46 protein-coding genes and 2 rRNA genes (2 of these 48 only partly in view) are annotated in these 57,671 nt (G+C 41.6%); 18 read left to right on the forward strand and 30 right to left on the reverse strand.

Annotation, left to right across the window (positions count from 1 at the left end; translation table 11 throughout):
* Together PMEL_RS06625 and PMEL_RS06630 are read right to left on the reverse strand one after the other, a co-directional pair.
* Positions 1 to 1,428: ribosomal RNA gene (locus PMEL_RS06625) — 23S ribosomal RNA — on the reverse strand (it extends 1,476 nt beyond the left edge of the window).
* A 379-nt stretch (positions 1,429 to 1,807) separates the two neighbouring features.
* A 16S ribosomal RNA gene (locus PMEL_RS06630) occupies positions 1,808 to 3,338 on the reverse strand.
* The 16S and 23S rRNA genes sit together here, the layout of an rRNA operon.
* Before the next feature lie 476 nt (positions 3,339 to 3,814).
* Between PMEL_RS06630 and PMEL_RS06640 the strand changes: the two genes are divergently transcribed.
* Positions 3,815 to 4,507: an alpha/beta hydrolase gene (locus tag PMEL_RS06640; protein ID WP_120174515.1), complete on the forward strand. Its 693-nt coding sequence runs from the start codon at positions 3,815 to 3,817 to the stop codon at positions 4,505 to 4,507.
* Between the two features lie 94 nt (positions 4,508 to 4,601).
* Here PMEL_RS06640 and PMEL_RS06645 read toward each other — a convergent pair whose 3' ends face one another.
* Positions 4,602 to 5,522, reverse strand: coding sequence for a DUF3298 and DUF4163 domain-containing protein (locus tag PMEL_RS06645; protein WP_120174516.1), 921 nt, complete (start codon positions 5,520 to 5,522; stop codon positions 4,602 to 4,604).
* Positions 5,523 to 5,686: 164 nt separating this feature from the next.
* Here PMEL_RS06645 and PMEL_RS06650 point away from each other — a divergent pair, with 164 nt between their 5' ends.
* On the forward strand, positions 5,687 to 6,631 hold the full coding sequence (locus tag PMEL_RS06650; protein WP_120174517.1) for a Gfo/Idh/MocA family protein: 945 nt from the start codon (positions 5,687 to 5,689) through the stop codon (positions 6,629 to 6,631).
* 183 nt (positions 6,632 to 6,814) lie between these two features.
* On the opposite strand, the gene PMEL_RS06655 is transcribed toward PMEL_RS06650, so the two are convergent.
* Positions 6,815 to 8,086, reverse strand: coding sequence for an O-acetylhomoserine aminocarboxypropyltransferase/cysteine synthase family protein (locus tag PMEL_RS06655; RefSeq protein ID WP_120174661.1), 1,272 nt, complete (start codon positions 8,084 to 8,086; stop codon positions 6,815 to 6,817).
* Between the two features lie 164 nt (positions 8,087 to 8,250).
* Between PMEL_RS06655 and PMEL_RS06660 the strand changes: the two genes are divergently transcribed.
* Positions 8,251 to 8,730, forward strand: a complete 480-nt coding sequence (locus PMEL_RS06660; RefSeq protein WP_120174518.1) for an Lrp/AsnC family transcriptional regulator — start codon at positions 8,251 to 8,253, stop codon at positions 8,728 to 8,730.
* A gap of 462 nt (positions 8,731 to 9,192) precedes the next feature.
* Here PMEL_RS06660 and PMEL_RS06665 read toward each other — a convergent pair whose 3' ends face one another.
* Together PMEL_RS06665 and PMEL_RS06670 are read right to left on the reverse strand one after the other, a co-directional pair.
* Positions 9,193 to 10,899: a Na/Pi cotransporter family protein gene (locus tag PMEL_RS06665; protein WP_120174519.1), complete on the reverse strand. Its 1,707-nt coding sequence runs from the start codon at positions 10,897 to 10,899 to the stop codon at positions 9,193 to 9,195.
* A gap of 351 nt (positions 10,900 to 11,250) precedes the next feature.
* Positions 11,251 to 12,960 (reverse strand): Na/Pi cotransporter family protein, encoded by a 1,710-nt coding sequence (locus PMEL_RS06670; protein WP_120174520.1) that lies wholly within the window; start codon positions 12,958 to 12,960, stop codon positions 11,251 to 11,253.
* Positions 12,961 to 13,079: 119 nt separating this feature from the next.
* On the opposite strand from PMEL_RS06670, the gene PMEL_RS06675 reads away from it, so the two are divergent.
* Together PMEL_RS06675 and PMEL_RS06680 are read left to right on the forward strand one after the other, a co-directional pair.
* Complete coding sequence (locus PMEL_RS06675; protein WP_120174521.1) at positions 13,080 to 14,741, forward strand: nucleoside kinase; 1,662 nt, start codon at positions 13,080 to 13,082, stop codon at positions 14,739 to 14,741.
* A gap of 100 nt (positions 14,742 to 14,841) precedes the next feature.
* On the forward strand, positions 14,842 to 16,491 hold the full coding sequence (locus PMEL_RS06680; RefSeq protein WP_120174522.1) for a hypothetical protein: 1,650 nt from the start codon (positions 14,842 to 14,844) through the stop codon (positions 16,489 to 16,491).
* Between the two features lie 557 nt (positions 16,492 to 17,048).
* Here the strand turns inward: PMEL_RS06680 and cysS are convergent.
* Positions 17,049 to 18,536 carry a cysteine--tRNA ligase gene (gene cysS, locus PMEL_RS06690; protein ID WP_120174524.1) on the reverse strand — a complete coding sequence of 496 codons (1,488 nt, stop codon included), beginning with the start codon at positions 18,534 to 18,536 and terminating at the stop codon, positions 17,049 to 17,051.
* A gap of 155 nt (positions 18,537 to 18,691) precedes the next feature.
* Between cysS and PMEL_RS06695 the strand changes: the two genes are divergently transcribed.
* The gene (locus tag PMEL_RS06695) at positions 18,692 to 19,009 is read left to right on the forward strand and encodes a heavy metal-binding domain-containing protein (RefSeq protein WP_025839005.1); all 318 of its coding nucleotides are present in this window, start codon (positions 18,692 to 18,694) and stop codon (positions 19,007 to 19,009) included.
* 151 nt (positions 19,010 to 19,160) lie between these two features.
* Here the strand turns inward: PMEL_RS06695 and PMEL_RS06700 are convergent, their stop codons facing one another.
* The 11 genes from PMEL_RS06700 to PMEL_RS06750 all read right to left on the reverse strand — a co-directional run bounded on the left by PMEL_RS06700 (position 19,161) and on the right by PMEL_RS06750 (position 30,123).
* Positions 19,161 to 19,361 carry a DUF4250 domain-containing protein gene (locus PMEL_RS06700; RefSeq protein WP_025839007.1) on the reverse strand — a complete coding sequence of 67 codons (201 nt, stop codon included), beginning with the start codon at positions 19,359 to 19,361 and terminating at the stop codon, positions 19,161 to 19,163.
* A 27-nt stretch (positions 19,362 to 19,388) separates the two neighbouring features.
* Complete coding sequence (gene cdd / locus PMEL_RS06705; RefSeq protein ID WP_120174525.1) at positions 19,389 to 19,868, reverse strand: cytidine deaminase; 480 nt, start codon at positions 19,866 to 19,868, stop codon at positions 19,389 to 19,391.
* A gap of 90 nt (positions 19,869 to 19,958) precedes the next feature.
* Complete coding sequence (locus PMEL_RS06710; protein ID WP_120174526.1) at positions 19,959 to 21,425, reverse strand: right-handed parallel beta-helix repeat-containing protein; 1,467 nt, start codon at positions 21,423 to 21,425, stop codon at positions 19,959 to 19,961.
* Between the two features lie 59 nt (positions 21,426 to 21,484).
* Entirely contained in the window at positions 21,485 to 22,324 is an 840-nt protein-coding gene (murI, locus tag PMEL_RS06715; RefSeq protein ID WP_120174527.1) for a glutamate racemase, read from the reverse strand.
* Positions 22,325 to 22,472: 148 nt separating this feature from the next.
* Positions 22,473 to 22,988, reverse strand: coding sequence for an OmpH family outer membrane protein (locus PMEL_RS06720; RefSeq protein ID WP_120174528.1), 516 nt, complete (start codon positions 22,986 to 22,988; stop codon positions 22,473 to 22,475).
* 257 nt (positions 22,989 to 23,245) lie between these two features.
* On the reverse strand, positions 23,246 to 23,749 hold the full coding sequence (locus PMEL_RS06725) for an OmpH family outer membrane protein (RefSeq protein ID WP_120174529.1): 504 nt from the start codon (positions 23,747 to 23,749) through the stop codon (positions 23,246 to 23,248).
* Positions 23,750 to 23,841: 92 nt separating this feature from the next.
* Positions 23,842 to 24,387, reverse strand: coding sequence for an OmpH family outer membrane protein (locus tag PMEL_RS06730; protein WP_120174530.1), 546 nt, complete (start codon positions 24,385 to 24,387; stop codon positions 23,842 to 23,844).
* 181 nt (positions 24,388 to 24,568) lie between these two features.
* Positions 24,569 to 27,184 carry an outer membrane protein assembly factor gene (locus PMEL_RS06735; RefSeq protein ID WP_120174531.1) on the reverse strand — a complete coding sequence of 872 codons (2,616 nt, stop codon included), beginning with the start codon at positions 27,182 to 27,184 and terminating at the stop codon, positions 24,569 to 24,571.
* A 12-nt stretch (positions 27,185 to 27,196) separates the two neighbouring features.
* Positions 27,197 to 27,949, reverse strand: a complete 753-nt coding sequence (locus PMEL_RS06740; RefSeq protein ID WP_120174532.1) for an isoprenyl transferase — start codon at positions 27,947 to 27,949, stop codon at positions 27,197 to 27,199.
* A 98-nt stretch (positions 27,950 to 28,047) separates the two neighbouring features.
* Entirely contained in the window at positions 28,048 to 28,740 is a 693-nt protein-coding gene (locus PMEL_RS06745; protein ID WP_120174533.1) for a DUF6089 family protein, read from the reverse strand.
* A 21-nt stretch (positions 28,741 to 28,761) separates the two neighbouring features.
* Positions 28,762 to 30,123, reverse strand: a complete 1,362-nt coding sequence (locus PMEL_RS06750; protein ID WP_120174534.1) for a DUF6242 domain-containing protein — start codon at positions 30,121 to 30,123, stop codon at positions 28,762 to 28,764.
* A gap of 433 nt (positions 30,124 to 30,556) precedes the next feature.
* Between PMEL_RS06750 and PMEL_RS06755 the strand changes: the two genes are divergently transcribed.
* Entirely contained in the window at positions 30,557 to 31,420 is an 864-nt protein-coding gene (locus PMEL_RS06755) for a KilA-N domain-containing protein (RefSeq protein WP_120174535.1), read from the forward strand.
* Positions 31,421 to 32,277: 857 nt separating this feature from the next.
* On the opposite strand, the gene pckA is transcribed toward PMEL_RS06755, so the two are convergent.
* On the reverse strand, positions 32,278 to 33,891 hold the full coding sequence (gene pckA, locus PMEL_RS06760; RefSeq protein WP_120174536.1) for a phosphoenolpyruvate carboxykinase (ATP): 1,614 nt from the start codon (positions 33,889 to 33,891) through the stop codon (positions 32,278 to 32,280).
* 280 nt (positions 33,892 to 34,171) lie between these two features.
* On the opposite strand from pckA, the gene upp reads away from it, so the two are divergent.
* Positions 34,172 to 34,831, forward strand: coding sequence for a uracil phosphoribosyltransferase (gene upp / locus PMEL_RS06765; protein WP_120174537.1), 660 nt, complete (start codon positions 34,172 to 34,174; stop codon positions 34,829 to 34,831).
* A gap of 80 nt (positions 34,832 to 34,911) precedes the next feature.
* On the opposite strand, the gene PMEL_RS06770 is transcribed toward upp, so the two are convergent.
* The 3 genes from PMEL_RS06770 to PMEL_RS06780 form a co-directional block, all read right to left on the reverse strand.
* Positions 34,912 to 36,642, reverse strand: coding sequence for an MAG1210 family protein (locus tag PMEL_RS06770; RefSeq protein ID WP_120174538.1), 1,731 nt, complete (start codon positions 36,640 to 36,642; stop codon positions 34,912 to 34,914).
* 14 nt (positions 36,643 to 36,656) lie between these two features.
* Positions 36,657 to 37,406, reverse strand: coding sequence for a LemA family protein (locus tag PMEL_RS06775; RefSeq protein WP_120174539.1), 750 nt, complete (start codon positions 37,404 to 37,406; stop codon positions 36,657 to 36,659).
* Positions 37,407 to 37,634: 228 nt separating this feature from the next.
* Positions 37,635 to 38,276 (reverse strand): hypothetical protein, encoded by a 642-nt coding sequence (locus tag PMEL_RS06780; protein WP_120174662.1) that lies wholly within the window; start codon positions 38,274 to 38,276, stop codon positions 37,635 to 37,637.
* Positions 38,277 to 39,022: 746 nt separating this feature from the next.
* Between PMEL_RS06780 and PMEL_RS06785 the strand changes: the two genes are divergently transcribed.
* From PMEL_RS06785 to PMEL_RS12540, 4 genes are all read left to right on the forward strand, one after another.
* On the forward strand, positions 39,023 to 39,694 hold the full coding sequence (locus tag PMEL_RS06785; protein ID WP_120174540.1) for a hypothetical protein: 672 nt from the start codon (positions 39,023 to 39,025) through the stop codon (positions 39,692 to 39,694).
* Between the two features lie 21 nt (positions 39,695 to 39,715).
* Complete coding sequence (locus tag PMEL_RS06790; RefSeq protein WP_120174541.1) at positions 39,716 to 40,060, forward strand: WD40/YVTN/BNR-like repeat-containing protein; 345 nt, start codon at positions 39,716 to 39,718, stop codon at positions 40,058 to 40,060.
* 54 nt (positions 40,061 to 40,114) lie between these two features.
* Positions 40,115 to 40,693 (forward strand): hypothetical protein, encoded by a 579-nt coding sequence (locus PMEL_RS06795; protein WP_120174542.1) that lies wholly within the window; start codon positions 40,115 to 40,117, stop codon positions 40,691 to 40,693.
* Positions 40,694 to 40,783: 90 nt separating this feature from the next.
* Positions 40,784 to 41,845 (forward strand): nucleoside 2-deoxyribosyltransferase, encoded by a 1,062-nt coding sequence (locus tag PMEL_RS12540; protein ID WP_120174543.1) that lies wholly within the window; start codon positions 40,784 to 40,786, stop codon positions 41,843 to 41,845.
* Positions 41,846 to 42,327: 482 nt separating this feature from the next.
* Here PMEL_RS12540 and PMEL_RS06805 read toward each other — a convergent pair whose 3' ends face one another.
* The 4 genes from PMEL_RS06805 to PMEL_RS06820 all read right to left on the reverse strand — a co-directional run bounded on the left by PMEL_RS06805 (position 42,328) and on the right by PMEL_RS06820 (position 47,677).
* Positions 42,328 to 42,984, reverse strand: a complete 657-nt coding sequence (locus PMEL_RS06805; RefSeq protein ID WP_231999376.1) for a LytTR family DNA-binding domain-containing protein — start codon at positions 42,982 to 42,984, stop codon at positions 42,328 to 42,330.
* A 253-nt stretch (positions 42,985 to 43,237) separates the two neighbouring features.
* On the reverse strand, positions 43,238 to 44,248 hold the full coding sequence (locus tag PMEL_RS06810; RefSeq protein WP_120174545.1) for a 2-oxoacid:ferredoxin oxidoreductase subunit beta: 1,011 nt from the start codon (positions 44,246 to 44,248) through the stop codon (positions 43,238 to 43,240).
* A 456-nt stretch (positions 44,249 to 44,704) separates the two neighbouring features.
* The gene (locus tag PMEL_RS06815; RefSeq protein ID WP_120174546.1) at positions 44,705 to 46,603 is read right to left on the reverse strand and encodes a 2-oxoacid:acceptor oxidoreductase subunit alpha; all 1,899 of its coding nucleotides are present in this window, start codon (positions 46,601 to 46,603) and stop codon (positions 44,705 to 44,707) included.
* A gap of 69 nt (positions 46,604 to 46,672) precedes the next feature.
* Positions 46,673 to 47,677 (reverse strand): glycoside hydrolase family 16 protein, encoded by a 1,005-nt coding sequence (locus tag PMEL_RS06820; protein WP_120174547.1) that lies wholly within the window; start codon positions 47,675 to 47,677, stop codon positions 46,673 to 46,675.
* Between the two features lie 1,067 nt (positions 47,678 to 48,744).
* On the opposite strand from PMEL_RS06820, the gene PMEL_RS06825 reads away from it, so the two are divergent.
* From PMEL_RS06825 to PMEL_RS06845, 5 genes are all read left to right on the forward strand, one after another.
* A complete protein-coding gene (locus PMEL_RS06825) occupies positions 48,745 to 49,362 on the forward strand; it encodes a hypothetical protein (protein ID WP_120174548.1) in 618 nt (205 codons plus the stop codon).
* A complete protein-coding gene (gene dinD / locus PMEL_RS06830) occupies positions 49,349 to 50,227 on the forward strand; it encodes a DNA damage-inducible protein D (protein ID WP_120174663.1) in 879 nt (292 codons plus the stop codon). Before PMEL_RS06825 ends, dinD begins: the two co-directional genes overlap by 14 nt.
* 483 nt (positions 50,228 to 50,710) lie before the next feature.
* Positions 50,711 to 51,490, forward strand: a complete 780-nt coding sequence (locus PMEL_RS06835) for a polysaccharide deacetylase family protein (RefSeq protein WP_120174549.1) — start codon at positions 50,711 to 50,713, stop codon at positions 51,488 to 51,490.
* 79 nt (positions 51,491 to 51,569) lie between these two features.
* On the forward strand, positions 51,570 to 52,514 hold the full coding sequence (locus tag PMEL_RS06840; RefSeq protein WP_120174550.1) for a glycosyltransferase family 2 protein: 945 nt from the start codon (positions 51,570 to 51,572) through the stop codon (positions 52,512 to 52,514).
* Positions 52,515 to 52,525: 11 nt separating this feature from the next.
* Positions 52,526 to 52,933, forward strand: a complete 408-nt coding sequence (locus PMEL_RS06845; RefSeq protein ID WP_120174551.1) for a GtrA family protein — start codon at positions 52,526 to 52,528, stop codon at positions 52,931 to 52,933.
* Between the two features lie 247 nt (positions 52,934 to 53,180).
* Here PMEL_RS06845 and PMEL_RS06850 read toward each other — a convergent pair whose 3' ends face one another.
* The 4 genes from PMEL_RS06850 to PMEL_RS06865 are packed head-to-tail and all read right to left on the reverse strand — an operon-like array spanning position 53,181 to position 56,991.
* Positions 53,181 to 54,305 (reverse strand): glycosyltransferase family 4 protein, encoded by a 1,125-nt coding sequence (locus PMEL_RS06850; RefSeq protein ID WP_120174664.1) that lies wholly within the window; start codon positions 54,303 to 54,305, stop codon positions 53,181 to 53,183.
* Positions 54,298 to 55,479: a glycosyltransferase family 87 protein gene (locus PMEL_RS06855; RefSeq protein WP_120174552.1), complete on the reverse strand. Its 1,182-nt coding sequence runs from the start codon at positions 55,477 to 55,479 to the stop codon at positions 54,298 to 54,300. Before PMEL_RS06855 ends, PMEL_RS06850 begins: the two co-directional genes overlap by 8 nt.
* A 5-nt stretch (positions 55,480 to 55,484) precedes the next feature.
* Positions 55,485 to 56,249 (reverse strand): glycosyltransferase family 32 protein, encoded by a 765-nt coding sequence (locus PMEL_RS06860; RefSeq protein WP_120174553.1) that lies wholly within the window; start codon positions 56,247 to 56,249, stop codon positions 55,485 to 55,487.
* A 28-nt stretch (positions 56,250 to 56,277) separates the two neighbouring features.
* A complete protein-coding gene (locus PMEL_RS06865; protein ID WP_120174554.1) occupies positions 56,278 to 56,991 on the reverse strand; it encodes a glycosyltransferase family 2 protein in 714 nt (237 codons plus the stop codon).
* 170 nt (positions 56,992 to 57,161) lie between these two features.
* Between PMEL_RS06865 and PMEL_RS06870 the strand changes: the two genes are divergently transcribed.
* On the forward strand, positions 57,162 to 57,671 hold the 5' portion of the coding sequence (locus PMEL_RS06870; protein WP_120174555.1) for a glycosyltransferase family 2 protein. It continues 276 nt past the right edge of the window; the window shows 510 of its 786 coding nt (coding positions 1-510); it begins with the start codon at positions 57,162 to 57,164; its stop codon lies off the right edge, out of view.

Below are 57,671 nucleotides of genomic sequence, written 5' to 3' on the forward strand. Positions count from 1 at the left end.
ATCTGCCATCGCCATCGCCATTCGGCTGAGACTTAGGACCCGACTAACCCCGGGCTGATTGGCATCGCCCGGGAAACCTCGGTCTTTCGGCGAAAGGGAATCTCACCCTTTTTATCGTTACTTATACCTACATTTGCTTTTCCATAAGCTCCAGGATTAGTTACCTGCACCATTCAACGCTAATGGAATGCTCCCCTACCGATACTTTTAATATACATTACTATCCCGCGCCTTCGGTATCTGACTTATACCCGATTATTATCCATGCCCGGACCCTCGACTAGTGAGCTGTTACGCACTCTTTGAATGAATGGCTGCTTCCAAGCCAACATCCTAGCTGTCACGGGGACCAGACTTCGTTAGACTAACTAAGACAGAATTTCGGGACCTTAGACGGCGGTCTGGATTCTTCTCCTCTCGGGGACGGACCTTAGCACCCGCCCCCTTACTGCACGACTGCAGTCCATAAGCATTCGGAGTTCGTCAGGTCTCGATAGGCGGTGAAGCCCTCTTGACCTATCGGTCGCTCTACCTCTTATGGAGATCGTCGCACGCGGCACCTAAATGCCTTTCGGGGAGTACGAGCTATCTCCAAGTTTGATTGGCCTTTCACTCCTACACTCACCTCATCGGGAAGCTTTTCAACGCTTATCCGTGCGGTCCTCCATTCGGTGTTACCCGAACTTCAACCTGGGCAAGTGTAGATCACTTGGTTTCGCGTCTACCCCATCTGACTTGACGCCCTATTCAGGCTCGCTTTCACTGCGGATGCGCGTCTCATGACGCTTATCCTTGCCAGACATGGTAACTCGTAGGTTCATTATGCAAAAGGCACGCCGTCACCGCTTACGCGGCTCCGACCGCTTGTAGGCGCATGGTTTCAGGAACTATTTCACTCTCCTCATCGGAGTGCTTTTCACCTTTCCTTCACAGTACTCGTTCACTATCGGTCTCACGGGAGTATTTAGCCTTACCGGATGGTCCCGGCTGATTCGCGCAGAATTACACGTGTTCCGCGTTACTCAGGATACCACTACGTCTCGTCATGCTTCGAATACGGGATTATCACCCTCTATGATTGATCTTTCCAGAACATTCTTCTCACAATCTAAGTACGACAACGTGGTCCTACAACCCCTGCTAAGCGTTGCCACAAAGCAGGTTTGGGCTCTTCCCCGTTCGCTCGCCACTACTAGGGGAATCATTATTTATTTTCTCTTCCTAAAGGTACTAAGATGTTTCAGTTCCCTTCGTTCGCCTCACTACAGACATGTAGTGATAACAGGTCTTCAACCTGCTGGGTTGTCCCATTCGGAAATCCTTGGATCAAAGGTTATTTGCACCTACCCAAGGCTTATCGCAGCTTATCACGTCCTTCATCGCCTCCGTGAGCCAAGGCATCCGCCATGCGCCCTTTCTTACTTTCTTCGCCTTCTCTGTGATTACTCACAGAGAATGTAGCTCATACTTTCAGCTGTTGTGTGATTCTAAAGAATTTGAAGTTGTTTCTTCAATAATTAGAATACTAATTCTTCCCATTATAGAAAGAATAGTTCTACATTACAGTCTTGCTTGTGTCAATATGTCAAAGATCTTGTGCTGTAAAAACAGCGAAGTGGAGAATAAGGACTTGAACCTTTATGTGAGCCTTAAACTCTAAACTCCTACATTTATATAATACAGAGTGCAGTGAGTACAAGAAGAAAAACGAACCAAAGGTTCTTTATATCATCTTGAGTACCGTTAAATTGTCAACTTATATAATTAAATACGTATCGACTCAATAACTAATAAGCATTCTCTCCAGAAAGGAGGTGTTCCAGCCGCACCTTCCGGTACGGCTACCTTGTTACGACTTAGCCCCAATCACCAGTTTTGCCCTAGGCCGATCCTTCCGGTCACGGACTTCAGGCACCCCCGGCTTTCATGGCTTGACGGGCGGTGTGTACAAGGCCCGGGAACGTATTCACCGCGCCATGGCTGATGCGCGATTACTAGCGAATCCAGCTTCGTGGGGTCGGGTTGCAGACCCCAGTCCGAACTGGGACCGGCTTTCAAGATTTGATGCAATTTGCATTACACCGTCCCTCTGTACCGGCCATTGTAACACGTGTGTAGCCCCGGACGTAAGGGCCGTGCTGATTTGACGTCATCCCCACCTTCCTCACACCTTACGGTGGCAGTGTCTCCAGAGTGCCCAGCATCACCTGATGGCAACTGAAGAGAGGGGTTGCGCTCGTTATGGCACTTAAGCCGACACCTCACGGCACGAGCTGACGACAACCATGCAGCACCTTCACAGAGGCCCCGAAGGGCGTCATTATCTCTAAATCCTTCCTCTGCAATTCAAGCCCGGGTAAGGTTCCTCGCGTATCATCGAATTAAACCACATGTTCCTCCGCTTGTGCGGGCCCCCGTCAATTCCTTTGAGTTTCACCGTTGCCGGCGTACTCCCCAGGTGGGATGCTTAATGCTTTCGCTTAGCCGCTGATACCAGGTACCAACAGCGGGCATCCATCGTTTACTGTGCGGACTACCAGGGTATCTAATCCTGTTCGATACCCGCACCTTCGAGCTTAAGCGTCAGTTGCGCTCCCGTCAGCTGCCTTCGCAATCGGAGTTCTTCGTCATATCTAAGCATTTCACCGCTACACGACGAATTCCGCCAACGTTGTGCGTACTCAAGGAAACCAGTATGCGCTGCAATTCAGACGTTGAGCGTCTACATTTCACAACACACTTAATCTCCAGCCTACGCTCCCTTTAAACCCAATAAATCCGGATAACGCCTGGACCTTCCGTATTACCGCGGCTGCTGGCACGGAATTAGCCGGTCCTTATTCGTATGGTACCTGCAAATAGGGACACGTCCCTAACTTTATCCCCATACAAAAGCAGTTTACAACCCATAGGGCCGTCATCCTGCACGCTACTTGGCTGGTTCAGACTTCCGTCCATTGACCAATATTCCTCACTGCTGCCTCCCGTAGGAGTTTGGACCGTGTCTCAGTTCCAATGTGGGGGACCTTCCTCTCAGAACCCCTACTGATCGTTGCCTTGGTGGGCTGTTACCCCGCCAACAAGCTAATCAGACGCATCCCCATCCATTACCGATAAATCTTTACTTCAAATCTGATGCCGTCATCGAAGACTATGCGGTATTAGTCTGCCTTTCGGCAGGTTATCCCACAGTAATGGGAAGGTTGGATACGCGTTACTCACCCGTGCGCCGGTCGACGTCCAAAGAGTGCAAGCACTCAATGCCGTTTCCCCTCGACTTGCATGTGTTAAGCCTGTAGCTAGCGTTCATCCTGAGCCAGGATCAAACTCTCCATTGTAAAATATGTGTTGGTGATAAGTGATGGGTGATAAATGATAATGGATACCATGTTAACCCAAACGCTTCACCGAGTAATCTCTGTTTCAGAACGCTTATCCTAAAAGTATCAAGTAAAAAGCACCTTTTCTCTTGTTCCTTAATTATTTTGAGGAGGTGCCTCAAAAGTAGGAACAACGAATTGATCGGTTCGTTTCTTTTACCCATCCATTTGATATAAAACCAAACAGACGCTTCTTGTACTACTTCTCTGTTTATGTAAATCTTTTCAAAGAACTCTTTCTTTAATCGCTCTCAAGAACTTGCCAGATGGCTTGTTTTGTAAAGCGAGTGCAAAGGTATAGAGAAAATCCATTCCTTCCAAATGTTTTGAAGATTATTTTTTCAAGAAATGAATATTTTTATCTAAAATTGACCCAAATCAACTAATTTGTTTAAAAATGATTATTTTTGTAGCCTAAAACAAGACTATAAAGTATGAGACATAAAAAAGAAGTTTCTGAGATTGGCGAGCACACATGTATCCTACATAGCGAAGAGAACGCAAAGTTTTTCATCATTCAGCCCGTTGACAGCAATGATACGGAGGAGTTAGAGCGTCAGATCACCTATATAGAAGAAAACTCGCAAACACCTTTCATCCATATTGCTATTCGCATAAACAAATGGAATGCCGAGCTTACCCCTTGGCCTGCTCCCCCCGTATTTGGAAAGATTCCCTTTGGAGATGGTGCTCATTCCACCTTATTATATATAATAGAACAACTTATCCCTGCCTTAAAAGTACGATATGCCATGGAACTCCATAAAAGCAACACCATCTTAGGTGGATATTCATTAGCAGGACTATTCTCCCTTTGGGCAAGCTATCAACAAAACGTTCCTTTCCGTGGAATTGTCTCAGCATCCCCTTCTGCATGGTATATAGGATGGTTAGACTATGCTGACACCCACCAACCACAAGTAGAACACGCATATCTCAGCCTTGGCGACAAAGAAGAGAAAACAAAAACAAAATTGATGTCAACTATCAGTAAAGACATCCTACAGCAAGAACAAATCTTCAAAGACAAAGGCGTAAATTGTAAGATGGAATGGAATGAAGGCAACCATTTCCAAGACAACGGAGTCAGAATTGCCAAAGGATTTGTTTGGTTGATGCACCAGTAAAAACACTGACTATTCCCTTCAAGAGAGAGAATAGTCAGCGAAAAGGCTATTAAAGCCCAATATAATTCAATCCAACTTACAAAATTAAGAAAGATTATTTAATCCCCGCAAGGCGTTGTGCCTCAGGTGAAAGGAACTTTCCAATCTTTTCATAAGGAACAGTAAAGGTAGGCATTCCGATAACATAAGCACCAATCTCATAGAATCCATAGATAAACACCACACCCTTTGGAGAAAGATAAACACCATTTCTTGGTAATGGGATAATACCATTCTCGAGAGAAAGCCCATCCATATCTTCCTTTACACGGCTTTCAACATCATTCTCTTTTTCATACCCCCCTCTGAAATAGCTTTCAACACCAGCTCTGAGGATAGGTTGAAGTGCTTTTATATCCTTCGGACTCAATACATTCCGCAGCATAACACCCGTCTTCTTGTCGAAAGTAGCCCCATATTCTGAAGCCATTCCATGCGCACCACCCGAATATGTGTAAAAAGAAGAATAGTACGTAACATAACGTTCCGTTTCATTTAGCTTCATTATAAACTTAGAAATTTCTGGTTTCCAAGCCACATCTGGGTCATCAATTTCTTCTAAAGTTTTGCTTATACTCTTATAAGCATTCTTAGCATAGTAGTTTATCATACCCTTACCATCCGCAAAATTACTATAAGGTTTAGACTCTACGCCCTCATCACTATAGTCATCTCCAATCCATACCAATTCAGACGAAAGGTAAGCACGGAGCGAATCGACCAGCGGTTGAGGACCAGACACAGGGAAGGAATAAGCAAGATCAACGTCACCCTTCTTTGTACTATAAGACTTACCAATAGAATCAACCACCAATGGTACGTCTTTCTTTTTTACAACAGAGTCAGCTATCAAAGAAGGAGAAGCCACAGAATCCTTCACTTTCTCCGCAGCTGATGCCTTCTCACCTTTGCATCCAGCTATAACAGTAATAGATAAAAGAGATGCTAAAAGGAATAAAAAATTTTTATTATTCATATCAACTAATGCTTGTTAAGAGACAACAAAAATAGTCATTTCCCCTTTTATTTCCAAAACATTCCCTACTTTTGTTGTATAAGGATAGTAACAAAGCACATTCTATAGGCTTATCCCATAGAAAATTAGGCCATAGAACATGCTCTTAAAAAGTAATAGAAAAAATGAAGATTAGCATTGTAGGAACTGGAATGATAGCCACAGAGGTTATCACATTGCTCAAGACAGAAGTAAAAGGGATAGAAATCACCAGTATATTTTCACATAGCAATACGGAAAAGGCAGAATTTCTTGCGAAGATGAATCATATTGAGCGTATTTATACAGACTATGCTCAGTTGCTAAAAGAAGACAAAGCCGACTTCGTTTATATTGCCTTAGTCAATAGTGCCCATTATGAATTTACCCGCAAGGCATTAGAGGCAGGTAGAAATGTAATTGTAGAAAAGCCTTTCACCCTCACTGTTGCCGAAGCAGAAGAGCTTACAACAATGGCACGAGAAAGAAAGCTCTACCTCTTTGAAGCTATCTCTCCACTCCATACACCTAACTTCCGCATGGTCAAAGATAGCCTAAAGAAGATTGGTCCCATTCACTTTGTACAGTGTAATTTCTCACAATATTCAAGTAAGTACGAACGCTATTTACAAGGAGATATTGCCCCTGCCTTCAATCCAGACTTAGGCGGTGGTGCACTGAACGACCTCAATGTCTACAATATCAATATTGTTATAGGGCTTTTCGGGCATCCTACTGCTACACAGTATTTTGCCAACCGAGGGCATAACGGCATTGACACCTCTGGCGTAATGGTACTCTCCTACCCTACAATGACGGCAACCTGTACCGCAGCAAAGGATTCAAGTAGTCCATCGTTTATACTCATACAAGGAGAAAAAGGGTGGATACACATCCCAACAACTGCAAATGAGTTTGGTAGTGTAGAAATCATGAAACAAGGAAAACTGACCAGTTATCGACGTAACGCCTATGAAAGTCGCCTTGCTCATGAGTTTATGAGCTTCAAAGATGTATGGGAAAAGAAGAATTACAAGCAGATGGAAGCATGGCTTGAGAGGTCAGTGGAAGTAGTGAGGGTCATGGGATAAAAAAGCCTCACCCCCAACCCCTCTCCGAAAAGCCTCACCCCCAACCCCTCTCCGAAAGGAGAGGGGAGTAATTACCGTAGAGGGGGATGGATAAACAGATTGAGGGGAAGGGTTTTATAAAATTATAAAATAACAAAGGGCACTCAGTTATTGGGTGTCCTTTGTTATATCCTTATGTTTGGATTACTTCAATGCTTGGTCAAGATCTGCGATAATATCATTTACATTCTCAATACCCACAGAAAGACGGATTAAGTCTGGTGCTACACCAGCCTCTCGGAGTTGTTCGTCTGTCAACTGGCGGTGAGTATGACTTGCTGGATGCAGAACACAAGTACGTGCGTCAGCCACATGAGTTACGATTGAAACGAAGTCTAAACGATCAATAAAGTTGATTGCATCCTCTCGTGAACCCTTCAAACCAAAGGCTATGACACCACATGAGCCATTTGGAAGATACTTCTGTCCCAAAGCATAATACTTATTTGAAGGAAGACCACAATAGTTCACCCATGCAACCTTCTCATTCTTCTCCAACCACTCAGCTACCTTCTGTGCATTATCACAGTGCTGCTTCATACGAAGATGTAAGGTTTCAAGACCTATATTAAGCAGATATGAGTTTTGCGGTGCAGGAATACTTCCAAGGTCTCTCATCAACTGAGTAACGAGCTTCGTTATATATGCCAATTTACCAAACGACTTCGTATAAATGAGTCCATGATAACTCTCATCAGGAGTTGTCAATCCCTGGAACTTCTCACTATAAGCTTCCCAATCAAAGTTACCAGAATCGACAACAACACCACCTACTTGTGAAGCATGACCATCCATATACTTTGTCGTAGAATGAGTGACGATATCACAACCCCACTCAAAAGGACGACAGTTGATTGGTGTAGCAAACGTATTATCGACAATCAGTGGTACACCATGCTTATGAGCAATTCCTGCAAAGCGTTCGATGTCAAACACCTTACCTCCTGGATTTGAGATTGTCTCACCAAAGAAACATTTTGTATTTGGCTGGAAGGCTGCTTCAATCTTTTCATCATCCCACTCTGGATCAATAAAGGTACACTCAATGCCCAACTTCTTCAGTGTTACACCAAAGAGATTATACGTTCCACCATAAATTGTGTTGGAAGTCACTAAATGGTCGCCTGCTCCACAAATATTAATGATAGCATAGAAATTAGCAGCCTGACCAGAAGAGGTCAGTACAGCAGCAACGCCACCTTCAAGGGCTGCAATCTTCTTAGCTACAGCATCATTAGTAGGGTTTGCCAAACGAGTATAGAAATAACCGCTATCCTCTAAGTCAAACAAACGTGCCATTTGTTCGCTGGTCTCATATCTAAAAGTTGTACTCTGATAAATTGGTAACTGCTGAGGTTCACCTTTCTTAGGTTGCCACCCGCCATGAATACATATAGTTTCAAGATTTCTTTTCATATCTTTATTTGCTTTATTATTTTTATTCTTAAGTATGATTGCAAAGTTACGATAAAACAATTTACTATCAAAATATACTTCAAAAATAAGAAAAATATACTACCTTTACCCCACATTTCCAATAAACAGCAGAATAATATTCTACAAAAACAAAACATATCAAAATGAATAACAACGAGAACCTAGATGATATCGACCGTAAAATCCTACGTATTCTACAACGTAACTCTGATCTTACAGTAAAAGAATTAGCCGCAAAACTCCATCTGTCAACCTCTCCAACGTTTGAGCGACAGAAGCGATTAGAACGTGATGGTTATATAGAAAGATATATGGCGGTTGTAAATCCTCATAAGGTTGGCAACGGTATAATGGTATTATGTAATATCAGACTTAAAAAACATTCTCAAGAACTCATACAAGAGTTTATGGACGTTGTGCAGAATCTTGAAGAAATCACAGAGTGTTATAACACCAGTGGTGACTACGATTTCCTTATTAAAGTCTATGCGCGTGACATGAAAAGCTATCAACAATTCATGCTCAACACGCTTGGTACAATTGATTGTATAGGAAGTTTGCATAGTATCTTCGTTATTGACGAAACAAAGAATACACACGCTGTCCCCATCTCTATGCCCTGAAAAAACATGACAAAATGTCGAGTAAAATATCTAAAAATAAAGACAAAAACACATGTAAAAAGCAGGATTGTAACCAACAGTAAATCAAATAGTTATAAAGTACCAAAAGAAAAGATGCTTAATTGGACTTCAAAAGGGCGTTAGTTAGACCTCAAAAGGGCATCTATTGAAAGCCTATTAGGCGTCTTTTAGAAGCCAAAAGAGCATCTATTGGTTTTGAACCACATGAAAATAATTTACAAAGATGCTATTGGTATGAAAATCATTTGCAGGAGATGAGAAGACATGATAATGAGTAAGCATGGGATGCTTAGGCTCTAATGACCAATTTAAGATTGAACGGAAGAACACTAAAAAAGCAGGAACACACATTTAGTATGTCCCTGCTTTTATCTTGTTTGCCTCTTTCTGTTCAGTTGTTGACACTCAACTGCCGAACATAAAGCACCAATACGCAATCAATTACTTTCTAATACACATACGTGCCTCAACAACATTAACGATGTAGTCGCCCAATTTCTCACATTCCTGTATGATATCCATATACAAAGTACCAGCTGCGTAAGTGTACTTATGCTCGTTGATATCATTGATATTCTGTGTGCGCAACTGAGCACGATAGTTGTTAATATCACTTTCAATAGCGAAGGTACGATTCACGTCGACCTCACGCTTATGCTTTATCAGAACAACACTCATCTGTGACAAAGCATCATCGGTGAGTTCGAACATCTGTTTGATATTGTCATACTGACTCTCTGTAAACTCCTCCTTGCTGCTACGTAGACGGCTAATCGTTCGTGCAATGTTAAAGCAAGAGTCACCGATACTCTCAATTTCAGTAATCTCGCGAAGCATATCACGCACCTTCTCCTTCGTGTCATCACTCAAGTGAGCATTGCTCACTTGGTCAAGATACTTCGCAATCTCTACCTCCATATTATCAGATATACCCTCGTATTTCTCGATACGTTCATAAAGTTTCTCGAAAGCATCATCATCTTTTGTCGTCAGGAGGTCACGCACCATACCAAACATGCGGTGTGTACGCTCAGCGTATGAGTGTATCTCCTTTGAAGCCTCAAATACAGAAAGCTCTGGTGTCTTCATGATACCCGAATGGATAAATCGCAGACGGAATTCGTCTTCATCCTTATTAGCCTTCGACTTGATAAACCAACATACAACACGTTCCATCTGTGGAATAAACCAGATAAGCAAAGCTGTGTTACAAACATTGAAACATGTGTGGAACATTGCTAATACAATTGGCAAGGTAGCGGCTCTTTCTGCAGGTGAAGAGTTATCATTTACTGGGTCATAACCTACGAGTCCACAAACAAAGTTGACGAAAGGATAGAACAAACACATCACCCAAAAGACGCCAAAAACATTAAAAAGCAAGTGGGCAAAGGCTGCACGTCGTGCCTGTGTATTGGCTCCGAGGGCTGCAAGATTGACTGTTGCTGTTGTACCGATATTCTCACCCATCACCAAGGCAATACCAAGATAGATTGGCAATACACCCGTTGAACAGAGCAGAATGGTGATCGCCATTACCGCAGCAGAGCTTTGTACGATACAAGTAATAACTGTTCCTATCAGCAGGAAGACGAGTATCGTCAAATGACTGCTCGTATCAAAGGATGAGAAGAACTTGATTGCATCAGGATTATGCTCTAAATCAAGGTCTTTTCCACCACTACTCAACAACACAAGGGCGAAGAACAAGAAGGCAATACCAAAGAGGAAATCACCGATGTAACGCCGTTTCTTGTTGTAAATGAGGATAATTCCGATAAAGAAAGCAGGGAAGACGACTAAGGTTAAGTCGACATTAAATCCCAAGGACATAATCCATGCGGTGAGCGTCGTACCAATATTGGCACCCATAATGATCGAGATAGCTTGCGCAAGGGTAAGCAGTCCCGCATTAACAAAACTCACCGTCATCACAGTTGTTGCTGATGACGACTGTACCGCACAAGTAATAAAGGTACCCGTAAGCATTCCGGTGAAACGATTGGTGGTCATTGCACCTAAAATGTGACGAAGCTGAGAACCTGCCATCTTCTGCAGAGCCTCACTCATAACCTTCATTCCATAGATTAATAGGGCAAGAGAGCCCATAATCTTCATAAAGATAATTGAATAGTCGCTTGTACTCATATATTTAATTTAAAAGCTTCAAACTTTAAGACAAGTGTTCATTAAATTGTTTTCTTTCAACAACTCAATGAAAGAGAGGGGTTGTTTATCCATAAAAGACTACTAATTTTAAACGTACAAAGCTGTACGTCCTTACAAATTACGCTACTAACAGTAGACTGCAAGATACCCCAAACCATTCTTTTCTATTGCTTCTTGTGCTTTATGGCTATCTAAACACATCATTTATCAAGCCACAACATATTTTTAATTTCGAATGCAAATATACGAAAAGACCTCCCTATCCAAAAGGAAAGAGAGGTCTTTTATTTTGCAATATGCGTTTTTTAACTAAAATAACTAATGACTTCTTTATGCGTCTTGCTGACGAACACCCATACGGGCCTCAACAACATTGACCACATAGTCGCCCAGTCTCTCGCACTCCTGAATGATATCCATGTACATTGTTCCTACTGCATAAGTGTACTTATGGTCGTTCACATCATTGATATTCTGTGAGCGTAACTGGTTGCGATAGTTGTTGATTTCGTTCTCGATATTGAACGAACGATTCACATCATTGTCCTGTCGATGACCAACAAGGATGCGATTCATCTGTGTCAGAGCGTTATCTGTCAACTCAAACATCTGATGGATGTGATCATACTGCTCCTGTGTGAAGTCTTCCTTACTATTGATAAGACGGTTAGAGGTGCGAGCAATGTTATAACAAGCATCTCCGATACTCTCCAACTCAGAAATTTCACGAAGCATAGAGCGCACCTTCTCCTTGGTTTCATCACTCAGATGGGCATTAGAAACTTGGTCAAGATACTTCGCTATCTCAATCTCCATATTATCAGAAATACCTTCATACTTCTCAATACGGCTATAGAGTTTGGTAAATTTATCCATATCTTGTTCACCCAATAGCTCACGAACCATACCGAACATACGCTGAATACGCTCAGCAAACGACTTGATTTCCTTTGAAGCCTCAAGCACAGAAAGCTCTGGAGTCTTCATGATTCCTGACTGTATGAAGTGCAGACGGAACTCGTCTTCCTCCTTATTTGCCTTTGGTTTGATAATCTTGCAGACCAGTTTCTCCAAATACTTAATAGGTCCAACAAGGATAACAGTGTTGGCAACGTTGAAGGTTGTGTGGAAAGCAGCAAGTACAAAGCTTAACTTAGCAGCATTGGCAGCAAAGCCAGGGGTACCCTTTGGCATCGTTACATCATAGCCCACCCAACCGCAAATCATATTGATAAAAGGATGGAAGACGCACAATATCCAGAGAACACCAAAGACATTGAAAACCATGTGAGCCATAGCTGCACGACGAGCCTGCGTGTTGGCATTCAAGGCAGCAAGGTTTGAAGTAACAGTCGTACCGATATTCTCACCCATCACAAGTGCAATACCCTGATAAATAGGCAGTACGCCCGTTGAACAGAGTATCATCGTGATAGCCATGATAGCAGCAGAACTCTGCACACACATAGTCAACACACTACCAATGAGTAGGAAAACGATAGTTGTTAGGAAGCTTTCAGGATCGAAATGACTGAAAAAATCAATTACAGCCTGATTGTGTGCAAGGTCCATATCGATACCTGTCTGACGCAAAGTTCCCAAACCAAGGAACATAAACGAGATGCCGAAAAGGAAGTCACCAATGAGTTTTCGTTTCTTAGAGTAAATCAATGCGATACCAACAAAGAACGCTGGCCATACGAAGTCAGTAATATTAAACGAGAAACCAGCCGACATAATCCATGCCGTCAGTGTCGTTCCGATGTTCGCTCCCATGATAACAGAGATGGCTTGAACCAACGACAGCAGTCCAGCATTCACAAAGCTGACCGTCATAATAGTAGTTGCTGTTGACGACTGTACAGCAGCTGTAATGAACGTACCCGTAAGAATACCTGTAAAACGATTAGTTGTCATTGCGCCAAGGACGTGACGCAACTGTGGACCTGCCATTTTCTGCAGAGCCTCGCTCATTGTTTTCATACCGAACATCAGCAAAGCTAATGCTCCAACGAGCTTAAAGAAAATCCAAATCGACATATAATAACTTAATTTGTGATGTCTGTTTCTTGGATATCTGCAAAACTTTCCCTAACTTTACAATCCTATTTACCAAAGGACAATATTGTTCCCTAACATAAATTTAACCATCATTGATTATGAGACAAGTACTGCAAATCCGTTGCAAAAATAATAAAAAAACTCAAGAAGTCCCAATTGGGAGTACACTTTCTGACATTTATAAAGAAATTAATCTTCAAATGCCATTCGGACCAGTGAGTGCGAAAGTAAACAATAAGGTGGAAGGACTCCATTATCGTGTCTATCATAATAAGGACGTAGAGTTCCTCAACCTGCTTTCACCATCAGGTATTCGCACCTACACCCGTTCGCTCTTTCTCGTTCTCTGTAAGGCTGTTCACGACCTCTATCCTACCAGTTCTGTGGTCATAGACATCCCTGTATCAAACGGTTACTACTGTAATCTCCAGCTCGGACATGAGATTACAACAGAAGATGTTGACCGCATCCGTACACGAATGCAGGAGATTATCGATGCTAAAATGCCTATTCAACGTTACGAGACTACAACCGAGGAGGCCGTTAAGATGTTCACTGAATTAGGCGACATTCAAAAGGCTAAGCTTCTTAAAAGCAGCGGTAGTCTTTATTGTGTCTATTATGTGCTTGACGATTACAAGGATTATTACTATGGTTCGATGCTTACCAACACTTCACAACTCTATCTTTTCGGTTTGGAGCCTTACTTTGACGGAGTCCTCTTGCGCATCCCTTCCGTACAAGACCCTTCTAAATTAGGCGAATTGATACGCCAAGACAAGATGTTTGAAGTCTTCAAAGAGCATCATAGATGGCAGAGTATCTTAGGCATTAAGACGGTAGGCGACTTCAATGAGGCGGTAAAGAACGGACAAGCTACCGACCTTATCAACGTCAGCGAGGCACTACAAGAAAAGAAGATATCGCAGATTGCCGACACAATTGCTGGACGAAAAGAGATTAAGGTGGTACTCATTGCTGGCCCATCATCGAGCGGTAAGACAACATTCTGCAAACGCCTTTCTGTCCAGCTATTAGCAAGTGGTGTAAAACCAGTGCAGATTTCGTTAGACGACTACTTCGTAAACAGAGAAACAACACCAAAGGATGAGAACGGAGAATACGATTACGAAAGCATCTATGCACTGAACATTCCACTCATCAATGAGCAATTCAACGCCTTGTTCCGTGGTGAAGAGGTAGAATTACCAAAGTATAATTTCCAAACAGGAAAGAGTGAAAAGAGTGGTAATAAACTGCATCTGGGAGAGAATAACATACTCCTTGTAGAAGGTATTCATGCTCTCAATCCTCTGCTAACAGAGCAGATTGCAGACGACAAGAAGTTTAAGATCTATGCCTCTGCCCTCACAACGATTCTGTTGGACGACCATAACTATATCCCGACAACCGACAATCGTCTGCTTCGTCGTATTGTTCGCGATTACAAGTATCGTGGTTGTTCGGCACAAGAAACCATCCACCGCTGGCCAAGTGTACGTGCTGGTGAGAATAAGTGGATTTTCCCTTATCAAGAACAGGCGGATGTTATGTTCAACACTGCCCTTCTCTTTGAGCTTGCCGTCATCAAACCACAAGCGGAAGAAGTATTGGAACAAGTGCCTGAGAACTGTGAAGAGTATGCTGAAGCCTATCGCCTGCGCAAGTTCCTCAAGTATTTTGCGCCACTACCTTTCCGCAATCTCCCTCCAACTTCCTTACTGAGAGAGTTCTTAGGAGGTAGTTCGTTTAAGTATTAAAGGGGGCTATTGACTATTAGTAGCTGATTTACCAATAGTAAACACAGCAACCATCAGAAAGCATTAAACCTCTTCCAAAATAACAAACAAGGAAAAAACAATGAAACATATAGTCGCCTTACTCATAACTCTCTGCTTACTTTCGATAGAAACCAAGGCACAGCAGACTCTTTCCTTTCCCGATGTAGATGCCATTGGATATAGTGCAAATTCCGCTTCTATAGAACTGTACACAGCTATCGGACATAACCAGTACCGCACGAGAAGCCTGCGTACTAACAAGAAGTATGTAGATTTGGAAGGAGACTCAGATATGAAACTCGTCTATTGGGACTGTACAGAGAAGGATAACCATGTAACGAAGGAGCAGATTCTCTCTGATAAAAAAACTTTCCTCAATGTTAACGACCTGCCATCTACCTCATTGAATGATTATATCGGAAAGATATTCTACATCGATGAGAAGGGAACATGGAGGCGTGAGCATGAGAAAACATCGCTTATCCTGAAGTTCCTCAACCAAGGAACAGCCTCTATACAGGAAGTGTATTATGGTATTGAAGATGATCCCTATAATCGCCGTGCTGCCTCAACCACTCTTCCTGAATCCATGAAGACATGGCGTGTAAGCAGAGCAGACTTTTACACCCCACTGACACTGAAGTTTAAAGACAATAAAGAGATAGTTGTCCTCACTTCCATACGGGGTCAAGACTTTGATTATCTACTTATTCCAAGCAACGACAAAGATATTCTTATTAAGAATTCATCAGACCGTCCCATTGTCAATATTACAGAGGCTACAGAGAAATACGCCGACACAAAGTCACATGATTTCACCCAATACTTTATCAAATTCTACTATGGTCTAAGGAAAACTGAAAACAACAAAGTTCAGTTAATAAACCGATTAGGCGAGAACGTACTGGGAGAAGACTATGACCATATTAGCTACGCTGACCGCTTTATCATCGCCCAGACGAAAGACAAGATAGATGTCTTCAATCTATATTTGAATAAACTAAATCTTGGTAAGGTCAAAGTAGTAAGAGAGGTACCAAGGAGTGTCTACGGACGTATCGAGGTGCTGAACGATGAAGGTGCTGCCTACTATGACGAATTTCAACAAAAGGCATCCAGCCCCGTCCGTAGGATTATAGGTGTATGTGGTACTGTAAATCGCTGGTCATATGACATAGTCAATGAAAAGGGCGTATATATGATGCAAAAAACCAGCACCGGACCGGGTTGGGGATACCAAGAAAAGGTTAAGTTTATCTTAACTGACTGCCAGCCTGGCGACTCTGTTTCAATTATTGACGGAAGTAAGAACTTCAGCTATAATGCAAACTATGGCATCAATGGTGAGATTAAGATTAATCCTTCCTTAATCAAGGTTGGAAGAAATGGGAAATTCGGTATCCTGCGTTACAATTATGACTTTGACAAGAACATACAACCAAAGATTGTGGCAAACAAACCAGACCATTATCCTTTGGAGTTACATTACTATCCAACACAGAAAGTCAAAGGAGAAATCCTACTGCCGATCGAGAATGATTCAATTATCATGCAGCAAGACGGTATGATACTATTCTATAAAGATGGGAAAATAGGCATCTTCGGACGGGATAAAACTCCTGTATTTGAAGAGCTGACACAGCAGACCAAGTCGTTCTATTACTTCAGAAAGGACGGTAAAGAAGGCTGGATTGACAGGGAGACTGACACCGAGTACTTCAAGGAATAATAACGAAAACAGCATATAGGCTCTTTAAAATAAAGTAAACATTCCTGTTTAAAAGCCAATCTTGAAGGGTGAAAAAGTAAAAGAATAAAAAGGTGAAAACCAAGGTTCTGAACCTTAAGAATTGCCATTTACCGAATTATTTTCACGAAAAGAAGAATTTATTTTCATGAAAATAAATATTTTTCTTCATGAAAAGAAATATTTTTTTTCGTGAAAATAATTCGCAAGAGAGGGCTTATCATAGACTAAAAGACTACCAGAACTTTTGTAAACAAACTTCGTGTAAAGCTTTAAAGTGTGTCAAAACAAAGGCAAATCAGGCTTTTAATTTTCGAGGAAGAGTGGAGTTCTTTGGCAAGGGCATATCAACTTGACAAGAAAGAAATAACAAAAGGACAGCTATTCCGTGTATAGTGAATCGCATCACTGGTACAACACTGGAATAACTGTCCTTTATTTTGTTGATATTTACAGGCAGATAGAAGTATCCACCACTCACACCATGCTAATTTCAGCGGGTTGCCTTTAACAGAGTTGGGACTGAAAGAACCTGCACCTTATCGGTCAAGTTTCCACGTAACACCGTCCTTGGTGTCCTTAACTTGGAAGCCCGCCTCAGCGAGGGCATCACGAATCTGATCGCTAACAGCCCAGTTCTTCTCTGCTTTCGCCTTTGCACGGAGGTCGAGAACCATATCAACAACCTTTCCGTAAGCCTCCTCACGAGCATCGTTATTAGCTCCACGCTCATTCTGAAGACCGAGGATATCGAAGGCAAAGAGCTGCATTGCTTCAGTAAGTTCCTTGAGGTCGTCAGCTGAAATCTGTGCCTTATAGTCGATGAGGATGTTCACTAAATGGCAAGCCTCAAAGAGAGTTGAAATAGCCGCAGGGGTCATCAAATCGTCGTTCATTGCATCATAGCACTTCTGACGGAAGCCAGCAACAAACTTCTTTGTATTCTCATCTGACGCAGCAGCAGGCTGAATGCGTGCCAAGTCTTCAATACCATTCATCAAACGCTCATATCCCTTCTCAGCACCTTGTAGTGCCTCGTTAGAGAAGTCTACTGTTCCACGATAGTGAGCAGAGAGGATGAAGAAGCGAATTGTCATTGGAGAGTAAGCCTGTGTGAGCGTATCATGCTCGCCAGTAAAGAACTGTTCAAGCGTAATGAAGTTGCCAAGCGACTTGCCCATCTTCTGTCCATTGATGGTAATCATATTGTTATGCATCCAATACTTCACCATTTCATCACCTTGTGAAGCCACAGCTTGCGCAATCTCGCACTCATGATGAGGGAAGATTAGGTCCATTCCGCCACCGTGGATATCAAAGTGATCGCCCAAATACTTGCGTCCCATCGCTGTACACTCACAATGCCAGCCTGGGAAACCATCGCTCCATGGAGATGGCCATCGCATGATATGCTCTGGCATAGCACGCTTCCAAAGGGCAAAGTCTACCTGATTACGCTTCTCACCAACGCCTGCCAACTCACGAGAATTGTTTATCATGTCAGTGATGTTACGACCAGAAAGAACGCCATAGTGGTGGTCCTTGTCGTATTTCTCTACATCAAAGTAGATACTTCCATTGCTTTCATAAGCATAACCGTTGGCAAGAATTTGCTTTACTAACTCTTCCTGCTCAATGATATGACCTGTTGCATGTGGTTCAATACTTGGTGGGAGAACATTGAGCGAACGCATAGCATCATGATAACGGTTGGTATAATGCTGCGCAATCTCCATTGGCTCCAACTGCTCAAGACGTGCCTTCTTCTCTATTTTGTCGTCACCTTCGTCAGCATCATGCTCCAAGTGGCCCACGTCCGTGATGTTACGAACATAACGAACCTTATATCCTATGTGTTTCAGATAGCGGAAAAGAATATCAAAGGTGATAGCAGGACGTGCGTGTCCGAGGTGTGGATCACCATAAACAGTTGGTCCACAGACATACATTCCTACGTTAGGAGCTGCAATCGGTTGGAAGAGTTCCTTCTTACGATGCAGTGTATTGTAAATAACTAAGTCTTGCATAATGCCGTTGTTTATATCTTAATGATGCAAAATTACAAAATTATTGTCACCCATGATGCGTCTACATAGATTTTTTATTATCTTTGTCATGTATTTGTAAGACATCATGTAATAAGTCTACATATCAATTATATTATCAATACTGACAAAAGATTATGATTATCACAACAACCCCAACCATTGAAGGTCGTCCTATCAAAGAGTATAAAGGAATTGTCACAGGAGAGACAATTATCGGTGCTAACTTCCTAAAAGACTTCCTTGCCGGCATCAGGGACTTCATCGGAGGACGCAGTGAAGCCTATGAAAAGGTGCTGCGCGAAGGCAAAGAAACCTCTATTCAAGAAATGAAGCAACATGCAGAAGCACTTGGTGCTAACGCTATCGTTGGTATTGACCTCGATTATGAGACTGTCGGACAGGGTGGATCTATGCTCATGGTCACCTGTTCTGGTACTGCCGTTGTTATATAAGAGGCGGTTGTCGAAAGTCTTAAAAGGCTCAGAAATACAGAAAAGAGTACTTTCCCTTCGCTGAAGAATAGTGAAGAATCGTATTGAACATATAAATAAAGCACGCCATGCAGGGTTGTATGGCGTGCTTTATTTATCTACTATTATCTATTTATTCATCAAAACCTATCGGGCGAAACTGACGCTGTTCTTCGCTATATACATAACCTGCTTCACGCAAGTTAGCTTTAAGCTTATCTATATCTTCATTGAAATTGTAACAAAGTGACTCTAAAGAATCAAACTCTTCATCACGTAACAGCATATTCACGCTGCTCACTAATATCGCTGGGTCTTTTGGTAAATACTCCATAATTACTATTTATTGAAAATTAAAAGGCTACTTCATCGACTCACCTATGAACTGGAGAGGCAAGAGGTCCTTCACGCTATTGATAACATATACGCCTGCCGTACCATAAAGAAGAATACGGATAGGCTGCTTATAACGGTCTTCTATCTCCAAAATAACTTGCCGACAGGCTCCACAAGGAACTATCGGGTCACGCATCAAACCATACTCATTAGCCGCAGCAATGGCAAGTGTGGTGACAGACTGGTCTGGATAGACAGACTGAGCAGCAAAGATAGCTGAGCGTTCAGCACATAAGCCTGATGGGAAAGCAGCATTCTCCTGATTGGCTCCAATAACCTCCGTACCATCAGTAAGCAACAACGCAGCTCCAACACGGAAGCGGCTATAAGGAGAATAACTATTACCAGTTGCCTCCACAGCCCTTTGTATGAGGTGCTGATCAGTCGTAGAGAGTTCCTCTACCTGACAAAAACCAATCTTGATGCTTATGTCTATTGTTTTCATATTCGATATTTATTATTGTTGGTGGGGGTTATTAGGCTAATTAGCCCTATTAGGCTTATTGGCCTAATACGCCCAATAAGCTTAATAGCTTTAATTAGTAATCAGCTCATAACAGCCAATATCTGGCTTACTATCACGCTGCTTACCATCATGATCAGTTGCAAAACGAGGATCACCGAGAACAAGTCCCGCATCAATCGCAGGATACTTCTCATTCTTCTCTGCCTTCTTCAAGTGGAAATCATAGTTCTGTTTGTCGCCATCTACCAGTACAAACTGTTTTGAACCACCATCTGGATAATCCTTACTATTCTCCCATGTGACATCTGTAAAACGTGCTAACAGAGCCGCATCTTTAGGCTTTGGCGTACGAAGAATACAATTATAGAACTGATAGTTGGCTGTCACACCATCCTTGTTACCGCCCATGAGCAAATCATCAGCATATCCCGTAACAAGCGAGTTGACTACATGGAAGGTCTGAAGTGGGTAATCCTTGTTGCCAATATGATTACCAAAACTCAACGCTGCACCACGATTACTATCGAAAGGATAGAACTGTGCGAAGGTACAATGTGTCAAACTCACCTCTCCACCCACAAAGGCTGCACAGTCCATCAGCGTATTAGAGAACTGAGTGTTATAAGCAACAATCTTACAGTTGATCGCTTGTAAACCATAGCCTTGACAGTTATGAATGGTAGAATTAGCGAGTGTCAGCTTCGTACGAGTCGCTGTTGCCGTATCACAGAGAATACCATTATAAGTCGAATGGATATCCGTATGGGTCAGTACATTGTCGTAACTATCCTTATGAAAGCGTACACCTTGCCACTGACCACTAACCCTGTCGTAAGGAAGATACTTAAACATCTTATCCAAACGATCACCACGCAGCACCACAGGGTTGTCTGCTGTACCCTCACAACGCAGTGTTCCATACACATCGAGGGCTGCCTTCTGAGAGAAGTAAACGGTTGTTCCGGCTGGAATTGTCAGTGTAGCACCCGCTTCCACCTTCAACGTATCTTGGAAAACAATCGGTTTCGAACTGCTCAAAGTAGTATTCGTTGTAATCTTACGTCCCTTTATCAACTCTGCATCCCAGCTGTAAACACGTAGGTTTACCTTCTGTTGAACACCACTTTCGAGCGTAAACAAAAGGTTATCCACTATCTCTTGCGGTGTCGTTGCGTTATTAAAAGGCGACGTCATTTCGACAAATACCTGAATACTATCCTTATTACGTACTTCCAAGTCACCAACCTGATAACCATTGGCAGCCGAGAGTTCAACACCATCTACATTCACACGGAAACCAGTCTGATTACCTTGTGTCAGACGGACATTGGTCAGTCGCAACCCATCACCCGACTTGTTATACACCCAGAAAATCTTAGTAGAAGTCGGAACGTTGGAGAAAGTGGTGTCAAGTCGTAGTGTGTCAGTCGAGAAAGAGAGCAGATTGCTCCGCGATGTGGTGAAAGTATCATCATCAGAGCAGGCTGCCATCATTATAATGGCTGACAGAAAAAACAATATAGATAACTTCTTCATCTTTTACTTTTTAGTTCTTATCTAACGACTCAACAGGCTGTTTTATTGCCTATTCGGGCTTATTCCAAGTCAACATGCTCTACATTAACCTGCTCATGTAGGAAGATACGTGCCGTTTCCTTAAACTTTTCAGGGTTTTCTGTGGTGAAATACTTCACTGTTCCTTCCTTCGTACAACGTGCATCCATGTCTGGATGACGACGGAAATAGTCTTGCAGACTCTCCGCAACATACTCTCCTTGTGGCACAATGCGCACTCCTCGTGGCACGTGCTTCAATATCTTCGGCATGAGGATAGGATAATGCGTACAACCAAGGATGAGCGTATCAATCTCTGGATCTTGCCGCATGATATGGTCAAGACGTTTTTTCACGAAGTAATCAGCACCAGGGCTGTCTGCCTCATTGTTCTCAATGATAGGTACCCAAAGCGGACAAGGAATGCCTGTTACCTGTACGTCCTCCCAGAGCTTTTGAATTTCAAGATTATAACTGTTACTCTTAATGGTTCCTTCAGTAGCCAACACACCCACATGACGTGAGTGGGTAAGTTTGCCTATCACCTCTGCCGTAGGGCGAATTACGCCCAACACTCTTCTATCAGGGTCGAAATTAGGCAAGTCGTTCTGCTGAATCGTACGCAGAGCTTTGGCTGAAGCGGTGTTACAACCTAAGATAACCAACTGGCAACCGAGCTCAAAGAGTTTCATCACAGCCTGACGTGTGAACTGATAGACCACGTCAAAGGAACGCGAACCGTATGGAGCACGCGCATTATCACCCAAGTAAAGATAGTCGTATTCGGGGAGTAGCTGACGAATACCATGCAGAATGGTAAGTCCACCATACCCAGAATCAAAAATACCGATAGGTCCCGGCTGTTTAGAATACTTTGTCATTAGTCTTTTAAATTACAATTAATCGCCGTCTGATATCACCACAATCAGAGTGGTGCGGACGCCCCGCACATCCTGTGCGGATGCCCAGCACGCTTTGTGCTGAGCATCCGCACCATCCAAGCAGAGCCCTTTCTGCGGGTAAAGTCTTTTACTTCAAGGCAGCTATCAAAGCCTCTGTAACATCTTCTCCCATTGCTGTATTAACGAATGGGACACTATTGTTATCTGCATTCAGAATGAAAGCGTAACCGCTTTCCTTACCCATCTGACGTACAGCATTGTTCAACTTTGTGCGAACAGGTGCGTAGATATCTTCTTCAGCCTTCTTCAACAGACGCTCAGATTCCTTACGAAAGGCGATGTTGCGCTCCATCAATTCCTCCAACTCAGCCTGACGCTTACGAAGAATAGATGGTTCTAACTTACGTTGCACCTCAAGGAAATCCTCATAACGGGTGTTAAAGTCGTCTACTGAACGCTTTGTCTCAGCATCATACTTTGCCTTCAACTCGTTATAACTACGTGTTGCTGTGGCATAGTCAGCCATTGCATGAAATACCTTATCGTAGCTAAAGTAAGCAAACTTGAATGCAGGAACGTTCTGCTGTGCTACTGCCAAGAGCGGCAAAAGCATGAAAACGAAGGAAAAGAATAGTTTTTTCATTATGTCTTTTATTATCTCTTCAATATATAAATAAAAATGAGGTCATCGCAAGAACATATATCCATGCGGTGACCTCACCCTTTTATCTCCTCTTAAACAGTGTTAGTCGTTGATTAGAAAAGCTCTTTTCCTACTCAATCAACAGATAGGATGATTAGGAATTCTATGATAGCCAGTAAAGCTTATTACGCAAGAAAAGCTTAACTCCACGCTAACTTAAGGAGAATCGACCACGGGGCAAAGGCACCCGTAATGTTTTACTTCATCTTAGCCAACTGAGCCTTTACCTCTGCAGTGATATCCTTGCTGAGTGCCTCGTTGATGTACAATGGCTGACCAGCAGCCTTCTCCATGATGTAAACGTAGTTACCAGTCTTTGCAACAGCTGCGATAGCGTTACGAACCTTCTCAAGAACAGGGCCGAGCTGCTTCTGCTGCTCCTCATTGAAAGCCTTCTGGTTGTCCTGAGCAGTCTGCTGGATCTTGTTGTACATATCCTGCAAGTTCTTCTCAGTCTCAGCCTGCTTTGTAGCGTTCATAGTGCTCTTAGACTTGTCGTATGCCTCTGCCTGACGCTGCAATTCTGCCTGCATGTCTTCGAGCTGCTTCTGATACTCCTTACCCTTAGCTTCCAACTTACTCTGAACAGCTGTAGCCTCTGGAAGTGACTGGAGGAGAGCCTGTGAGTCAAGGTGACCAAACTTCTGTGCGAACAATGTCATTGGTGCACAGAGCATCAACATCAAAAATAACTTTTTCATTTCTTTTTATTGTTTAATTGTTTATTAATTTACTTTTTATCTGCGGTAATAGTATTCTTAGGGTCCTTAGGACTCATAGGATTGCTATCCCCTTACTGATAAGAATATCCTAACTTCTGCAGTACCTCATTACTAATATCCACCTTTGGCGAACCATAGATAATACCAGCAGCATTGCTTGAACGGTCAATAACCAAGCTATAACCACGCTGGTCGGAGATATCCTTTACTGCATTGTAAATCTCATCCTGTATAGGAGTAATCAGACTGGTGCGCTTCTTGAAGAGCTCACCCTCTGGACCGAAGTACTTACGCTTGAGGTCGGATGCCTGCTTTTCCTTTGCCATGATAGCCTCCTGTTTCTTCTTCTTTTGGTCCTGAGAAAGGAAGACTACCTCGTTCTGATAGTTCTTATACATCGTAGAAGCCTCTGTGTTGAGTGCCTCAACCTCAGCTTGCCACTTCTTACTTACCTGATTTAACTGCTCATTTGCACGCTCATAAGCTGGCACATTCTTGAGGATATACTCCATATCAATCAGCGCAAACTTCTGTGCAGAAGCTGTTAAAGGTAAAAGAGTAAATAGGTAAAGAGGTAAAACGTATCGCAATACACTCTTAAAAATATTCTTCTTCATCTCTTTTAATTCATAATTCAAAATTCATAATTCATAATTATGATTACCGATACTCACTTAATTTATTGCTGCAAGCAACTCGTTCACTCGTCAACTTGTCTACTCGTCAACTAAACTAAAAGTTCCTGTTCACGTCGCAAGTAACTTGTTCACTCGTCAACTTGTCTACTCGTCAACTAAACTAAAACTCCTGTCCAAGGATGAAGTGGAACTGGCTGCCGCCCTTTGTACCAAATACCTTGTCGAAGCCGTATGCCCAGTCGATACCCATCATACCCACCATTGGGAGGAAGATACGAACACCAAGACCAGCAGAACGCTTCATGTCAAATGGATTGAACTTACTTGTCTCTGTCCATGCGTTACCAGCCTCAACGAATCCAAGACCATAAATGGTTGTATTACCCAAGAGGAATGGATAACGAAGCTCCAATGAAAGACGGCTGTAAGCATAACCCTCGGCACCGTATGGAGTGAGTGAACCGTTCTCATAACCACGAAGACCAATTGTCTCCTCAGCGTAACCAGTAGAGTATCCACTCATACCATCACCACCCATGTAGTAGGTTTCAAACGGACTTTTCTTGTTTTTATTGTAACTACCCAACAAACCGAACTCAACACGGGTCATCAAAACGAAGCATTTCTGACCACTTGTAAGGGCTGTAAAGGTGCGAGCCTTGAACTTCCACTTATGATACTCAACCCAACGATACTTCTCCTGCTGCTCCTGTGAGTAGGTTGGAGAGTTGCGGTCGTTTGCCAAGTTTGCATAGTCCTTACCGTCCCACTTAGACCAAGGCGGAGTAATCGTCAATGATACAGAGAAGTCAGAACCACGACGCGGGAAGAGTTGGTTGTCTGTTGACGTACGATTAAGCGCAATGTTGAGGTTCAAGTTGTTCGCTGAACCATTCGACATGATGAAGTAACGCCAGTTACGCAACATGTAACGCTGGTACTGTAGCTGGAGTGACAAGGTGAAATAGTCATCAGGCCAGCTAAGACGCTTACCCCAACCAGCATAGACACTCAAGAGTTTCACATACTTGTCTGGGTCATAATAGTTCTCGTAGCTATTGTAATTGTAGTTACCATAACCGTAACGATAGTTGTTATAGTTATTCATGTAACCACTATTATAATAGTTGCTTGATACGTCTGTCTGCTTTGAATACGACATACCCACATTGAATTGGATAGGACGCTTGCCGCCCAACCAGTTGGTTGAGTACTGTGCATTATACGACTGGTAGTAAGTACCATTGGTCTGTGCACCCAATGAAAGTGTTTCACCATCACCGATAGGCAAGATACCACGATGCTCACGATTCTTACGGAAGAGGTTTGCCATAGAGAAGTTATTCAACTTCAAACCGACACGACCAATAACACCCGTCTGACCCCAACCGAGTGAAAGCTCAACTTGGTCGTTTGACTTCTGCTTGAGGTTGTAGTTGATGTCAACAGTACCATCCTCTTCGTTTGCAACAGGCTCTGGATTAATTGCTTCTGGGTCGAAGTGTCCCATTGAAGCCAACTCACGTGCAGAACGCATAAGTGCTTCCTTAGAGAAGAGATCGCCCGGCTTTGTTCGCAACTCACGACGCACAACATTCTCGTAAAGGCGGTCATTACCATTAATAACCACACGCTTGATTCGTGCCTGCTGACCTTCAACGATACGCATCTCAAGGTCAATAGAGTCACCAACTACATTTATCTCTATTGGGTCAAGTCTATGAAAGAGATAACCATTATTCCAATAAGCATTCCTCACAGCATCCTCATCTACCGAAAGACGCTTATTCAAGTATGTCTGATTATACACATCACCCTTCTTCATGTCCAATAGACGTGACAGATAATCAGTTGTATAAATAGTATTACCTACCCATTTGATATTACGGATATAATACTTCTTACCCTCATCTACCTTTACATAGACATTAACATGCTTCGGATCAACGTTCCAAACACTATCCTTCAAAATCATAGCATCACGATATCCATATTCGTTGTACTTCGTGATAAGGTTCTTCTTATCCTCAGCCCAACGCTCAGGAGTGAACTTCTTCGACTTTAAGATATTAGAAAGCTTACCAGCCTCATGGGTTTTAGCAAAGGCACCCTTGCTAAACATGGTTCCTTTAATCTTCTTTTCGCCCAACTGGTTGTCGCCATCAATGATGATAGAGCGCACCTTCAGTTTCTCCTTCTTATCTACATCGATATCAAGGATAACCTGATTCTTAGCTGCAACATCGTCACGCTGACGGATGAAGACCTCAGCATTCTTATAACCCTTGTCTTCAAAGTACTTCTTTGCAAGTATCTTCGCACGGTCAATCATGTTAGGCGTAATCTGTCCACCCTTCAAAAGACCGAGTTTCTTTTCCATATCCTCACGCTCAGTCTTCTTCAATCCATTATAGTTAATGGTAGAGATACGAGGACGTGGTGCAAGGTCTATCTTCAGATAGATATTATCTCCCACAATAGAGTCAGCCAAGATGGAAACATCAGAGAAGAGTCCGTGCTTCCAATAACGCTTCACAGCATCTGTGATAGCCGTACCCGGAACCTCCAACTCCTGTCCAACAGCGAGTCCTGAGATACCAGTGAGGACATAATCCTCATAGCCCTCAATACCAGTAACGGTCAGTCCTGCCAACTTGTAAGTCTTAGGAGTACCTGAATATGTGATATCTGGGTTTACAATCTTCTGCTGTGCACTCATCGTGAGCGAAACTCCAGAGAGTGCAAGGAGCATCAACACCTTATTTATTTTAGTCATCTATCGCGTAACTTAATTGTTTTCGTTTTCTTCTACTTGTTTCTCTGTCTTTCCAAAACGACGTTGTCTGCTCTGGAAACTCGCAATGGCTTTCTGCAAGTCCTGCTCATCAAAGTCAGGCCAATAGGTATCACAGAAGTATAGCTCAGAGTAAGCTATCTGCCATAAGAGGTAATTAGAGATGCGAAGCTCACCACCCGTTCTAATCAAGAGATCTGGGTCAGGCATGAAGTTAGTCTCCAAATGCTCGCTAATCATCTCTTCCGTAATCGTTTCGGGACGCAAAGGCTCAGTACTATTTGCCTGATGTTCTGCGACAATCTCCCTCATTGCTTTGGCTATCTCCCAACGTGCACTGTAGCTAAGAGCCACAACCATTGTCATTGCAGAGTTCTTTGCTGTATGCTCCTCCGTCTCACGCAACTTCTTCTGCACTTCTTCTGGCAGACGTGCCATGTCACCAATAACACGGAAACGCACATTATTCTTCATGAAGATTTCATCTTCCAAAGACGTAAGCACAAGGCCCATCAACGCAGCTATCTCATCCGTAGGACGATTCCAGTTCTCTGTTGAGAAGGTATAGAGTGTGAGAAACTTCACACCCAATCGTACACACTCTGATGTTATGCGTCGAACGGTATCCACTCCTGCCTGATGTCCGTAGGAGCGTGGCTTATTGCGTTCTGTTGCCCAACGTCCGTTACCATCCATTGTAATGGCAATATGCTGGGGTATTCGTGTCATATCTAATTCTTCTGCCATATCTTTTGAAGAGATAAACCTATGTTTTGTTCTGTACAGCACATACGTCTGCACGCTTTAGACATTACCTATATATAATAGGTGGAAACTAACTTCCCTTACTCGTCCTCGTTATGACAAGTCTTACACTTTGCCATGAAACTATAAGAGAACGTCAGTTGTAGGGTTGAATAGCTGTCCGTATTCTTAAAGAGTCCGCTACTCTTAATGCCGTAGGGGTCTTTCTGTCCGTCTAACTCATCGCTGAGCGAGAAATGTAACGCCCATTCCAATCCTACGTTCATTCGTTCACTCACCTTATACTTCACACCCAACCCGATTGGAAGATTGGCTGTAAGCACCGACTTGCGGTCGCCACCTTTGATATTAACATAGGTAGCACCCAATCCTATCATTGCGTATGGCGACAAGCGCTGTGCACCACGATAGTCACGACCCGTACCGTATGGCAGGAAGTTATATTCGTATGCAAAGCCTACATCAACCAATGAATTGTCGAATGTATAGGGAGCCGAAGCAAAACGTGGATAGTAAGTCTTGACATCAGCTGATGAACCTTTCATCTTTCCAAACGATACGTTCATCTTTAATCCCATATAAGGACTGAGATTATATCTTGCCAGCACCGTTCCCATCGGCTGAAGGTCTTTGAACAACGACTCGTTAAAATCGCCTAAGTAACCCATCATACCAACACCAGCACCAATCTCCATCTTATACTCCGGGTCCGACTGCGCCCAGAGAGGCGTAGCAGCAAGGAAGAGGAGGAGGTTGATGAAGATACGTTTCATTGTTGTCCAGTTTTGAATAGCTTATTCTGCCAAACGGCTAAGGTTCAATGCCCAGCCTACTCGATTGAGTCTACCACGCCAAACCTTTGTACCACTGATTACCCAGAGGTATTCGTCGCTATCAACTGTTGCTGCAAAAGCATTTGCTACCTGCATGTCTGTTGGATAAGTGAAGCTCTTATCGCTCTTCCATGTGATACCACCATCACGTGAGAGAAGCATAGAAGCCAACTTACCACTATTATCAACGCCCAACGCAAGGGCTGCCTTATCATAGTTTACAACTGCAAGACTCTTGTAAAGAGGAAGCTGGAACTTGTCGGCATTGCTCTCTACATAGCTCCATGGCTCATTCTGACGATAAGATAGTTTCGTCCAAGAAACATTCTTTGTGCCACTTGCCAATGTACCAACAAGCTGAACACGATACAAGTCAGATGTAACTGCTGTAAGCGAAGAATTGATATTGTTTGCTGGAAGGAGCGATGCGTTGCTATCTAATGACTCGTTAGTCCAAGTAACACCATTGTTCTTTGAAGCCAACAACGTACCTGACGTTGATAGCGCAAACAACTCTGCTAGCGATGCTGCCACCAACTGCTTCAAACTGCTGTTTGTAGCCACCGTGGTCCAGCTGCTGCCATCTGTAGAGCTATAAACCGTACCATTGTCGATAACGAAAAGCTTAGTACCCTGCACTGCCACACTCTTATAAGCATTTGCATTAAAGGTCTTGCTGAGCTTTGTCCAACTATTGCCATTATCCTTTGACGCAGCATAAACAATAGTCTGACTGCCATTCGCACCAAAGACAAACACCTTGCTACCCGCACTAACAGCCTTCATTGCTGTAAACGAAGCGAAGTTACTGTTCGCTTGCAGTGCCTGCCAGCTAAACACGTTGCCCTTCTGCTTATGAACATTCACAGAAACCTTGTAATCTCTGTACTCACTTCCCTTGTTTGAATAAACACGGAAAGTACGTGGAGTGCTGAAGTCAATAGAATCATTGCTGCTGTAATAAGTGAACTTCTCCTCTGTAGTTGACTTGATAACAACAGTTCCGCTATTCTTTGTCACAATCTTAGCCAACGCACTTGCTGGCTTCGTACCGTATGGCAAAGAGTCAGGGTTATAAATCAAGCCTTGTGCCTGATCGATATAGAACTTAACCTTAGCACCATTGAAGTTGCCCGTATAAGTACTATCGCTACCATTCTTGGCAACGGTATCACGCACTTGCTTTAATTGTCCCAAAGAAAAGCTCAAAATAGCCGTGTCTTTGTAACTTACACTATTTTTCTCGTCGTCGTCCTTAAGACAAGATGTCATTGTCAAAGTAGCCACCATTAAAGCTACGAGAGTATATATCTTATTACGCATCAGATACTAATAATTGAATTTAACTGCAAATTTAATCAGAATTCTTCAGAATCAACGTCTTTGACGAGGTTAATTATGTAAAATATCGAAAATAACTGCGTTTTTTTAAGTTTGTTTAGTAAGTATTGCCAAAGTAACGATAAACTTGAAGAAAAATAACCAATAAATCACATCTGATAAGCTTCTGCTATCTTCCTTACCTTCCCATGAACTTTCCGACTGGTACTATCACTTTTTTTACTTGACTTTACTCGACTTAAAACCTTATCATTCTTCTACTTTTCTACGCCTTTATTTGTCTACTTATTTTACATTACATTACACTACCATTTGCCCTCATTGCAAAAAAAATCGTATAAGAAGCAAAAAAGACCCTAACAATACTGAGAAGTGTTTTTTATTTGTTACTTTTGCTGATATAATAACTAAAAATATGAATACATCAAAGAAGATAACGGTACAGAGTACTGAAATATCTGTGCTGATAGGAAAGAATGATAACGACTATATCAGTCTAACGGATATGGTGAAAGCCAACGATGGAGAAGACCTTATTCGCAATTGGATGAGAAATAAAAACACCTTAGAATATCTTGGTGTTTGGGAAAGTCTGAATAATCCAAATTTTAAAGGTGTCGAATTCGACACCTTTATGAAAGAAGCAGGATTGAATAGATTTAATATGACTCCAAGGAAGTGGATAGAAGCAACTAATGCTATTGGCATCGTATCAAAAGCAGGGAGAAATGGAGGGACTTATACACACAAAGATATAGCCTTTAACTTTGGCATGTGGATTAGCCCAACATTCCAACTTTATATTGTAAAGGAATACCAGCGGTTAAAAGAACAAGAGAGCGATCCGCTTTCGTTAGAGTGGAACGCAAAGCGAATACTATCCAAAACCAATTATACACTTCATACCGATGCTATTAAAAACGTGATTATTCCTAAAATGGACATTAATGCTATCAAGCATGGGATTATCTATGCAACTGAAGCTGATATGCTAAATATAATTCTTTTTGGGTGTAAAGCAAAAGAATGGGCTCAAGCTAACCCAAATTTGGCATCTAAAGGAATAAATCTTAGAGAAACTGCAAGCATCAACCAGTTAGTAGTATTATCTAATATGGAATCTGCTAATTCTGAAATGATAAAGCAAGGGGTATCAAGAAAGCAACGTTTTGAGATTCTCCATAAAATGGCAAAAGAACAGTTAAAGGTACTTGACACGAACAATATAGAACAAAGATTTAGAAAGATCTTACCTGATAGCACAAAGAAAATAGAGTAATTAGTATCGAAATAGTTTACACATTTAAGGAATTATATTCGTCTTAAGAGTCTACTGCTACTCTAATAAATATCTATCGTAACTCATCCTACTTCTTTCAGTCAACGTAATGATGCCTCGCACATCTTGTGCGGAGCGTCCGCACAGGTCGTGCGGAGGCTGAACACGAGTGGTGCGGACTACTCAACACATTCGCCATAATCCCCATTAGAAGTTTGATAAGCAGATGAAAACAATAAAGCAAGCCTACAACATGATAAACCGTACTGAAAAGCTGAGGGAAGTGGAGGTCACTTAAGTTTAGAACTTTGACGTAATATCACACAGAGAGAAGGAGAACACAGAGAAGTATAAAAAAAGCGATGCAAGTCACGGAGGCACTGTCGGTGTATAGAGAAACAGAGAGCATTTACTTTTTTTGAGATTTATACACAAGGCATTTACCCCAAAAGGCATCAGGACTCTGTACGCTTCGTCTCTGTCGCTCTGTGTGCCATCGACACCTCAGTGCATTGTGTTTAGCTCCGTCTTCTCAGCACCTCTGTGTGCCTTATTATGTAAAAATCTCAGTTTAACACTCCACATTTCGAATAATCCATAACTTTACCAAAACAAACTTTGCTGTCACTCCTGTCACTCAAAACTACCACTTAACTCACTAATAATCAGCACAATTACACAAAGTGTTAAAAGTGACAGCAAAATAAAATTAAAATTATTGTAGTAATAGTACGTAATATTTCTACCTAAAATTAGCAATCTTATTATTCTATATTACAGCAGAACAAACAAAAACTCCCACCCGTATTGCTACGGATGGGAGCTATTATTATCTATTCAGAAATATTCCGAAAGAATTAGAGCTGTGGACCAGCTGCTACGAGAGCCTTACCAGCCTCGTTTGTCTCGTACTTCTTGAAGTTCTTGATGAAACGAGCTGCGAGGTCCTTAGCCTTCTCATCCCACTGAGCTGCATCAGCGTAAGTGTCACGTGGATCGAGGATATCAGTTGCAACACCTTCGAGCTGTGTAGGAACAGTGAAGTTGAAGTAAGGAATCTGCTTTGTTGGAGCAGTATCGATAGAGTGGTTCAAGATAGCATCGATGATACCACGTGTATCCTTAATAGAGATACGCTTGCCAGTACCATTCCAACCAGTGTTAACCAAGTAAGCCTTAGCACCGCTCTTCTCCATCTTCTTAACAAGCTCCTCAGCATACTTTGTTGGGTGGAGCTCCAAGAATGCCTGACCGAAGCAAGCAGAGAATGTTGGAGTTGGCTCAGTGATACCACGCTCTGTACCAGCCAACTTAGCTGTGAAACCAGAGAGGAAGTAGTACTTAGTCTGCTCTGAATCCAAGATAGATACTGGAGGCAATACACCGAAAGCGTCAGCTGACAAGAAGATTACCTGCTTAGCATCTGGACCCTGAGAAACAGGAGCCTGGATGTTCTCGATGTGGTAGATAGGATAAGAAACACGAGTATTCTCAGTTACGCTCTTATCGTTGAAGTCGATCTTACCATTAGCATCAACAGTTACGTTCTCGAGGAGAGCGTCACGCTTGATAGCCTTGTAGATATCTGGCTCAGACTCCTTGTCAAGGTTAATAACCTTAGCATAGCAACCACCCTCATAGTTGAAGACACCCTTGTCATCCCAACCGTGCTCGTCATCACCGATGAGCTTACGCTTTGGATCGGTAGAGAGAGTAGTCTTACCTGTACCAGAAAGACCGAAGAAGATAGCTGTGTTCTCACCGTTCATGTCAGTGTTAGCAGAGCAGTGCATAGAAGCCATACCCTTCAATGGCAAGAAGTAGTTCATCATAGAGAACATACCCTTCTTCATCTCACCACCGTACCATGTGTTAACGATTACCTGCTCCTTAGTTGTTACGTTGAACATAACGCAAGTTTCTGAGTTAAGACCGAGCTCCTTCCAGTTCTCAACCTTAGCCTTAGAAGCATTGTAAACGATGAAGTCTGGCTCCTGCTCGAGGTCAGCCTCGCTTGTAGGACGGATGAACATGTTTGTTACAAAGTGAGCCTGCCAAGCAACCTCCACGATGAAACGAATCTTCATACGTGTGTCAGCGTGTGTACCGCAGAAACCGTCAACAACAAAAAGACGCTTGTTAGACAACTCCTTCTTAGCGATATCCTTAACAACTGTCCAAGCCTCCTTAGAAGCACGGTGGTTGTCATTGTGGTATTCCTCAGAATCCCACCATACTGTATCGTGAGAGTTCTCATCATCAACGATGAACTTATCCTTAGGAGAACGACCAGTGTAAATACCAGTCATTACGTTTACTGCGCCAAGCTCAGTTACCTGACCTCTTTCATAACCCTGAAGGCTTTCTTTTGTCTCCTCTTCGAACAATAAGTCGTAAGATGGATTGTAAACAACTTCTGTTGTACCTGTAATACCGTACTTCTCAAGTACGCTCTTATCAAACTTTGCCATTTCTTATAAATGTATTTAGTTGAAAATTGATTTAGACTCTTTTTTGTGTCTTATCTACAAAGACACCGCAAAGGTAATATAATTATTAAGTTCAAACAAAAAATAGCGAAGAAAAAGTATCAAAGTATTTACTTAGAAGGTTAAAGAAATAAAAAAAACAACAAGCATAGCTATATTTGCAAATCAGACTTAGCAAAACCTCAGATTTATTTCTTACTTTTGCCGAAATTTTGTAGAGCAGGTTGCTAACTTGCTTATCTATAACACCTAAGATAGAAAAATGGACATCATTAACTTTTCAGAGCAGAACTCTATCATCAATCAGTATTTAGCTGAAATCCGTGATAAGGATTATCAGAAGAATCGCTTGCTCTTCCGCAATAATGTTATGCGTATCGGAGAGTTCGAAGCTTTTGAAATCTCAAAAACATTGAACTACGAACCAAAGGATGTTGTTACTCCGTTAGGTACGGCTCAGGTAAATGTACCAACTGATAAGATTGTTTTGGCAACTATTTTCCGTGCTGGATTGCCTTTCCATAACGGTTTCCTTAACATATTCGACCATGCTGGTAATGCCTTCGTTAGTGCTTATCGCGAATATACGGATGCTGATCATCATGAGGTAGGAATCCACGTTGAATATCTTGCTACACCAGACATCAATGGTAAGACACTTATCATCGCTGACCCAATGTTGGCTACTGGCGGTTCTATGGAACTTGGCTACAAGGCTATCCTCTCAAAGGGAAATCCTCGTCATGTGCATGTTGCCTGCTTGCTGGCTACACCAGAAGGTATCGCACATATCCGTAAAACCTTCCCAGAAGACTCAACAACCATTTGGTGTGCAGCTATTGATGAAGGATTGAATGAGCATAAGTACATTGTTCCTGGTTTCGGTGATGCTGGTGACTTGTGCTATGGTGAGAAATTATAAGATATCTCCTTAATACAACAAAGGACGATAAAAGTGAGATGCTTTTATCGTCCTTTGTCTTTTTATCCAGTTCCTCCAGCTTAGACCTTAGAGGCAATATGTCTTCTATAGACATCTAAGTGCGATTTCTGTAAGACGTCACTGATATGGCTCATACGCTGTTTCTGACTCATGTCGGTATCGTTTTGCGTCTCATCCTCCTGCATCATAATACGACCATTGCCCTCAACAGGCAGGAACTCATACCACTCCACTGGTACATCATGCCATGACCCATCACCGCCATATTTACTAATATAAGACATACGATGTTCTGAACGGAAGCCGTAAGCCGTAACATTTATCAGCGTACTGCCATCTCCTTGTGCCGCAGAAGAAGTCTTCATAATACAAGGAGTCACACAATTAGGATGCTGGAAATTCTCCTGTCCCCAGAAGTTAGCCAATGCTTCATGCTCCCAGAACGAACTCTTCCGTTCCATGTCATATCCGTAAATATCCTTCTGTGGTCGTATCTGCTGATACATCGGTACACACAACAGGGGAGCGAAACTAAAGTAGATGGCACGGAAATACCTCGCATTGATTTCGTAAAAGTCTTTCTTAGCCTTCTCAAAGTCAAAACTACGATACTGAGCAGGATTCATATCGAGGTCTAACATTTGTAGATGTTCTGGCATGATAGTGTTTATCATGTAATGCTTATCGAAATCAAAGTCATCACCATAACCCTCTTTATCGTCCATCAGCAATGCCATCATACTCTGTTGTGCCAATGGCGTAAAGAGTAAAGCATATTGCTGATTGTTATTACGATTACTTGTATTGAACGCAACCTCAAACTCTTCGTTGGTCAACATTGCAAAGTCACTACTCTCAAGGTTACGAGCTTTGCGTCGCAACCAGAATCTATCCCATTTGAAACGCAATGAACCATCCTTACCAGCCAATCCACTTGGCTTACGATAGAAAGTCAAGTCGGGTGCTGCAGTATTACCATAGATAAGCCGAGTACGCTCAAAGTAATTAGGATAGGGTGCAGTTACACTGGCATATAAGGTTTCCGAATGAGACACTGTACGCATCTTTCCATCTGGCCCTCGCTCTGTCGTTGTCCAAAAAATTGTCTTCTGACCATGATAAGTCTTCTCTCCCATCTCCATCTTCCGTGTTCGACAGATGACAAAGGGATTACCATTGATAAGCCCAGAATGGGAATAAAGTACCGAACGTTCAGCATTAAAGGAGTCGTTCCATCCGTATGTTTTACGAAGGTCTGCCAATCTTTGTGTGGTGAAATAAGGGTCGAACTCCAATCTGGGTACGGTCTTTGACATCATACGTGTGAAGACATCCCAGTCATAGAGCCTATTCAAAGCTGCCATCTGATTCCATGCTCGCTCTTTCAACGCCTTCACCTCATTGGCTAAATCGTCATGCTGAACACGCAAGGATTTCAATGTCGGATGTACTTTTAACAATAGGAAGACAAGCAATAAAGCTGCTCCGCCGCCTATCATCAAAAGATATTCCATCGGAAACTCATTTCTCTTCACATAAACAACAGCAGCACCTGCCACCACAGCTATCCACAGAATGACACACACGATAGTCCACATCGTGATACGACCAGACACATCCGCAAGATTCTTCTCTCCTGCATAGATTTGTCGACACGTCTCACGATTAGCCTCAACATCAACCTGAGCCTCTTCGGCAAGTGCATTAAAGGTTTCATCAGCCACCTTCTTGAACTTCTCCTTAAAGGTGCTGATGTATTCGTTTAGTGGATCATAGATATCCTCTACCATTTACCTCCGCTGTCTTAGAAGAATTTACCTCTTGCTGCCTCACGTGTCTCTGCCGTTGCTGTGAATGGTATGCGAGTTGTGTAACCCTGCTGAGCAGCAACAATCATCTTTGTTGGCCAAGAGAAGATGTCAGTATTCCATTGTGTCACACGACTGTTATATACAGTGCGAGCTGCCGTAATCTCTCGCTGCAGATAATTATTCTGCTGCATCGCATCAGCAATAGCATTGTGTGCTTTCAACTCTGGATAAGCCTCAACCTGTGGAAAGAGTCGTCCAAAAGCTGTGTTTACTTGTGCATTCACATCACTTCTATTTCCTTCGTTCACACCACCAGAACGAAGAGCTGCAACAGCCTTCATCACGTCTTTGTCAAGGTCGATAGCACGCTCTACCAGACCAACTACGTTCTGAAGTATCTGTACACGCTGTTCCAAATAGTTGTCTATATTAGATGCCTCAGCCTGAATACGCTGCTCTAACTTCTGGAAATAGTTACGTGCTGATATCTTCATAAAGATAAAGATAACACCAGGGAGAATTCCCACCAGACAGCCTACAACACCAACAAGCAATGGATTTGTCATCGTACTACCCAATATCAGCACAAATAACAATACCAACACCGGACCAACCACCCACAAAGCAATCTGAAAAAGGGTTGAACCAAAACCTACTTCAACAGGGAGTTGCTTGTCAATTACATGTACGTCACGACCTGCATCATTCACAGGTCCTGTCACTTCGTCCAATAAATTCGCCATAGTTAAATCTGTTTTTTGTTTTCAATAATATCTGTTTTTAGGCTTCAAAGATACATTTTTTTCTTAAAGAGAGCAAATCTATACTCGTTATCTTCTGTTTTATAAACTCAACATGATAAATTATAGCATCAATTAGCATAGTTCCTAAACTCTACAAAGGAATTACAAAGATAGGGGCGTACGATTTGATACGCCCCACATCTTTATGAGTTAGGTCCTTTCAGCATATTACTTCAACTTAAAATAGTCTATCAGATTACGTCCCCATGCTGGCTGCATACCATTCTGCTTTTCCTTAGCAAAGAGTTCTTTGATGGTTTCTAAATCCTTTGGAGTATTCATACTTGGACGACCAGTCTCCTTACTCATCTTCTCAAAAAAGATATAAAGGAGAACACGAGGACGAGGATTAGATGGGTTAATACCAATAGCTGACTTGTAATAACAGATTGCATCAATGTAATAAAGTTTACCATTCACTGATGGATTCTGTGTGATGAGTGCTGCATAATAAAAACCCTTCAACGTAAACTGTTCTGAACGATCAACTCCCTTTTTTGTCTGCAATGCCTCAAGGTCAGCCTTCACCGCATCTAAGAATAAGGAGGAATAATCACTCTGTGGAGAGCGAGCAGCATACTGAAGGGCATAGAACACACGATAATAGGTAGGGAGCCAAGCATCTGGATACTGCATTTCCATACGCTTCAATTCATCCATTCCCTTTACAATAGATGTAGCTTCGTCTGCCTTGACGTTACTTAAAGTGGTTTTTAACTGTGCTTCGAACTGATTGTTGTTCTGTGCATTCATACTGGTTGCAAACATAAGAGCAACGATAACGACGATTTTAGAAACTAAAGTCTTCATACGCTTTGATTTTAAAAAGTGAAACATTGATTTCTGTCGCAAATGTATCAAAGCTTTTGATTGCCTCCAAATAATAGGGACAGACAGCAAAAAAGTGGTTTAGATAACTATTCACACCGCTGAAATACTATATTTTGGGACGAACAACTAACACGCTTAGTCCGTTGTATAGTTAAGAGAATGATGTAATATTTCTGACTAAAGTAAGAAGACAAGCACTACTCATTATTACAAGAATTATTTTACTTTTACTTTGCTGTCACTTTTAACACTTTGCATAAACCTACTGTAAACTAACAAGTTAAGTCTTCATAGCAGATGACAGCAATGACAGCAAACTCAATTCTAAAAGAATTACCTTACGATAGACAGAAAAGAATAGAGTGCATAACCTCTATATAAAATGGAAAAAACAAATTTTATCAACGTTTATTACCTAATAATAAAATAAAAATGTTAATTTTGTAGCGTGTTGTTTCAAAGACACAATGACATCGTTGAAAAAATAAGAGGCGTTATGCTTATCTTGTAAGTCGAGAACCTAGGAAATTCAAGACACTTGCACAAGGATAGCATAGTGGTTCTCACGCTATAGCGTGGGCTGCTATTACTACTTTCGTGCAATGGGTTTTCCTAGGACCTTCGACTTAGAATGTGGACATAGCCAGTTCACGCTTCTGCATTATTAATGCTATTACTAACTTTTTAAGGGCTAAACGGACTGGATAATGGCTCAATAATTGACTATGGACAAACAAGAATTGTATGAAAAATGGGTAGACAAAGTCTGCCAGTACATCGAGAGTGTAGGTCCTGAATTTAACTGTACGAGTTGTGCAATGCAGTCTAAACCTGTGTTGGATAAATCTCCACAGGTAGTATTCCTTGGCTACAATGCTCATGAACCTTTCCCTTATCAAGGGGCAAACAAGGAACGATTTTATGAAGGAAATCCTTACTTTTACACTGAGCGTGAAAAGTGGCCTGTATGGGGAAAACTCTATGCAGCTATGAAGTGGGCTAAGTTTACAGAGCCTATGGAAGACGGTAATTACGTGTTTATGAACGCTGTCTATTTTGGTAGTCAGGATATTAAGGAACTGAAAGCCAAGAAAGGAAGTACAGAAATCATCAATCAATGTCTTGATTTCAGTGCGGAAGTTATCAAGGATATTTACCATCCAAAAGCCGTAGTTTGCTTCTCTATACCCGATTGCTTTACTCCTTTTGTCAATCGTTTAAACATTAAGGAAGTAGAGAGCATTGTTCCCCCAATGGTTAATGGAGAACCTGCTAAACACGGTGTAGCAAAAGCAATGTGGGGCGATATAAAGATTTTAGGAATACCCCACCCCTCAGGCAGAATCAGTTATGATGACTTGGGGGCAATTGCAATGTATCTGCAAAATGAACTTTAAATAAACTAACTAACAAAAATTATGGGACAAATTGTAAACTTTGGTCGCGAAATGATTCGTATTAACTCTGAGAAAAATCGCATTGAGTATTCAACAAATGGAGGGAATACTTGGCATTCTCGTTATTCAGGTTCTAATGCTGGCGAATTTTATAGCTTATGTGATTATGGTAATGAGTTATTAGCTTGTACTTCTAAGGGGGTTTATTACTCAAAGAATGGAGGAATCAGCTGGCATTCTCGTTACACAGGATCTACTGCAGGAGATTTTAAAGAGATTACTGTACAAGGAAACGAGTTACTTGCTCAAACGAGCAAAGGACTGTATTATTCTAAGAATGGTGGTATTTCTTGGCATCGTCGCTAATTTAATCTCATTCCCCAGTCTCTTTGTGATTGGGGAATAAACAAAAATAAATTTATGAAAAATATAGAGTATCAAAGACTAATTTCGCTTAGTCTTATTTTTATTGCTATTGTCGTATTTTTTGGTAGTGCCATTATGTTTGGCAACTACAATACACAAGATATTTGGCCGAGAATTGTTGGTGCATTGTTTGGAGTAGTCTTATCTGCCATCATTACAATGCTTCTTTTGTCTGGTCAAACTCGTAATGCTTTAGAAAAGGAACGCAACGCTGAAATATTTAAGGAGAAACTGAAAATTTATCAAGAGTATCTTCATGCACTATGTAAAATACTGAAAGATGGTGAGATTACATCAGAGGAAGCTGTTGAGTTGCAATTTCTAACATCATATATCTCATTACACACAAGAAGTGAGAGTATTTATCAAATAAGTGCTAAAGCTTCAAATATAATCAATTTATACGTAAGTGAGAAGTCGCAAACAAAGAATACAGAAGATTTGCTTAAAAATCTCTTTGAGATAGTCCATTGTTTTAGAAAAGAATTATATCCGAAAGACATGACGTGGGATAATACTGATATTAATAAGACGATAGAGGAACTTCAGATTTTAGAGCAAGTGGCTGTATAGAAATAATCTCACCGATAAAAGATGATATTATTTTGAATAGGTAATTGACATCGTTGAATATAATAGACAAGGCACAAACTCTTATGTACGATGAATAGAAGAATTTATTTTGCAGGCTCTATACGTGGCGGTAGAGAAGACGCAGGCTTATACAAGCGTATTATTGACTATATAAACAAAACTGACATTGTGGTTACAGAGCACATCGGGCAAGCCGATATGAGCATGAAATCCCAGACACTTATGTCAGATGCTTATATTTACGAACGTGATACTAAATGGCTTGAGTCGTGTGACTTGCTGATAGCCGAATGTACTTGCCCCTCTCTTGGTGTCGGCTACGAATTGGCTTATGCTGAGGCACACGGTATTCCTGCTTATATTTTCTATAATGAGTTGCGGTCTAATATTTCAGCGATGTTGAATGGTAATCCGTATTTCACGGTTGTTCCTTATGAAAATGAAGAAGAACTGTATCAAATACTTGATGATATACAGAACTTAAATGTAGATTGTGCGAGTCTATTAACTGTCGATTCCGAAAATAAGCAAATTGTTGAAAAACTTAAACGAGATGGAATCTCTTGCATAGAAAAAGGAGAGTATACTCTTATGAACCTCATCTTAGCAAACTCAAAAGAGGCTATTGAAAAGGTTCATTTACTTTCATTGCATCAAAATGATAAGACAAAATTAGTCCTTCTACAAACTTCAGACATATTTGAAGTTGATGAAAAAGAAATGTTTGACGCAATTCTTTCGTTTCCAAATGGTAGTAATACTTATGAAGAAATAAAGTCGTTTTTATATTGTATTCGTAACTTACTCGAATTTCATTGGATAATATCAGTTGATTTTTATGATTTCTATTCAGTGATAAAGGGGAAAAATATAATTTCTATGCAAAGGTTTACTTACAGAAAAGACATAAAAGAAGCACTATACAAGCTGAATTACAACAGAGATAATAAACAGAAAAAATATATCTTCGCTATCAGTGGCGTACGTAATCAGGAAGAAGGTCTAAGGCAGATACAAGCATTTGATAAATATCTTTCTGAAAAACTATTTATTAAAGAGTCTGATTTTTGCTATAATGTCATTCCTTATGGGATGAAGCAAGTAATTTTACTAACAGCCACATCATATTAATCAATACAAATAGTTTTTCCATTAAATGTATGAATACTTTTCGTATACCTTTGACAGAAAAACCTAAGTTGCTCATTAGACAAAAGCATAGCTAAGTCTCTCAGCTTTCTATTCTATTATCATCCTCCGACACGGAGCCTCTTATTTACTTTAATACTTCAAAAGATAACCACTTGAAAAATCATTACATATTTTCAAACAAAACAGCTATAAATAAGGACAATAACACGGATAAAAAGTAGGTTTGTAACCAACAGGAAATCAATTGGTTATAAAGTAGTAAAAGAAAAGGTGCTTAATTGGACTTCAAAAGGGCGTTAGTTGGACTTCAAAAGGGCACCTATTGCAAGTCAATTAGGCGTCTTTTAGAACCCAAAAGAGCATGGATTGAGTTTGAGGTTCATGAAAATATTTTACAAATATCTATTAATAAGGGAATAAGTTGTTTGTAAAAAACAGAAAAACATGCTAATAATTAGATATTAACCAACGAAGTGGCGGAGACCGGGAACAAAGGTGCGAGAGACTGGGATGATGTCTTCACAACCCAAAAGACGAAGTTGATAACCGTTGGAGTTACCTTTTGCAGAAGTAATATTATTGATATTCACAAGGAAGGAACGATGACACTGAAAGATATTATCGTAAGGAAGGTCATCCTTTAAGGCTATCAACGTCGAACGGAGTTCAGCCTTTACCACTTTACCTTCTTTTATATAACATACGCAGACATTGTTTTTTCGAGCTTCAATATAGAGTAGATTGTTGATAGGTAAGGTAAGGTCGGTTCCCCGCAGGTTCTGGTCGTGCAACGTGATAAGGATTCCTTCCTGTTCATCAGAGGTCTTCTTTATCATTTCTTCCAGTCTACTATTCAACATACGGTTATAGTTTACCAACGTAAAAATAGCTGTAACGATTACCCAAACAAGGAAGGTCCAATAAAAGAATGTACTGAACAGCTGCCATGTTAATGGCATTTGGAAGAAGAAAGCTGCATAGAGCGTCATAGAGATAGCCATCGCAAACTCGATAGCTATACTATAAAGGATGATATAACCATTGGTGATTGGGACATCTTTTCGCGATGGTCTTTTGAAGAAAAAAAAGGCACAAAGCCACTGAACGAAGATGGTCATAAGACAAAAACCAAGACACATCAAAAAGATACTACCCCGATACTGGCTAATCCCGAACGGCTGTAGGAGGTAAAGAAACAAGAAAATGCCAACTCCCAGCGCAACACTCGTGCGCCAGGAAGTGGCATTTGTCTGTATCGTACACCTGCTATGTAGAAATGAGGTTAGTCTTCTCATGATGTCTTAAATGGTTGGTTGTCCACAAAGATACATCTTTTCCTCTTTCTAAGCAAGTATATTTTGTCTTAAAATATTATTCCTTGACCTCCCAAATATCGTTGGTCTCGAGCATCTCCATAAAGGTGTGGTAATGCTTCTGTGCCTTCACCTCCTCTATCTGCTGATTGACAGCAGCATCATAGGTAGGAGCCTCAACATCACGAATAACTCCGAGGGCTATAGGGAAGCCGTCCTCATTGCTCATCATTGCAAGTTTCAGCTGCAAGGTATTGTCTTGACTGTGGGCATCATGTACGAGGATATCATCGCGAGTAATACCATTCTCGCCTATCTTAACCACCTTCAAGCCAAAGCCTTCCTGTACAAGTCCAAACTCATTGTCTGCACCGAAGATTAATGGCTCGCCATGTCTAACGTAAATAGCATTCTCCTTACGACCTTGTGAGGTATAAACTGAGGTGTGACAGCCATCGTTGAAGATAACACAGTTCTGCAAAATCTCGCAAACAGCAGCACCCTTATGCTGATAAGCAGCCTTAAGGATAGCGATTGTTTCAGTGTTATCACTGGCAACACTACGTGCGAAGAAGTTGCCACGAGCACCAAAGCAGAGTTCTGCTGGGTGGAATGGGTCTTCTGTTGTACCGTAAGGACTTGACTTAGAAACAAAGCCACGTGGACTGGTTGGTGAATACTGTCCCTTCGTAAGACCGTAGATACGGTTGTTCAGAAGAATCATATTCAGGTCCACATTACGGCGCATCGCATGGATAAAGTGGTTACCACCGATAGCAAGTGCATCACCATCGCCCGAAACCTGCCAAATAGTAAGGTTCGGATTGGTCACCTTCGCACCAGTGGAAATCGCTGCTGCACGACCATGAATAGTCTGCATAGCGTATGTATTAGCATAATAAGGTAATCGGCTTGAGCATCCGATACCACTGATAACGGCTGTTTCGTAAGGTGGAACACCTAACTCTGCCATTGCTTTCTGCAAACTGGCAAGGAAGAAATGGTCGCCACAGCCGGGACACCAACGTGGTTGTCCCTTCTTAAAATCTTGTGCTGTATATTGATTCATGACTTTTTCATTTAATTCACAATTCATAATTCATAATTCATAATTGTGATTACTTCTATTCGCTTGGGGCTATTAACAAGCATCTTGTCAACTCGTTAACTCGTCCACATGTAAACTCATTAAATCCTTAATTATGATTACTTCTATTCACTTGGAGGTATTAACAAGTAACCTGTCAACTCGTTAACTCGTCCACATGTAAACTCATTAAATCCTTAATTATGATTACTTCTATTCGCTTAGCTCTTAACAAGCAACTTGTAAACTCGTTAACTCATCCACTTGTAAACTCATTAAATCCTTAATTATGATTACTTTTATTCGCTTAGCTCTTAACAAGCAACTTGTAAACTCGTTAACTCGTCTACATGTCAACCCATTAACTCATCTACTTGTAGACTTCCCAACGTCGCAAGCAACTTGTAAACTTGTTTACTTGTCTACTCGTCAACTATTCTACTCAAGTATCTTCGTATAGAAAGTACCAGTTTCTTCCTTTGGTAGTGGAGCCTTGAGAAGTTTCTCAAAAGTTGTAACCAACTCGGTGACAACGAATGGTTGACCCTTAACTTGGTTATACTGATAAGGAGCGAAGTGGTTGATACGAATACGCAAGAGGGCTGCAAGCTGACCAAGATTTTGTTCTGCAACAACGACTTTCTTATAACGACTAAGCACTTCTGCAGTGTTCTTTGGCAATGGATTCACATACTTGAACTGTGCCAAAGCAACCTTATGACCCTTACTACGCAAATTTTCCATTGCAGAATAGAGATGACCGTAAGTACTACCAAAGCCTACAATAAGCAAGTCGGCATCATCCTCGTCGCCCTGAACAACCAAATCAGGTACTGGAATGCGTGCCACCTTGTTCCAACGAAGGTGGTCCATCTTGTCATGGTTCTCTGGATCGGTTGAAATAGCACCCGTTTCACCGTCTTTCTCCAATCCACCAAGGATATGCGTATAGCCTTCCGTGCCAGGAATAGCCCAGTAACGCGCCAATGTCTTTGGGTCACGTTTGTATGGAGTGTACTTATACTTCTGGTCTTCTGTAACGAAGTGTGGATGGATTTCTGGCAACTCTTCGATATTTGGAAGTTTCCAAGCAGAAGAACCATTAGCAATGAATGCATCGGTAAGAAGCACAACTGGCGTCATGTGTTCCAATGCAATCTTACAAGCGTTATAGGCTGCATCGAAGCAATCAGTAGGACTTGTAGCTGCAATGACAGGCATTGGACTCTCACCATTACGGCCGTAAAGCACCTGCAAGAGGTCGGTCTGCTCACTCTTCGTAGGCATACCCGTTGATGGACCACCACGCTGTACGTCGATAATCACCAATGGAAGTTCATCAATAAGCGCAAGGTTCATAGCCTCACTCTTCAAACATATACCAGGACCAGAGGTCGAAGTAGCAGCCAATGCACCAGCGAAAGCAGCACCAATAGCCGATGCACAACCAGCAATCTCGTCCTCACACTGTACGGTTGTTACACCCATTGACTTATGCTTAGCCAACTCATGCAAGATATCAGTTGCTGGAGTGATAGGATAAGAACCTAAGAAAAGACGCAAGCCAGCACGCTCAGCCGCAGCCATCAGACCGTATGCAGTAGCCTTATTACCCGTAATATCCATATAACGGCCAGGCTGTTTCACTTTTGATTCAATGCGATAGGTATTAGGAACAGAAGCATGTACATTATGACCATAGTCATAGCCTGCACGTACAACCCTTATATTCGCCTCAGCAACGGCTGGTTTCTTCTTAAACTTTGTCTCGAGATAGTTGTTTACCAAGTCTAAGTCGCGGTTGAAAAGCCAGCAAACAAGACCCAAAGCAAACATATTACGGCACTTCAGCATGGCTTTATTGTCCATGCCAGTATCAGCCAAACAGTCCTTCACCATCTTTGTTATCGGGCAAGCCACTACACGATCAGGGTCAATACTCATCTCGCCCAGATAGTCATCACTGCGGAACTCAGCCTTCTGAAGGTCACGCTGTCCGAATGAATCAGTGTCGATAATGATTGTACTGTTAGGCTTGCAATGTTTATACTGCATCTTCAACGCAGCAGCATTCATTGCTACAAGAACGTCACAGCGGTCACCAGGAGTATAAACCTTGCTCGCACCAATATGAACCTGGAATCCACTCACACCTGTCAAGGAGCCTTGCGGGGCACGGATGTCAGCCGGATAGTCTGGGAAAGTAGACACACCATTGCCGACAGAAGCCGAGACAGTGGTGAAAATGTTACCCGCAAGCTGCATACCATCACCTGAGTCACCAGAAAAGTGTATAACAACACTGTCGAGTTCTTTCACTTCGATTTGTTCTTCCATAGATTATTTCTTGTTTATGTTAGTAAATCGTTTCTGTATTACTTAGCTTTTCCACTTTAGTAGTAAAGCTTATTTAACAAACTTCTTGCCATTAAGAACATAGATTCCCTTTGGCAATTCGCTCTCATGAGTCCCCATCTTAGCACCCTGCAACGAATAAATATCATTGCTTTCTGTGCTTTCCTGTATCTTTGTCATTGGAACGCTAATACTCGTAGGAATATGCTTCTCCTTTTGATAGACACGTATCCAATCGACGCGCATCTCGTATGTATGATTCACATCTGCATTTTTCGCCCACGAACCATTGCCCACTGACTGATTGAGAATCAGGTAGAAATTAGACTTATCAAACGGCCATTGCTCCTGACTATCATTCTGTTTCTTATATTGGAACACACGTTTACCATCAGCAAAGAAGGTCAGAACATCCTCTTCCCACTCTACTGCATAGGTATGATAACGATTCATCGGCATCAAAAGATTGCCAGAGTGTGGCTCATTTCTATGACTCTGAGTCCACGCAGAGTGTACGGTTGCATAACAACGCTGCTCATTATCAATCTGCTCAAAGATATCAATTTCACCGCCTTTTGGCCATCCGAACTTTGACTTTGGCATCATCCAGATAGCAGGGAAGTTACCTATAAAAGGATTAACCAGTGCACGACACTCCACACGACCAAAGCGGAAAGTAAAGCTCTGACTGGTTTCAATACCACCAGAAAGCATTTCCACATTATCTTTTGACCTATCAGGATTAGGAATGGTACGCAAAACAAGATTACCATCCTTCATAAAAGCCACTTCAGGAGAGTTGCTCAAAAACCGTGCCCATGTAACTTTTGGATAACGGGTACAGTATCTCCACACATTAGTATCAGGCAAAGTGCCATCTGGCTCATTAAACTCATCATGGAAGACGAGCGTATATTCAGCTCCAGGGATTTCCGCGTCGGGTGGTAATGGTTTTACACCATCAGCCAATTTAGCCCCCTGAGCAAACGATACTGTGGAAAACAATACCATTGTAAGCACTGCAAGAAATCTCTTATTGTTCTTCTTTTGTGACATGTTTTTATTAAGATTTTATCTAAATCGGTACAATCTGAAAAGCATAGAATCATCCTATAGCACAGATGAAAACACAAGGATTCTGACATAACATAGGTCTACATTTCCCCACATTGCTTTCTCGACTTTCCGTTTTTTAGATTATCTTTTGTTTACGTTAGTGTATTCTGAGGACAAAAGTGCGAAATATTATTGAGAAAACAAAATGTTTTGAGGAGAAAAAATATATTTTTATATCTTATGAGTAAAAAGCATCCAGAAATCAACACAACAAATACTCTACAAGAGAAAAAAATATATAAAATCAATGAATATTATGTCGATAATATTTATCAACTATCTATACCTTTCATTAAAACACATCATTCAACACCTAAATAACCACAAATTCACATCACCAGCACCCAACATTCAACTCTCACAATCCTCCATCACCAAATTATTTTCATGAAAAGAAATATTCTTCTTCATGAAAATAAATATTTCTTTTCACGTAAATAAAATCTTTTTTTCATGAAAATAATTCGGCAAAGACGACTTATTCCCTCAAAAAAGCAAGTATAAAGACTCCTTTTTAACTCTCTTAACACGTTTTGTTGATGGCTAATAAAAACCAAATCATTTCCTTCTTTAGATAATAAATGGTAGTTCTTCATAGTATCCTTCTTTAGTAGAGATTGGAACATTATCAAACTCTCTTAGCAGAAAGTTTGTATCCTATGCTGGCTTAATCATGGATTTTTGTATCTTTGCAGCATTACTAACCCTTTAATTCTAATCAATATGACAAAGTACGTAATTCAAGTGAAGAAGGACCCGCTGAAGAAATAAGAAGCGAAAGCTTATCCGCAGACCTCACCAATCACACCTATAAATCTGACTTCAATGATTAAAAAACAAATATTTAAAATCGTTGCTAATCAGTATTTAGCAAAGAGCAGGAATTGTCTTATAAGACAATTTTAAGAGGGTGCATAGCAAGGTGATTTTTACTACATTTTTAATATAGTAGAAATTAGTGCAAATAAGTTAGTAAATAGAGATTAACATTAAATTATAAGAAAAAAATGAACTGGATAAAAATAAACAATATACGCTGGAAGAATATAGAAAATATTCTCTTTGTAATAGCTATTTTTTTATTATTAACATTAGGAATAGAGATCTTATTAATAGAGAAATTAAGAATAAGCTCGGTAGAGGCTACATTAATAATAGGAATAGTTTCTGCTTTTGCAGGTACAATGAAAATTTCTGCAACAATAAAACAATCAAGTAAAAGTACTTTTATCAATACCATAACGATTGCTCGAAAAGAATATATGGCAGAACTTCGTAAAGCTGTTGAAGAATTCTGTGTAACAGCCGAAAGAAAAGACAAAGATAAATTGAAAGAACTGTCGTATCGTTTAAAATTGTTGATGAATCCTGCTGATAAGGATAATGAGCATTGGGATAGGAAAGCTATTGAAATGATTGATAAAATACTCCAAGCAGAAAATAAAGAAGACGATATAGATAAATTCATAACATTAATGCAATCCTGGCTTACTCTTGAATGGCATGGAATGAGAAAAGAAGCTAAGAAAGGGATTATGAGTGAAGATGATGTGATAAACTTGAGGAATGCAGAATACAAAAAGTATAAAGAATGGATTGAAGAAAAAGACAATGGACAAGAATAGTATATTACAATATAAATCATCGTTCGACAGCATTGTCAGATACATTGAGAGCGATGATAGCAAAGAACAGATAGAAGTTTGGTTTGCACGCGAACTACAAACAATATTAGGCTATGCGCGATGGGAGAATTTTCTTGTTGCCATACGACGAGCAGTAGATTCGTGTAAAACACAAGGAATCAATCTTGATGATCATTTTCGTGAGGTCACGAAAATGATAGAAATAGGCAAAGGAGCAAAACGAGAGGTACCCGACTTTATGCTTACTCGCTATGCCTGCTATCTTATCGCCCAAAACGGCGACCCTAAGAAAGAAGAAATTGCCTTTGCCCAAAGCTACTTTGCCGTACAAACACGAAAAGCAGAATTAATAGAAGAGCGACTGAACCTGCTATCTCGTTTAGAAACCCGCGATAAATTGAGAATGGCTGAAAAACAATTATCGCAGAACATATATCAGCGAGGAGTTGATGACAAAGGCTTCGGGCGCATACGTTCTAAAGGTGATACCGCACTTTTTGGAGGACACACCACTGAAGATATGAAGAAACGATTGGGAGTGAAATCTAACAGACCATTAGCAGACTTTCTACCCACCCTTACCATAGCTGCCAAGAACCTTGCTACAGAGATGACCAACTACAACGTAGAAAACAAAGGCTTGCATGGAGAACTGCCTATTACGCGCGAACACATACAGAATAACTATAGTGTGCGTAATATGTTGGGACAGCGTGGTATCAAGCCAGAAGACCTTCCACCCGCAGAAGATATTAAGAAACTGGAACGCAAGGTTGTACGAGACGAGAAAAAGATAGAACAAATCTCACAAAAACTACCGAAGAACAAAAATAGTGATTCATAATATACTTTAAGTCTGCAACATTATTCCTTGTGAGAAAATTTTATCTATTGAGCTATCTTTTTAGGGGACTCTATCTGTTGATTCCTGGATTTTATGGAGTTCTTCGAGGGCTTGACTAAGTATACCCCCCAATCCTATGGGGAGTACGACAACTATAACAAAAATACTGTTTTATTCAAGGAAGAACTCAAAGTTATGGGCTTTATTTGTATGTAGGTTCAGGATATTCTGACATATCCAAGTGATTTGAGAACTTTGTTTCTCAAACACTTGGCTTTCTTAAAAGATTTTACGCTGTAGAATTAAGGGATAATATCAGAGTTTTATTGTAACTTTGCAATACTTTCCAAAAATGAAAGCTTACTACAATAAAACAAGACATTGACAACGTCATTGTTATGGCTATCCTCAAAAGGGAAAAGGGTTTGTAGAATAGCTTTCTTTTGATGAAGGAAACTGGACAAATAAAGAAACAGAAGAGAAATGATATTACTAAGCTTCGATACGGAAGAGTTTGATGTACCACGTGAACATGGGGTAGACTTCTCGATTGAAGAGGGCATGAAGGTATCCATTGAGGGTACGATTCGCATCCTCGACATACTGAAGGCAAACAACGTCTGTGCCACCTTCTTCTGCACAGGCAACTTTGCAGAACTGGCACCAGAGGTCATGGAACGCATAAAGAACGAAGGTCACGAGGTGGCTTGTCATGGTGTTGACCACTGGCAACCCAAACCAGAGGACGTTTTCCGTTCTAAGGAAATCATCGAACGTGTAACAGGTGTGAAGGTTGCGGGCTATCGTCAGCCACGTATGTTCCCTGTATCGGATGAGGATATAGAGAAGGCTGGCTACCTTTATAACTCTTCTTTGAACCCTGCTTTCATACCGGGTCGATACATGCATCTCACCACTCCACGTACATGGTTTATGCGTGGTCCAGTCATGGAGATACCTGCCAGTGTCAGTCCTCACCTACGCATTCCACTCTTCTGGCTTTCCATGCATAACTTCCCAGAGTGGTTCTATCTTCGTTTAGTTCGACAGGTATTGCGCCACGATGGCTATTTCGTGACCTATTTCCACCCATGGGAGTTCTATGATCTCAAGTCACATCCAGAGTTTAAGATGCCATTTATCATTAAGAACAACAGTGGACACGATTTGGAACAGCGTCTTGACCGCTTTATCAAGGCAATGAAGGCAGACAAGCAGGAGTTTATTACCTACGTAGACTTTGTCAATCGACAGAAGAAATAAGTTGAATTCCCGCTCTGAATAGCAGACAGCAAGCTAAGAAACGCTCCCTACAAACACCCCAACAAGCAGAATATAAGATATGATAAAACTTGCAACGGTCTCTCCTTGTTACAACGAGGAAGAGGTTTTAGAACAGTCAGCAGCACAGCTCATAGAGCTATTCGACGAACTCATCAGTCAGGGAAGGATTTCCGATGACTCGATAATTGTGTTTGTCAATGACGGAAGCCATGACCGAACATGGGAGATTATTCAACAGCTCCACAGCCAGCATCCACGTATAAAGGGTATCAATCTTGCTCATAACGTGGGACATCAGAATGCTATTATGGCAGGAATGATGACTGCAAAGGACTGGGCTGATGCTGTTATCACACTCGATGCCGACTTGCAAGACGACTATAAGAAATGTATTCCGCAGATGGTTGACGCCTTTGAGGAAGGCAATGAGATTGTCTATGGGGTGAAGGTTTCGCGCAAAGCCGACCCAATATTGAAGCGTATGTCTGCACAGGCCTTCTATCATCTACAAGAGAAGATGGGCGTGAACAGTATCTTTAACCATGCCGACTTCCGTCTGATGAGCCGTCAGTCCTTAGAGATACTCTCTGGATATAAGGAACGTAACCTCTATCTGCGTGGTCTCATCCCTTCTATTGGACTCAAGTCTACAACTGTTGACGATCGTATCAGCGAACGTAAAGCAGGTACTTCTAAATATACTTTGCGCAAGATGCTTAGCTTGGCATTGGATGGTATCACGTCATTCTCCGTAAAACCTATTTATTATGTCATCTATCTTGGTATCGCCTTCTTGTTCGTCACGCTTTGTATTGGTATCTATGTCGTCCATGCTTTCCTCAATCATACGGAGGTGGCGGGCTGGGCTTCACTCATTCTTAGTATTTGGCTCGTGGGTGCTATGCTGATGATTTCTATCGGTGCGGTGGGCGTTTATATTGCCAAAATATATGAAGAGGTAAAGCAGCGTCCACTTTATAACATCAGTCAAATACTCGATTAATCCCTTCTCACATGGTGATACGCATTAAAGAGCTTTGGCAACGCTGGCGAAAAGACTTCTGGCGACTCTTCCGTTTTGGAATAACGGGCACTATATGCTCGCTCATCCATTATGGAATCTATTGTCTTTGTCTGCTGTTTACGAATACAACTATAGCCTACACAGCTGGTTACGGAGTGGGACTTCTTTGTAACTACGGACTTACAACCTACTTTACTTTTAAAGGGAAGCCATCAAAGAATAATGTTGCTGGCTTCGTTGGTAGCCACATACTCAATTATCTTTTAGAGATAGGACTGCTCCATCTCTTCCTTTGGATGGGTGCAAGCAAATGGCTGTCGCCTATCCTTGTGATGGTGATAGTAGTACCTATCAACTTCGTTTTACTACGTCTTGTGTTTGTGAAAGGGAAGAAATAGATTGGGTGATGGGTGTTGGATGATGGGTGGTAATGGTTAGCAAGAATGGGTGATGGGTGTTGAATGATAGGTGTTAATGGTTTGCGAGATTCGTATTAGGCATCCACACCATTGGTGTTAAGCATCCGCACACATGGTGCGGAGCGTTCGCACGATTGGTGCTAAGCAACAACACAGCAATAGAAAAGGGAAGAAAAAACTCATCCCCAAGCTCTTTATGATAAGAAAAGGGCTTGGGGATGATGCTTTATACCTTATTATACACTTCAAGAATCTGAGAGGCTACATCTTGATTTTCGAATCGTTTTACGTAGCGTTGACTCTTGCTGACTATCTCCTTACGATGCTCTATCGCTGAAAGGATTGCAGCAGCATTACCCTCGACATCGTCTGGACCTACATAAAGGCAATCAGGACCACCCGCTTCTTCCAAACAACTACCCGTAGCAGCTACTACTGGCAATCCACTTTGTATGGCTTCGATGATAGGAATACCAAATCCTTCATAGCGTGAAGGATAGATGAAAGCCTCAGCCTGATTGTAAATAGCTGCGAGAAGGTCGTTAGGTACACCTTGAAGGAAATGGATTCGCTTGCCAATTCCTAAGCGTTTGATTTCTGCATCGAGCTTTTTCTGATACTTGGTCTGTCGTCCTACGATAACAAGATGTAAGTCGGAAGGTAGCTTTGCCATTGTACGAATACCCAAAAGGATGTTCTTTCGCACTTCTACCGTTCCTACATTTAATATATAACGCTGTGGGAGTTGATACTTACGGCGGGCTTCCTCTATCAGTGAAGGACTTACCGACTGGTTGAAGTGGGTACTACAACTCTGGTAGACGAGGTCTATCTTATCTTCTGGGAAGTCACCATAATACAAGATGTCACGCTTCGTACATTCGCTGATAGCAATGATGCGCGTAGCTTCCTGCAATGTCTTAAAGAACTTCCGCTTGTAGAAGAAAACGTCAATAGCCGGATAGAACTCTGGATGACGTAGGAAGATAAGGTCATGAATAGTAACAACACCGGGGATGCCGGCTGCTGCCAAGCCAGAAGGAAGTTCACCCGAAAGACCGTGATAAAGTTCTACTCCATCTGCTTTTAGGTCCTTTACTACCCCTTTCACACGCCACCAGTCACGCTGCAGACGAAAACGAAGGTGGTCGGGATAGCAGAACTGTACGTTATCTCGCAATTCAACCTGATTGCGAAGGTCGTCACGTCCAGCATCAGGAGCATAGAGTCGTAAGTTTGTGTCAGGCATCAACGGAGCAAGGTCGTTAATGAGCGTGCGCCCATAGCTACCCAATCCCGTTCCGTTTCTTACGATACGCTTAGCATCATAACCTATTATCTTCTTATTCATGAGCATCAACCTTTTCTATAGGAGCATAATCCTTTGTGCATAACTCATAACAAAGCCACAGCCAGAGAATACTGATTGGTAACGCACGGAGGGCATATTGCTTGATATATGCTTCTCGAATGAACTTTGGAAAGATGTCGCTACTACCCATACCAGAGAGTAGGAAGACAAATACCATCAATGCTATCGCCCACTTTCCACGCTTCCAAGGAGCAGCGGTGTACCATATACAAACGCCTAACAAGGCTATCACATATCCGCTGGCTTCGCTACCTGTACTGAAAAGGATAACAAACAAGAGTACAGAGGCGAGTATTGTCTCACGGAAGGCAAGGTTCTTATACTGTGAGAAACGCAGGTAAGGAAGGGCAAAGAGTGCCATTCCGGGCAGAATCAGCCATAGATCAGAATAGTTCATACAACCAGTTGTACGACGAACAAGCCCTAAGAGGGAGATATTCTGCTGAATAGAGCCAAGATTTTCTGCATTCTTTTCCACCAAGTTAATGTACCATTCATGATATTGTCCTATGACATAAGCAGGCGAACTGATAGCCATTGGCGCACAAAAGAGTACAACTGACCATATTGCAAGCCACATCAATAAACGCAACTTGTGTCGTGAGAATAGGAAGAAAGCCAACCCCACGATGCCATATAACTTCACCAACGTTCCTAAGACGATGAAGAAAGCTGCCCAACCGTCCTTTTCTTTCTCAATAAGGAAGAAAGAAGAGAGAATCATTGCAGCCACAGCAATATTGAACTGCTGCATAAAAAGGGCCGTTGGGAGCGTTATTCCACAGAACCAAAGTATGAAAATCTTTTGCTTTTCACGCAGTCCTGAACGCACAATAGCTAAATATAGCCATGCTGTTAGGAACACTAACCATAGCAACATACCCGCCCAAAGAGGCAGAATAGCAAAAGGTGCGATGACAAGAGAGAACACCGGACCATAATGATTCACATCCCAATACTCCGCAGGATAGGCTGTATAGAGTAAAGTTTGGTTCATTGTGTGCCAGTAAACACCACGAAAGATAAGGAAGTTATTGAAACTTCGGTTGTATTTCAGCATTCCTGCAAGGGCAATGATAAACCATAAGCCCATAAGGAACCATCGGTTAGAGAGCAGGGGGTGGTGTAAGAGTTGCTTTATTCTATCTTTCATCACATTTATTTCTTAGGAAACAGACAAGGGATGTTCCTTTTCAACCATCTATTAAACTTCTCCATCGGGGTTCGTTTCCAGCTATGAGCACAATAATGGATGGCGTATGAAGCTGGTGTTGCCTCATACTTGTTACCTGCAAAGATTTCCGAACGGAACACCATCATATTGTCTTCGAGTGGTTGATCTTTATCCAAGTACTTAAAGCCATACTTTTCCATCACTCTGGCATAGACAAATGGAGAGATAACTCCCTTACCATTAGAACCTTCTGGATAAATAAACTCACGCTTTTCATAGTCGTCTAAGACGTCTTTCACAAACTGACAGCCAGCTTCAGAACCCATAACAGCAGCCTGAATCTGTATCCCTGAGACGAAATCATCCTTGATACGATTGCCTTCTTCATCAATCATATCCATCGCTCCCGTCATCTCTATCTGCTTTGGGTGATACTCCAAAGAAGTAAAGAACTTATAGTTGAGGAATTCATCAAACGACTTCAAGACCTTTACATCAGAGTCAAGATAAATGCCACCCTCCGTATATAGCGCATACATACGGATATAATCAGCTGCGAAAGCCCACTTACGTTGCTCGAAAGCTTCGCGCACATAGACTGGAGCCTTTGACATATCAAAGTTCTCAGTGTTCCATAGCTTTATCTCATAGTCGGGCAACACCTTCTTCCAAGTGTCCATACACTTCCGTATCTTATCAGGATATGGGTCGTTACTGAGCCAACAGTAATGAATGACTTTGGGTATCATAGCGATAGGGTTATTAATTGTTACTAACTTATTGATTCTTTAATTTACAGAGAAAGTAGACGAAATAAAGACGTGGTAGAAGTCGCATCTGCTCTAAACATCCGTCTAACTCTCGAATAATTTGTATGTTATCGTATAGTCCTCGTGACCGATTCGTATTGGAAACGCCTGTTGTGTCAAAGTTGGAAATAGCAAAAGGCAATTGAAGGAAGCGATAATGCTTTTTCCAAAGCAACTTATACAACTTGAAGTCTGCTGACATTCGATAACTTATATCGTATGGAAACTCTCGAAGACAGGCTGTACGTGTCAGACAACTTTGATGACAAAAGTACATTCGATGGCTATTATGAGGTGCTTCAGCAGGCTTAACAATGCCATTCTTTACAACATCTCCATAAATGACATCAGCCTCACGCGGAACTTGAAAAACCCTTTGCAAAACATCATCAGCTGCAAATGTGTCACCAGCATTGAGAAAGATACACCATTCTCCTGTAGCCATTGCAACGCCTTTGTTCATTGCATCATAGATACCCTCATCTTGTTCCGTTATCCAATGACTGATATGAGCTTCATACTTACGAATTATCTCTATCGTACCATCAGTAGAACCGCCATCAACAACAACGTATTCAATATGCTCATACTGCTGTGCCAAAACGCTACGGATAGTCTTCTCTATCAGTGATACAGCGTTATAACAAACAGTAATGACCGTAACTAAGGGCTTTTCTATCATAGTAATGAATAATTCAAACACATTTTGTACCAATAAAACACATTGCCTTTACCAAATCAGTAGGTATTTCTATCTTTCAAATATACTTCCCTACAAATCCGATAATGCGTTGTTTTTTTCAATTGGCATAATGCAAATGTACAGAAAAAAATCGTATCTTTGCCCATAAGATGGAAAAAAAAGAGATATCAGTTGTTATCAACACCTACAATGCAGAGAAATTCCTGCAGCGTGTACTCGACTCCGTTAAGGACTTCGATGAGGTTGTTATCTGCGATATGGAGAGTACTGACCATACCGTAGAGATTGCTCAACGTGCCGGATGTAAGGTTGTCACTTTCCCAAAAGGTAATCATACCTGTGCTGAACCAGCTCGAACCTTTGCCATACAGAGTGCTAAAAGCCCATGGGTACTCGTCGTTGACGCTGACGAATTGGTGACACCAGAGTTAAGAACTTATCTTTATCAGCACATCAACAAGCCTAACAGTGCGAGAGGTCTTTATATTCCAAGGCAGAACCGATTTATGAATACCCCTAAGAAAGGGTTTTCAAAGGATTATCAACTGCGCTTCTTTATCCGCGAAGGAACCGTCTGGCCTCCATACATACACTCCATTCCACAAGTGCAGGGACCTATCGAACACATCAATAACCATCTTTACAATGTACAATTAATT

Source organism: Prevotella melaninogenica, assembly GCF_003609775.1.
Classification (GTDB): Bacteria; Bacteroidota; Bacteroidia; order Bacteroidales; family Bacteroidaceae; genus Prevotella; species Prevotella melaninogenica_A.

Bases quoted from the DNA above. Each gene is read 5' to 3' on its own strand.
- PMEL_RS06640 (WP_120174515.1), top strand. From the start codon at position 3,815: ATGAGACATAAAAAAGAAGTTTCTGAGATTGGCGAGCACACATGTATC.
- PMEL_RS06645 (WP_120174516.1), bottom strand. From the start codon at position 5,522: ATGAATAATAAAAATTTTTTATTCCTTTTAGCATCTCTTTTATCTATT.
- PMEL_RS06650 (WP_120174517.1), top strand. From the start codon at position 5,687: ATGAAGATTAGCATTGTAGGAACTGGAATGATAGCCACAGAGGTTATC.
- PMEL_RS06655 (WP_120174661.1), bottom strand. From the start codon at position 8,086: ATGAAAAGAAATCTTGAAACTATATGTATTCATGGCGGGTGGCAACCT.
- PMEL_RS06660 (WP_120174518.1), top strand. From the start codon at position 8,251: ATGAATAACAACGAGAACCTAGATGATATCGACCGTAAAATCCTACGT.
- PMEL_RS06665 (WP_120174519.1), bottom strand. From the start codon at position 10,899: ATGAGTACAAGCGACTATTCAATTATCTTTATGAAGATTATGGGCTCT.
- PMEL_RS06670 (WP_120174520.1), bottom strand. From the start codon at position 12,960: ATGTCGATTTGGATTTTCTTTAAGCTCGTTGGAGCATTAGCTTTGCTG.
- PMEL_RS06675 (WP_120174521.1), top strand. From the start codon at position 13,080: ATGAGACAAGTACTGCAAATCCGTTGCAAAAATAATAAAAAAACTCAA.
- PMEL_RS06680 (WP_120174522.1), top strand. From the start codon at position 14,842: ATGAAACATATAGTCGCCTTACTCATAACTCTCTGCTTACTTTCGATA.
- cysS (WP_120174524.1), bottom strand. From the start codon at position 18,536: ATGCAAGACTTAGTTATTTACAATACACTGCATCGTAAGAAGGAACTC.
- PMEL_RS06695 (WP_025839005.1), top strand. From the start codon at position 18,692: ATGATTATCACAACAACCCCAACCATTGAAGGTCGTCCTATCAAAGAG.
- PMEL_RS06700 (WP_025839007.1), bottom strand. From the start codon at position 19,361: ATGGAGTATTTACCAAAAGACCCAGCGATATTAGTGAGCAGCGTGAAT.
- cdd (WP_120174525.1), bottom strand. From the start codon at position 19,868: ATGAAAACAATAGACATAAGCATCAAGATTGGTTTTTGTCAGGTAGAG.
- PMEL_RS06710 (WP_120174526.1), bottom strand. From the start codon at position 21,425: ATGAAGAAGTTATCTATATTGTTTTTTCTGTCAGCCATTATAATGATG.
- murI (WP_120174527.1), bottom strand. From the start codon at position 22,324: ATGACAAAGTATTCTAAACAGCCGGGACCTATCGGTATTTTTGATTCT.
- PMEL_RS06720 (WP_120174528.1), bottom strand. From the start codon at position 22,988: ATGAAAAAACTATTCTTTTCCTTCGTTTTCATGCTTTTGCCGCTCTTG.
- PMEL_RS06725 (WP_120174529.1), bottom strand. From the start codon at position 23,749: ATGAAAAAGTTATTTTTGATGTTGATGCTCTGTGCACCAATGACATTG.
- PMEL_RS06730 (WP_120174530.1), bottom strand. From the start codon at position 24,387: ATGAAGAAGAATATTTTTAAGAGTGTATTGCGATACGTTTTACCTCTT.
- PMEL_RS06735 (WP_120174531.1), bottom strand. From the start codon at position 27,184: ATGACTAAAATAAATAAGGTGTTGATGCTCCTTGCACTCTCTGGAGTT.
- PMEL_RS06740 (WP_120174532.1), bottom strand. From the start codon at position 27,949: ATGGCAGAAGAATTAGATATGACACGAATACCCCAGCATATTGCCATT.
- PMEL_RS06745 (WP_120174533.1), bottom strand. From the start codon at position 28,740: ATGAAACGTATCTTCATCAACCTCCTCCTCTTCCTTGCTGCTACGCCT.
- PMEL_RS06750 (WP_120174534.1), bottom strand. From the start codon at position 30,123: ATGCGTAATAAGATATATACTCTCGTAGCTTTAATGGTGGCTACTTTG.
- PMEL_RS06755 (WP_120174535.1), top strand. From the start codon at position 30,557: ATGAATACATCAAAGAAGATAACGGTACAGAGTACTGAAATATCTGTG.
- pckA (WP_120174536.1), bottom strand. From the start codon at position 33,891: ATGGCAAAGTTTGATAAGAGCGTACTTGAGAAGTACGGTATTACAGGT.
- upp (WP_120174537.1), top strand. From the start codon at position 34,172: ATGGACATCATTAACTTTTCAGAGCAGAACTCTATCATCAATCAGTAT.
- PMEL_RS06770 (WP_120174538.1), bottom strand. From the start codon at position 36,642: ATGGTAGAGGATATCTATGATCCACTAAACGAATACATCAGCACCTTT.
- PMEL_RS06775 (WP_120174539.1), bottom strand. From the start codon at position 37,406: ATGGCGAATTTATTGGACGAAGTGACAGGACCTGTGAATGATGCAGGT.
- PMEL_RS06780 (WP_120174662.1), bottom strand. From the start codon at position 38,276: ATGAAGACTTTAGTTTCTAAAATCGTCGTTATCGTTGCTCTTATGTTT.
- PMEL_RS06785 (WP_120174540.1), top strand. From the start codon at position 39,023: ATGGACAAACAAGAATTGTATGAAAAATGGGTAGACAAAGTCTGCCAG.
- PMEL_RS06790 (WP_120174541.1), top strand. From the start codon at position 39,716: ATGGGACAAATTGTAAACTTTGGTCGCGAAATGATTCGTATTAACTCT.
- PMEL_RS06795 (WP_120174542.1), top strand. From the start codon at position 40,115: ATGAAAAATATAGAGTATCAAAGACTAATTTCGCTTAGTCTTATTTTT.
- PMEL_RS12540 (WP_120174543.1), top strand. From the start codon at position 40,784: ATGAATAGAAGAATTTATTTTGCAGGCTCTATACGTGGCGGTAGAGAA.
- PMEL_RS06805 (WP_231999376.1), bottom strand. From the start codon at position 42,984: ATGACCATCTTCGTTCAGTGGCTTTGTGCCTTTTTTTTCTTCAAAAGA.
- PMEL_RS06810 (WP_120174545.1), bottom strand. From the start codon at position 44,248: ATGAATCAATATACAGCACAAGATTTTAAGAAGGGACAACCACGTTGG.
- PMEL_RS06815 (WP_120174546.1), bottom strand. From the start codon at position 46,603: ATGGAAGAACAAATCGAAGTGAAAGAACTCGACAGTGTTGTTATACAC.
- PMEL_RS06820 (WP_120174547.1), bottom strand. From the start codon at position 47,677: ATGTCACAAAAGAAGAACAATAAGAGATTTCTTGCAGTGCTTACAATG.
- PMEL_RS06825 (WP_120174548.1), top strand. From the start codon at position 48,745: ATGAACTGGATAAAAATAAACAATATACGCTGGAAGAATATAGAAAAT.
- dinD (WP_120174663.1), top strand. From the start codon at position 49,349: ATGGACAAGAATAGTATATTACAATATAAATCATCGTTCGACAGCATT.
- PMEL_RS06835 (WP_120174549.1), top strand. From the start codon at position 50,711: ATGATATTACTAAGCTTCGATACGGAAGAGTTTGATGTACCACGTGAA.
- PMEL_RS06840 (WP_120174550.1), top strand. From the start codon at position 51,570: ATGATAAAACTTGCAACGGTCTCTCCTTGTTACAACGAGGAAGAGGTT.
- PMEL_RS06845 (WP_120174551.1), top strand. From the start codon at position 52,526: ATGGTGATACGCATTAAAGAGCTTTGGCAACGCTGGCGAAAAGACTTC.
- PMEL_RS06850 (WP_120174664.1), bottom strand. From the start codon at position 54,305: ATGAATAAGAAGATAATAGGTTATGATGCTAAGCGTATCGTAAGAAAC.
- PMEL_RS06855 (WP_120174552.1), bottom strand. From the start codon at position 55,479: ATGAAAGATAGAATAAAGCAACTCTTACACCACCCCCTGCTCTCTAAC.
- PMEL_RS06860 (WP_120174553.1), bottom strand. From the start codon at position 56,249: ATGATACCCAAAGTCATTCATTACTGTTGGCTCAGTAACGACCCATAT.
- PMEL_RS06865 (WP_120174554.1), bottom strand. From the start codon at position 56,991: ATGATAGAAAAGCCCTTAGTTACGGTCATTACTGTTTGTTATAACGCT.